At 35.4% G+C, this 57,671-nt stretch carries 49 protein-coding genes and 2 tRNA genes (2 of these 51 cut by a window edge); 32 read left to right on the forward strand and 19 right to left on the reverse strand.

All coding sequences use genetic code 11. The annotated features are described in order from the left end of the window. The 3 genes from B0I10_RS11975 to hpt form a co-directional block, all read right to left on the reverse strand. A protein-coding gene (locus B0I10_RS11975; RefSeq protein WP_112086746.1) for a hemolysin family protein crosses the window boundary here: on the reverse strand, window positions 1–676 show its 5' portion. 599 nt of this gene lie to the left of the window's left edge; only the first 676 of its 1,275 coding nucleotides appear in the window; the start codon lies at window positions 674–676; its stop codon lies off the left edge, out of view. 118 nt (window positions 677–794) lie between these two features. After that, the gene (locus tag B0I10_RS11980) at window positions 795–1,370 is read right to left on the reverse strand and encodes an adenylate kinase (protein WP_112086747.1); all 576 of its coding nucleotides are present in this window, start codon (window positions 1,368–1,370) and stop codon (window positions 795–797) included. A 44-nt stretch (window positions 1,371–1,414) separates the two neighbouring features. Beyond that, a complete protein-coding gene (hpt, locus tag B0I10_RS11985) occupies window positions 1,415–1,945 on the reverse strand; it encodes a hypoxanthine phosphoribosyltransferase (protein WP_112086748.1) in 531 nt (176 codons plus the stop codon). Window positions 1,946–2,038: 93 nt separating this feature from the next. Between hpt and B0I10_RS11990 the strand changes: the two genes are divergently transcribed. From B0I10_RS11990 to purE, 5 genes are all read left to right on the forward strand, one after another. After that, window positions 2,039–2,596 carry a hypothetical protein gene (locus B0I10_RS11990; RefSeq protein WP_112086749.1) on the forward strand — a complete coding sequence of 186 codons (558 nt, stop codon included), beginning with the start codon at window positions 2,039–2,041 and terminating at the stop codon, window positions 2,594–2,596. Window positions 2,597–2,625: 29 nt separating this feature from the next. Further along, on the forward strand, window positions 2,626–2,871 hold the full coding sequence (locus B0I10_RS11995; RefSeq protein WP_112086750.1) for a DUF6364 family protein: 246 nt from the start codon (window positions 2,626–2,628) through the stop codon (window positions 2,869–2,871). After that, entirely contained in the window at window positions 2,861–3,283 is a 423-nt protein-coding gene (locus B0I10_RS12000) for a type II toxin-antitoxin system VapC family toxin (protein WP_112086751.1), read from the forward strand. Before B0I10_RS11995 ends, B0I10_RS12000 begins: the two co-directional genes overlap by 11 nt. 83 nt (window positions 3,284–3,366) lie before the next feature. Then, on the forward strand, window positions 3,367–4,521 hold the full coding sequence (locus tag B0I10_RS12005) for a 5-(carboxyamino)imidazole ribonucleotide synthase (protein ID WP_112086801.1): 1,155 nt from the start codon (window positions 3,367–3,369) through the stop codon (window positions 4,519–4,521). Between the two features lie 73 nt (window positions 4,522–4,594). After that, window positions 4,595–5,089 (forward strand): 5-(carboxyamino)imidazole ribonucleotide mutase, encoded by a 495-nt coding sequence (gene purE, locus B0I10_RS12010; RefSeq protein ID WP_112086752.1) that lies wholly within the window; start codon window positions 4,595–4,597, stop codon window positions 5,087–5,089. A gap of 219 nt (window positions 5,090–5,308) precedes the next feature. Here the strand turns inward: purE and B0I10_RS12015 are convergent, their stop codons facing one another. Beyond that, window positions 5,309–5,986 (reverse strand): hypothetical protein, encoded by a 678-nt coding sequence (locus B0I10_RS12015; protein WP_112086753.1) that lies wholly within the window; start codon window positions 5,984–5,986, stop codon window positions 5,309–5,311. Between the two features lie 131 nt (window positions 5,987–6,117). Here B0I10_RS12015 and B0I10_RS12020 point away from each other — a divergent pair, with 131 nt between their 5' ends. Beyond that, entirely contained in the window at window positions 6,118–8,136 is a 2,019-nt protein-coding gene (locus B0I10_RS12020) for a M3 family metallopeptidase (protein ID WP_112086754.1), read from the forward strand. Window positions 8,137–8,401: 265 nt separating this feature from the next. Here B0I10_RS12020 and B0I10_RS12025 read toward each other — a convergent pair whose 3' ends face one another. Then, window positions 8,402–12,340, reverse strand: coding sequence for a GEVED domain-containing protein (locus B0I10_RS12025; RefSeq protein ID WP_112086755.1), 3,939 nt, complete (start codon window positions 12,338–12,340; stop codon window positions 8,402–8,404). A 232-nt stretch (window positions 12,341–12,572) separates the two neighbouring features. On the opposite strand from B0I10_RS12025, the gene B0I10_RS12030 reads away from it, so the two are divergent. The 3 genes from B0I10_RS12030 (at window position 12,573) to B0I10_RS12045 (ending at window position 16,634) form a co-directional block, all read left to right on the forward strand. Further along, window positions 12,573–13,076 carry a GbsR/MarR family transcriptional regulator gene (locus tag B0I10_RS12030; protein WP_112086756.1) on the forward strand — a complete coding sequence of 168 codons (504 nt, stop codon included), beginning with the start codon at window positions 12,573–12,575 and terminating at the stop codon, window positions 13,074–13,076. A gap of 389 nt (window positions 13,077–13,465) precedes the next feature. Then, the gene (locus B0I10_RS12040; RefSeq protein ID WP_112086758.1) at window positions 13,466–13,903 is read left to right on the forward strand and encodes a hypothetical protein; all 438 of its coding nucleotides are present in this window, start codon (window positions 13,466–13,468) and stop codon (window positions 13,901–13,903) included. Window positions 13,904–14,201: 298 nt separating this feature from the next. Then, complete coding sequence (locus B0I10_RS12045; protein WP_112086759.1) at window positions 14,202–16,634, forward strand: ice-binding family protein; 2,433 nt, start codon at window positions 14,202–14,204, stop codon at window positions 16,632–16,634. A gap of 105 nt (window positions 16,635–16,739) precedes the next feature. Here B0I10_RS12045 and B0I10_RS12050 read toward each other — a convergent pair whose 3' ends face one another. Both B0I10_RS12050 and B0I10_RS12055 read right to left on the reverse strand, forming a co-directional pair. Beyond that, window positions 16,740–17,507: a hypothetical protein gene (locus B0I10_RS12050; RefSeq protein WP_112086760.1), complete on the reverse strand. Its 768-nt coding sequence runs from the start codon at window positions 17,505–17,507 to the stop codon at window positions 16,740–16,742. 106 nt (window positions 17,508–17,613) lie between these two features. Continuing rightward, window positions 17,614–20,961, reverse strand: a complete 3,348-nt coding sequence (locus tag B0I10_RS12055) for a CotH kinase family protein (RefSeq protein WP_112086761.1) — start codon at window positions 20,959–20,961, stop codon at window positions 17,614–17,616. 265 nt (window positions 20,962–21,226) lie between these two features. On the opposite strand from B0I10_RS12055, the gene gcvP reads away from it, so the two are divergent. The 7 genes from gcvP (at window position 21,227) to B0I10_RS12090 (ending at window position 28,928) form a co-directional block, all read left to right on the forward strand. Continuing rightward, window positions 21,227–24,070 carry an aminomethyl-transferring glycine dehydrogenase gene (gene gcvP, locus B0I10_RS12060; protein WP_112086762.1) on the forward strand — a complete coding sequence of 948 codons (2,844 nt, stop codon included), beginning with the start codon at window positions 21,227–21,229 and terminating at the stop codon, window positions 24,068–24,070. Window positions 24,071–24,164: 94 nt separating this feature from the next. Next, on the forward strand, window positions 24,165–24,548 hold the full coding sequence (locus B0I10_RS12065; protein ID WP_112086763.1) for a group III truncated hemoglobin: 384 nt from the start codon (window positions 24,165–24,167) through the stop codon (window positions 24,546–24,548). Window positions 24,549–24,667: 119 nt separating this feature from the next. After that, window positions 24,668–25,726: a 3-oxoacyl-ACP synthase III family protein gene (locus tag B0I10_RS12070; protein ID WP_112086764.1), complete on the forward strand. Its 1,059-nt coding sequence runs from the start codon at window positions 24,668–24,670 to the stop codon at window positions 25,724–25,726. Between the two features lie 200 nt (window positions 25,727–25,926). After that, the gene (locus B0I10_RS12075) at window positions 25,927–26,448 is read left to right on the forward strand and encodes a methyltransferase domain-containing protein (RefSeq protein WP_112086765.1); all 522 of its coding nucleotides are present in this window, start codon (window positions 25,927–25,929) and stop codon (window positions 26,446–26,448) included. Between the two features lie 39 nt (window positions 26,449–26,487). Further along, complete coding sequence (locus tag B0I10_RS12080; RefSeq protein ID WP_112086766.1) at window positions 26,488–27,336, forward strand: glycosyltransferase family 2 protein; 849 nt, start codon at window positions 26,488–26,490, stop codon at window positions 27,334–27,336. Between the two features lie 84 nt (window positions 27,337–27,420). Further along, window positions 27,421–28,164, forward strand: a complete 744-nt coding sequence (locus tag B0I10_RS12085; RefSeq protein WP_112086767.1) for an MlaE family ABC transporter permease — start codon at window positions 27,421–27,423, stop codon at window positions 28,162–28,164. Continuing rightward, on the forward strand, window positions 28,161–28,928 hold the full coding sequence (locus tag B0I10_RS12090) for an ABC transporter ATP-binding protein (RefSeq protein ID WP_112086768.1): 768 nt from the start codon (window positions 28,161–28,163) through the stop codon (window positions 28,926–28,928). Before B0I10_RS12085 ends, B0I10_RS12090 begins: the two co-directional genes overlap by 4 nt. Window positions 28,929–28,935: 7 nt before the next feature. Here the strand turns inward: B0I10_RS12090 and B0I10_RS15755 are convergent, their stop codons facing one another. The 6 genes from B0I10_RS15755 to B0I10_RS12120 form a co-directional block, all read right to left on the reverse strand. Beyond that, window positions 28,936–31,305 (reverse strand): cation:proton antiporter, encoded by a 2,370-nt coding sequence (locus tag B0I10_RS15755; protein ID WP_220086208.1) that lies wholly within the window; start codon window positions 31,303–31,305, stop codon window positions 28,936–28,938. A 5-nt stretch (window positions 31,306–31,310) separates the two neighbouring features. Further along, a complete protein-coding gene (locus B0I10_RS12100; RefSeq protein ID WP_112086769.1) occupies window positions 31,311–32,705 on the reverse strand; it encodes a DUF389 domain-containing protein in 1,395 nt (464 codons plus the stop codon). A gap of 4 nt (window positions 32,706–32,709) precedes the next feature. After that, window positions 32,710–33,771: a mannose-1-phosphate guanylyltransferase gene (locus B0I10_RS12105; protein ID WP_112086770.1), complete on the reverse strand. Its 1,062-nt coding sequence runs from the start codon at window positions 33,769–33,771 to the stop codon at window positions 32,710–32,712. Between the two features lie 111 nt (window positions 33,772–33,882). After that, a complete protein-coding gene (locus tag B0I10_RS12110; RefSeq protein WP_112086771.1) occupies window positions 33,883–34,485 on the reverse strand; it encodes a SprT-like domain-containing protein in 603 nt (200 codons plus the stop codon). A gap of 18 nt (window positions 34,486–34,503) precedes the next feature. Then, window positions 34,504–35,181: an SDR family NAD(P)-dependent oxidoreductase gene (locus B0I10_RS12115; protein ID WP_112086772.1), complete on the reverse strand. Its 678-nt coding sequence runs from the start codon at window positions 35,179–35,181 to the stop codon at window positions 34,504–34,506. Between the two features lie 109 nt (window positions 35,182–35,290). Then, the gene (locus B0I10_RS12120) at window positions 35,291–36,427 is read right to left on the reverse strand and encodes an acyl-CoA dehydrogenase family protein (protein ID WP_112086773.1); all 1,137 of its coding nucleotides are present in this window, start codon (window positions 36,425–36,427) and stop codon (window positions 35,291–35,293) included. A gap of 93 nt (window positions 36,428–36,520) precedes the next feature. Here B0I10_RS12120 and B0I10_RS12125 point away from each other — a divergent pair, with 93 nt between their 5' ends. The 15 genes from B0I10_RS12125 to B0I10_RS12195 all read left to right on the forward strand — a co-directional run bounded on the left by B0I10_RS12125 (window position 36,521) and on the right by B0I10_RS12195 (window position 50,296). Then, a complete protein-coding gene (locus B0I10_RS12125) occupies window positions 36,521–37,585 on the forward strand; it encodes an anhydro-N-acetylmuramic acid kinase (protein ID WP_112086774.1) in 1,065 nt (354 codons plus the stop codon). A gap of 73 nt (window positions 37,586–37,658) precedes the next feature. After that, window positions 37,659–38,357 (forward strand): response regulator transcription factor, encoded by a 699-nt coding sequence (locus B0I10_RS12130; RefSeq protein WP_112086775.1) that lies wholly within the window; start codon window positions 37,659–37,661, stop codon window positions 38,355–38,357. Next, window positions 38,357–39,730, forward strand: coding sequence for a sensor histidine kinase (locus B0I10_RS12135; RefSeq protein WP_112086776.1), 1,374 nt, complete (start codon window positions 38,357–38,359; stop codon window positions 39,728–39,730). The genes B0I10_RS12130 and B0I10_RS12135 overlap by 1 nt, the downstream gene beginning before the upstream one ends. A 141-nt stretch (window positions 39,731–39,871) precedes the next feature. Next, complete coding sequence (locus B0I10_RS12140) at window positions 39,872–40,375, forward strand: hypothetical protein (RefSeq protein ID WP_112086777.1); 504 nt, start codon at window positions 39,872–39,874, stop codon at window positions 40,373–40,375. A gap of 19 nt (window positions 40,376–40,394) precedes the next feature. Continuing rightward, a complete protein-coding gene (locus B0I10_RS12145; protein ID WP_112086778.1) occupies window positions 40,395–40,847 on the forward strand; it encodes a hypothetical protein in 453 nt (150 codons plus the stop codon). 3 nt (window positions 40,848–40,850) lie between these two features. Continuing rightward, the gene (locus B0I10_RS12150; protein WP_112086779.1) at window positions 40,851–41,684 is read left to right on the forward strand and encodes a YoaK family protein; all 834 of its coding nucleotides are present in this window, start codon (window positions 40,851–40,853) and stop codon (window positions 41,682–41,684) included. Window positions 41,685–41,927: 243 nt separating this feature from the next. Continuing rightward, a complete protein-coding gene (locus B0I10_RS12155; RefSeq protein ID WP_112086780.1) occupies window positions 41,928–43,154 on the forward strand; it encodes a Glu/Leu/Phe/Val dehydrogenase dimerization domain-containing protein in 1,227 nt (408 codons plus the stop codon). Between the two features lie 7 nt (window positions 43,155–43,161). Then, complete coding sequence (gene nhaD, locus B0I10_RS12160) at window positions 43,162–44,547, forward strand: sodium:proton antiporter NhaD (protein WP_112086781.1); 1,386 nt, start codon at window positions 43,162–43,164, stop codon at window positions 44,545–44,547. A gap of 50 nt (window positions 44,548–44,597) precedes the next feature. Further along, window positions 44,598–45,293 (forward strand): MotA/TolQ/ExbB proton channel family protein, encoded by a 696-nt coding sequence (locus tag B0I10_RS12165; protein WP_112086782.1) that lies wholly within the window; start codon window positions 44,598–44,600, stop codon window positions 45,291–45,293. A 1-nt stretch (window position 45,294) separates the two neighbouring features. Continuing rightward, window positions 45,295–45,687: an ExbD/TolR family protein gene (locus B0I10_RS12170; protein ID WP_112086783.1), complete on the forward strand. Its 393-nt coding sequence runs from the start codon at window positions 45,295–45,297 to the stop codon at window positions 45,685–45,687. A 158-nt stretch (window positions 45,688–45,845) separates the two neighbouring features. Further along, on the forward strand, window positions 45,846–46,682 hold the full coding sequence (locus B0I10_RS12175) for an energy transducer TonB (RefSeq protein WP_112086784.1): 837 nt from the start codon (window positions 45,846–45,848) through the stop codon (window positions 46,680–46,682). Window positions 46,683–46,739: 57 nt separating this feature from the next. Further along, on the forward strand, window positions 46,740–47,960 hold the full coding sequence (locus B0I10_RS12180) for a bifunctional folylpolyglutamate synthase/dihydrofolate synthase (RefSeq protein ID WP_112086785.1): 1,221 nt from the start codon (window positions 46,740–46,742) through the stop codon (window positions 47,958–47,960). A gap of 69 nt (window positions 47,961–48,029) precedes the next feature. Next, window positions 48,030–48,104 (forward strand) — tRNA-Val (locus B0I10_RS12185). A 41-nt stretch (window positions 48,105–48,145) separates the two neighbouring features. Continuing rightward, a tRNA-Val gene (locus tag B0I10_RS12190) sits at window positions 48,146–48,220 on the forward strand. Between the two features lie 204 nt (window positions 48,221–48,424). Beyond that, window positions 48,425–50,296 carry an OmpA family protein gene (locus tag B0I10_RS12195; RefSeq protein WP_112086786.1) on the forward strand — a complete coding sequence of 624 codons (1,872 nt, stop codon included), beginning with the start codon at window positions 48,425–48,427 and terminating at the stop codon, window positions 50,294–50,296. A gap of 194 nt (window positions 50,297–50,490) precedes the next feature. On the opposite strand, the gene miaE is transcribed toward B0I10_RS12195, so the two are convergent. Next, a complete protein-coding gene (miaE, locus tag B0I10_RS12200; RefSeq protein WP_112086787.1) occupies window positions 50,491–51,072 on the reverse strand; it encodes a tRNA-(ms[2]io[6]A)-hydroxylase in 582 nt (193 codons plus the stop codon). Between the two features lie 75 nt (window positions 51,073–51,147). Here miaE and B0I10_RS12205 point away from each other — a divergent pair, with 75 nt between their 5' ends. Then, the gene (locus B0I10_RS12205; protein ID WP_112086788.1) at window positions 51,148–52,368 is read left to right on the forward strand and encodes a glycosyltransferase; all 1,221 of its coding nucleotides are present in this window, start codon (window positions 51,148–51,150) and stop codon (window positions 52,366–52,368) included. Between the two features lie 53 nt (window positions 52,369–52,421). Here the strand turns inward: B0I10_RS12205 and B0I10_RS12210 are convergent, their stop codons facing one another. From B0I10_RS12210 to porU, 5 genes are all read right to left on the reverse strand, one after another. Next, a complete protein-coding gene (locus tag B0I10_RS12210) occupies window positions 52,422–54,068 on the reverse strand; it encodes a pyruvate dehydrogenase complex dihydrolipoamide acetyltransferase (RefSeq protein WP_112086789.1) in 1,647 nt (548 codons plus the stop codon). A 5-nt stretch (window positions 54,069–54,073) separates the two neighbouring features. After that, the gene (gene pdhA / locus B0I10_RS12215; RefSeq protein WP_112086790.1) at window positions 54,074–55,072 is read right to left on the reverse strand and encodes a pyruvate dehydrogenase (acetyl-transferring) E1 component subunit alpha; all 999 of its coding nucleotides are present in this window, start codon (window positions 55,070–55,072) and stop codon (window positions 54,074–54,076) included. A 174-nt stretch (window positions 55,073–55,246) separates the two neighbouring features. Beyond that, complete coding sequence (gene cdd / locus B0I10_RS12220) at window positions 55,247–55,729, reverse strand: cytidine deaminase (RefSeq protein ID WP_112086791.1); 483 nt, start codon at window positions 55,727–55,729, stop codon at window positions 55,247–55,249. Between the two features lie 70 nt (window positions 55,730–55,799). Next, complete coding sequence (porV, locus tag B0I10_RS12225) at window positions 55,800–56,972, reverse strand: type IX secretion system outer membrane channel protein PorV (protein ID WP_112086792.1); 1,173 nt, start codon at window positions 56,970–56,972, stop codon at window positions 55,800–55,802. A gap of 39 nt (window positions 56,973–57,011) precedes the next feature. Next, window positions 57,012–57,671 carry the end of a type IX secretion system sortase PorU gene (porU, locus tag B0I10_RS12230; protein WP_112086793.1) on the reverse strand. 3,204 nt of this gene lie beyond the right edge of the window, so the window shows 660 of its 3,864 coding nt (coding positions 3,205–3,864); the start codon falls outside the window, past its right edge; it ends in the stop codon at window positions 57,012–57,014.

The raw sequence follows: 57,671 nt of genomic DNA on the forward strand, positions 1-57,671 counted from the left end.
ACGAAAGATAATCAACCGAAGAACGATGCGTCATTAACGAATTGACTTTGCGATCACCAATATGAAAAACACGTTCTACAATATCTTGTTCAATTTCCTGAACTTCGCCCACTTCTGTACCTTCTTTGATGATGGCTTTGATTTCTTCTTCGGTCACTTTTCCATCAGCAGTTGGTTTAATTCTCAACAAATCCAAAATAAATTCAGTTGAAATCGTCAAAAGCCAAATGAAGGGAGCCGTAATTTTTGAAATAATTTTCATTGGAACAGCCACTGCTTTTGCGATTGCTTCCGGATAATTTAAACCGATTCTTTTTGGAACCAATTCCCCCAAAACAAGTGAAAAGAAGGTCAAAACTACCACTACAATTCCAACCGCAATTGAGCTGGCATAGGGTTTTAAAATTTCAAAACCAATTATAAAATTTTTTACATCGGTCGTAATTTTATCACCCGAATAAATACCGGTTAAAATCCCGATTAACGTGATTCCGATTTGAACAGTTGACAAAAATTTATTGGGAGAATTAGCCAAATCCAACGCCACTTTTGCAGCAGGATTTCCTTTTTTAGCGGCCGTTTCTAAACGACTCTTTCGTGCTGAGATCAATGCGATTTCCGACATCGAAAAAACGCCATTCAATAAAATTAAAAATAAAATTATTAAAATTTCCATTTGTATTTTTTAGCAAAAAAAGAGCAACATTTCCGTAAAACCGGATGAAGCTCCTTTTAATTTTGCAAATATCTAAAAAAATCAGCACTAATTTGCCAATTTTTAGATAAATAAGTATTTATTTCAAGTTGTCGAATACAAAATTCAACCGTTCGTTTACCTCTGTAATTGAACCAATTCCGTCAACCGAATGAAATTTACCTTGTTGATTGTAATACTCCATTAATGGAGCGGTTTTTTCGTTGTATTCTTGGTAACGATTTCTAATTTTTTCTTCATCTTGATCGTCTGCTCTTCCGGAAGTTATTCCTCTTTTTAATAAGCGTTGCACTAAAATTTCATCATCGGCTTCTAACGCAACTGTGGCTGTAATTTCTTGATTTTTAGCAGCTAAAAAAGCATCCAACGCTTCGGCTTGTGCAATTGTTCTCGGGAAACCATCAAATAAAAATCCGGCAGAACCTGGATTATTATCCACTTCACTTTGCAACATTTGAATCGTTACTTCATCCGGAACCAAATCACCTTTGTCCATAAAAGTTTTGGCTAATTTCCCTAAATCGGTGTCATTTTTAATATTGAATCGAAAAATATCTCCGGTTGATAGATGAGTCAAATTATATTTTCCTTTTAAAAATTCAGCTTGTGTGCCTTTTCCCGCACCTGGTTTTCCGAAAAGAACGATGTTAATCATTTTAATGTGGATTGTTAGATTGTTGGATAGTTAGATTTTTAGAGTTATTCTGCAAGTTGGTATACGTCCGGTAAATTTCGACCCAAACCGTCATAATCCAGACCGTAGCCTACAATGAATTTGTTAGGAATGCGAATTCCGACATAATCAATTTTAATGTCTTTTTTGTAGGCGTCGGGTTTTAAAAATAAAGTGGCAATTTTCAAATGTTTTACATTTTTGTCTTTAAAAATTGCTTTCAATTCTTCGATTGTATTTCCGGTATCGATAATATCTTCCACGATTACCACTGTTCTACCTTCTAAATTCTGATTCAAACCGATTAATTGTTTTACTTCATTTGTGGTTTGAGTTCCTTCATAGGAAGCCATTTTTACAAAACTCACTTCACACATACCACGGTATTGTTTCATTAAATCAGATAAAACCATAAAAGCTCCGTTTAATACGCCTACAAAAACGGGGACTTCATCAAAAAAATCATCATCCATTTGTTTGGCTAAATTCTTAATTGCAAAATCCAATTCTTCTGAGGAAATAAACGGCACAAATGTTTTGTCGTGAAGGTGTATCATGTTCTGATTTTTAATAAAGTGCAAATTTAAGGAAGTCTTGAGTATTACGAAGTAAGAATTCGGACTTTTTTGTAAAATTGGTATATTTACCAAATGAATTCAATCTTATATCAAAAATTAGAAGGAAGTACCGCCCATGTAAAAAATCGAGTAATGGTGAGTAATTTTGCCATGAAAAGTGAAGAGAATTTGAGAGAATTGATTTCAATTGCGTTTGATATTTCGCATGAATTGCACGTCAAAGCCTTTTGGAGTTTGGATTTAGTAGGTGAAAAAAAGTTGAGATTACTTGTTCCATTTATTGATGAATTTTGCGAAGTGCTACCTAAAATTAAAAATGATTCTTCGTTGCGACCTGCCACTCGAATTGCAATGTTTTTGACGAAAAGCAATCATCGAAAAAACGGAATTAATTTAACCAAAGAACAAGAACACATTCTCATTGAAGCCTTGATTGATCGCTTAATTCAAGATGAAAAAGTAGCGTCAAAAGCGTATGCAATGAAAGCTTTATTTGTTTTAGGAAAAAAATACGATTGGATTTATGAGGAATTAAAACCAATTTTAAGTCAGGATTATGCGAATCATTCTGCAGGTTATAAGGCGGCGGCAAGGAATATTTTGAAAAAAATTAACAAGACTGAAAAATAATTTTACGTACATTTGTAAAAATTACACGTATGAACACTAAGCTCACATTATCACTTGACAAAGAGATCATTGAGAAAGCTAAAATCTATGCCAAAGGCACAGGAAGAAGTTTATCTGAAATGGTGGAGAATTATTTTAAAAATTTAGTCTCGACATCGAAAGATGAAGATATTCATCCAAAAGTTAAAAAAATAATCGGAAGAATAAAACTACCGGAAGATTTTGATGAAGAAAAAATTAAAGCCGAATATCATAAAGAAAAATATGGCTTATAAAAATATATTTTTAGACACTAATATTTTGGTCGACATTGTAACGAATAGATACCCTTTCTCAAAAAACGCAATTTCTATTTTTGATTATTGTCAAAAGTCTAATATCAAAATGTATTCTACTTCACATTCTATAGCAACTTTACATTATTTGGTAAAAAAGATAGTTGATGAAAAAGAATTGCGGTTAATAATTGAAGATTTATTAGATACAATTTCTATTATTGGAGTTACAGAATCAATTTTGAAAAAAAGCCTAAAATCCAACCACAAAGATTTTGAAGATGCCATTCAAATTGTTTCCGCACAATCAATAAATAATATGGATTGTATTATCACCAGAGATTTAAAAGATTATAAATTTGCAGAAATTACTGTCTTAACGCCTGATGATTTTTTGAACACGATTGAGTGAAATTCAATGTCAATAACAATGACAAATTCAATATCAATTTTAAAATAACAACAACAAACAACTACCATAACTACAACAACACAATGAACTATTTTTCATCCGATTTTAAATTAGGTATTTTGGGAGGAGGCCAGTTAGGCAAAATGCTTTTGGCTGAAACCCGAAAATTTGACATACAAACTTTTGTTTTAGATCAAAGTCCGGAAGCTCCCGCACAATATGGTTGCAATCAATTTTTTGAAGGAAGCTTGATGCATTTTGAAACCGTTTATCGTTTTGGAAAAATGGTTGATTTATTGACTATTGAAATCGAAAATGTAAATTTGGAAGCTCTTCTTAAGTTGGAAGAAGAAGGTTTACCGATTTATCCTTCTCCAAAAACATTGCATCAAATTCAAAATAAAGGAAGGCAAAAGGATTTTTATGCTGATAATGATATTCCAACTTCAAATTTCAAACGATTTGTGAGTCTAAAATCATTACAAGAATCAATAAAAAATGATGAATTAGATTTTCCCTTTGTATGGAAATGTGCTCAATTTGGTTATGACGGAACTGGTGTAAAAATTTGCCGTTCTGCTTTAGATTTAGTCAAACTTCCTGATGTGGAATGCATTGCCGAAGATAGGATTCCATTTAAGAATGAATTGGCGGTAATCGTTGCACGTTCTGTTTCCGGTGAAGTAAAAACGTATCCGGTTGTAGAAATGGAATTTCACCCTGAAGCCAACCAAGTGGAATACGTGATTTGCCCCGCTCGAATTGACGAAAAAGTAGCTCAAAAAGCCCAAGAAATTGCGTTAAAAGTTTCTGAATCTTTTAATCACATAGGTTTATTGGCAGTGGAAATGTTTCAAACCGAAAATGATGAAATTTTAGTCAACGAAGTAGCTCCACGACCACATAATTCAGGCCATTATTCCATTGAAGCCAGTTATACCTCGCAATTTGAAAATCATTTGAGAGCCATTTTAGACTTACCGTTGGGAAATACCGCTAGCAAAGTTGCCGGAATTATGGTAAATTTGGTGGGTGAAGACGGATTTTATGGACCTGTTGTTTATGAAAATATTGAAAAAATTATGGCTATTGATGGCGTAACACCACATATTTATGGCAAAAGAGAAACACGTCCTTTCCGCAAAATGGGACATGTAACGATTGTAAATGAAAATATGGTGGAAGCGAGAAAGGTGGCGGAAGAAGTGAAGAATAGTATTAGAGTGGTCAGTGTTTAGTCGCAGTCACAGTATAAACCAAATTAACTTGAAACATTAAACTTGAAACATTAAACTTGAAACAACAAAACCAATGAGCAAAGTAGCCATCATCATGGGAAGTATCTCCGACATGCCGGTCATGCAGGAAGCCATCGACATCTTAAAAGGATTTGACATAGAAACCGAAGTCGATATTGTTTCGGCACACCGAACACCGGAAAAATTGTTTGATTTTAGCAAAAATGCTCACACGCGTGGCATTTCGGTAATTATTGCCGGAGCCGGTGGTGCAGCCCATTTACCGGGAATGGTCGCTTCGATGTCGCCCTTGCCAGTAATTGGTGTTCCGGTGAAATCAAGTAACTCAATTGACGGTTGGGATTCTGTTTTGTCGATTTTGCAAATGCCGGGTGGAGTTCCTGTCGCAACAGTAGCGTTAAACGGAGCCAAAAATGCCGGAATTTTAGCCGCACAAATCATCGGAAGTCACGATAAATGTGTATTGGATAAAATTGTTTTCTACAAAGAAAGCTTGAAAGAAGCAGTTAATAAAGCTGCTGACGGATTGAATAAACAAACCTCTTAACAATCCTTGATTGTTCATATTTATAGCGTATCTACAGCGTATATATGGCGTATATCTAGTGTGTCTAATATATAAATACTCGATAGATACTTCGTAGATACTCCATAGTTGTGGTACCCTTATCACATAGCAATAAACTAGCTTTTACATAAAATCAGAGCGGACAAGTATTCACATGTCCGCTCTGAAATCATTAGTATTCCGTTTGCTAGTCAAAGGCTATTCCTCCTCCATTTCTTCATCAAAAACAATATCCGCCATGTATTCTCCTTGATCAAAATCGGATTTAGAAAGCCAATATTCCGATGTGATTAATTTGTATTGGTTTGAGCCTAATGACTCCAATTCCCACAGAATATCGTTTGCTTCAGGAAAGGGTTTAGCACCGGCGAGCTGTTCAGGAAATAAACGTTTCAATAACGCACTTTTTCCTAAACCTTGGGCTAGAATTTTCAGGATTTGTTCGTTCCCTAATTCGCTTTTATCTTCCGTATCCTCGGCAATAATCTCACAGTTTAAAATTGTAGCGGTTGCATTTGGAAATCTTCCATTGTAAGCAAGATACAATAATTGGTTGATGTGAAACAACGGAGCATGCAAATCAATTTCAGGATATTCTTCGCAAACTTTATCCAAAAGCATATCATTAGATATTTGTGAAATTTGACCTTCGTTTAATTCTTCGCTCAATTTATAAGTCAATAAAATGACTGCTGCATCGGTTGGTTTTTCATCCGTGATGGCCATTTTCAAATAGTCCAAAAGGTTTTCTTTCGCAATTGTTTCAGGGTCTGGAAAATTAAATAATTCGAGTAATTTTAAATAATCTTGTTCATTCCAATAGTCCGGAATTTCATTTACATTTAAAATGCTATTAATCGTGATGTTGTATTTCATGTTATAAATTCAATTAATGGATAAGGTAGTGAAAATTAATCGGAAAAGCTAATTACTCTTAAAGAAACCGTAATTCAACGGTTGATAAAACGTATCAAAGTACGTACTTTTGAAAATTAAAAATTGAATTTATGTTAACCGAAGTATTTGAAACCAAACACAACACCGCACCTTTTTCACAAATAAAATTAGACAATTACAAACCTGCTTTTGAAGAAGCCATTGCAAAAGCGAAAGCTGAAGTGGACGAAATTGTGAACAATTCAGAAGTTCCCACTTTTGAAAATACAATTGAAGCATTGGATTTTTCAGGTGAAGCATTGGATCGATTATCGTCAATATTTTTTAATTTGAATTCGGCTGAAACGTGTGATGAAATGCAGAAAATTGCTCAAGAAGTTTCACCTTTATTGACTGCTTTTAGCAATGATATTTCGCTGAATGAAAAATTATTTAAACGTGTGAAATCGGTTTATGATCAAAAAGATAAATTGACTTTAACGACTGAACGAGCAACTTTATTAGATAAAAAATTCAAAGGATTTTCACGAAACGGAGCCTTACTTTCGGAAGAAAACAAATTGAAATTACGTGAAATTGACACTGAATTGGCCAAGTTAAAATTGACGTATGGCGAAAATGTTTTAGCCGAAACCAACAATTATCAATTGCACATTACCAACGAAGCCGATTTAAAAGGTTTGCCTGATGGAGCGAAAGAAATGGCCGCCAGCTTAGCCAAATCAAAAGAACTGGAGGGCTGGGTTTTTACGTTGGATTTTCCGAGTTATTTGCCGTTTGTAACGTATGTTGAAAACCGTGAATTGCGTGCAGCAATCGCCATCGCTGCCGGAAAAAAAGCATTTCAAAACAATGAATTTGATAATAGAGAAAATGTCAAACGTATTGTAGAATTGCGTCATAAAAGAGCGAATTTGTTGGGTTATGAATCGCATTCGCATTTTGTTTTGGAAGAACGAATGGCTCAAAATCCGGAAAAAGTGAAAGCGTTTTTGAATGATTTATTGGAAAAAGCTAAACCTGCCGCAGAAAGAGAATTTGCTGAATTGACCGCTTTCGCTAAAGATTTAGACGGAATTGAGCAATTAGAAAAATGGGACGGAGCTTTTTATTCTGAAAAATTGAAACAGAAATTATTCAGTTTGGATGATGAATTGTTGAAACCCTATTTCAAATTGGAAAATGTGTTAAACGGAGCTTTTACCATTGCTGAAAAATTATTCGGCATCAGATTTAAAGAAGTCTTTGATATTGATAAATACCACAATGATGTGCAGACTTTTGAAGTTTTAGACTTCGAAGGAGAATTGGTTGCTATTTTCTATGCTGATTTTTTCCCGAGAAAAGGAAAACGAAACGGAGCTTGGATGACCTCTTTTAAACCACAATACATTAAAAATGGCGTGAACGAACGACCACATGTATCAATTGTGTGCAATTTTACGCCGCCGACGGAAACGAAACCTTCCCTCCTAACTTTTAATGAAGTCACAACTTTGTTTCACGAATTTGGTCACGCATTGCACGGTATGTTGGCGAACACGACGTATCCGAGTTTGTCGGGAACTTCGGTGTATTGGGATTTTGTGGAACTGCCAAGTCAAGTGATGGAAAACTGGTGCTACGAACCTGAAGCGTTGGCTTTGTTTGCGAAGCATTATTTAACCGGCGAAGTGATTCCGCAACAGTATGTGGAAAAAATCAAGGAAAGTGCGAGTTTTTTAGAAGGAATGGCGACGATGCGTCAGTTGAGTTTTGGATTATTGGATATTGCTTATCACGCAAAAGTTCAAACCATTGCTGATGTAAAAGCGTTTGAAAAAGCCGCTTTTGAAGGAACTTCATTATATCCTGATGTGGAAGAAAATTGTATGAGCACGTCGTTTTCGCATATTTTTCAAGGTGGCTATTCGTCGGGATATTACAGTTATAAATGGGCAGAAGTGTTGGATGCCGATGCGTTTGCTTATTTTCAGGAAAAAGGAATTTTTAATGAAGAAGTAGCGACCAAATTTAAAGATAACGTTCTATCAAAAGGTGGAACAGATTTACCGATGGAATTGTATAAAAAGTTTAGAGGTCAGGAACCGAAAGTGGAGGCGTTGTTGAAGAGAGCGGGGTTGGTTTAGATTTAATATCTTTGATTTTAGCACTTCCCCGCGTTAAGGATTGAAGTGCAAAGCCCACAGCAAAAAAATGCCATTTTCTTAAGCCAAAAAAGCGACCAACGGAAGCTCTTTTTAGGTTAAAGAAAATGGCATTTTTTGCGAGGACTTGTAACGAAAAGCCTGACCCGTAGCTTGCGGAGGGGAACGCCCAAATTAAAATTAGTTTCGGTTTATTGTATAAAAAAAGCCACCTCGCGGTGGCTTTTGTGTGCTTTGTAATATGGAATTAGTTTTTCACAATTTTGATTGTTTTTACAGCTCCTTCAACGGTTACTTTTACAAAGTAATTTCCGGCTGGAAGTGATGTCATATCAATTTCAGTTGTGTTTGCATTCACATCTTTTGTCATAAGCGTTTGACCTAACATATTGATTACGGCAATAGTTGTGATGTCGTTACTGTATGAAACCGTTAGGTAATCGTTTGTTGGGTTTGGATATGCTTTTAACGAAACTAGGTTGAAATCGCCTGTGCTTAGCGTTACTTCTACTGTAATTGCAAGAGCTTCGCTCGTACATTCGCCCACGGTTTGCGTTACAAAATACGTTGTATTGTCTTCTGCAACTGTGGTTGATGGGATTTGTTCTTGTAGATTATCGTCTGAATACCAAGTTAAGTTTTCACCGTTAACTACAAGATCAGCAAGGGTTTGACCTTCTGAAAGTGTTTGAAATGCGTTTCCGGTTGGAGCGGTTACTGTGTTAACTGTAACTTCCACGGTTTCTTCTGTGAAACAGCCAGTTGTTGTATTGGTTGCTCTAACGGTATAAGTTGTTGTTTGAGTTGGTGTAACATCGATTGAACTTGTTGTTAAGTTACCCGGTGTCCATAACCATTCTATGGCAGAAGCATCTCCTGTAACATCAAAAATAACGTTTAATCTTTGTAAAGAAGTTGCAGGTGTTACCGATGCAGCAGCTACTAAATCTTGCAATGTTGTTACTGAAGAATCTGTAGATGTTATTGCCGAAATTGTCATTGGCTGTGCTGTAGCGGTGTAATAGGTAATTGAATTATTTGCTAAATCAGCTCCATCTTGTCTAACATCGATAATAATATTTGAAACTCCGTCCCAAACATAAGGTGTGTCAAACGTAATGGTGTTTAAGCCAATTGCATGTTCATACGTTGCAGGACCATAAACAGTTGTAAAACCAGATGTTGCAAAAGATGATACAGTTGTTTCTGTTGTGTTTCCAATTCTTATTGAGAAATTAGTAACATTTGTTCCCGAACCAATCGTAGTAATTTCATAGGTTACAGCATTTATTGTTCCGGCTGTAAACCCAGCTGCTTGAAGCTCTGCAGCAGTATAAATGGTTTGATTCCAATATTGATCCCAACGATTACAAAATGCAGTTGGTTGAGATGTTGCAGAAGTTAACGTTGCGTCAGTTCCCAAAACAACCGTTTCTACTAGAGTTGCGGTTAGCGTTGAAGATGTTCCTGCACAAATACTTCCAACTTCAGAAACAGCAATAACCGGTTCCGGATTAACAGTAACTGTTAATTCTGTACTTGTTTCACACAATGCTCCTGCAGATTGAGAAGCAGTTAACGTATAAATTGTTGTTTCAGAGGGATTAAATACCCATCCGTTTGTTGCGTCTCCTGTTACATTTGTTGATGGAGACCAAACATATGTGTCATATTCTTCCTCTCCAGTTTCGATGAGTAAAGTTTCCGAAGACTCTCCTGGACAAATTGTTAAATTATCTAAACTTAAAGAAAAATCAGGAGCAGATGAAACTGTTGCGATGACTTCTGTTCTTTCAGAAGCACAACCTGTAGCATATTTTACATCATAAAAGTAGTAATACGTTCCTGTAGTGGTTCCGCCCCATTCTGAAGAGGTAATACTAACAATCCCATCAGTTCCTAAATAAGGGAATGTTAAGGTTGATGAATCTCTGATTAAGTTTACACCTGAGAATGCTTTAACTAAAATTCTATACCCTGTTCCAGCAGGTACTGTAAAGTTAAGTGGAACTGTAGTCGGAGTTGTTGTACCTCCGGCTGCAATAGCCACATTTCCTGTTGAATATAATTCTACTAAATTTGCATCGGTTACTTTAATGTTCAATGTACCTGCGGTAGTTGAATAAACTGAAACTGACTGTAAGTCAACTGAATCTGTTGCATTAAAAACAATTCCCCAATTAGAAATAGAAGATCCTGTAGCTGTTGCCGGTGGAGCCAATTTTCCTACTGATTGAGTTGAACCTGTTGCACTTTCTGCCCAAAAAGAAGTAGTTTCAGCAATAACCGGTGTTGTAAATGTTCCGCCGGTTGCTAATAATACGCCTCCCGTTTCTGCATTATACCATCTAATTGTGCCTTCATTTGCAGTTGCAGACAAATCTACTGTTCCTTGACCACAAACTGATCCGGGAGTAGTTTCGGTGATTACCGGTGGTTCACATTCTGTTTTAAAACTAACAGAATCGGATGTCCAATCGCTAAAAGTATCGGAACCACAGTTTGATCTAACCCAAACATAATAAGTTGTACTAGGAAGTAACGCATCAATTTGTGCCGTTAAAATTCCTGCACCAACTTCTCCGGAAGGGATTGTTCCTGCTAAAGGAGCTGTGTTTTCCGTTGAGTAATAGTAGTGATAACCTTCACTTGGTTCTGTGCTAGAAGTTGCCCAATTTATAGTTGCAGTAAATGGCGAATTTGCCGCTGCTGTAACATTCGACGGTGGTAAACAATTTGGTGTTTCAATTACGGTTAGTTTATAATCTTCTGCTTCGGTTCTTGTATTTGTACTTGCACACGCATCTGGAGCAACTGCATTAAAGTCAATTCTAACTCTCATTCTGTAATCCCCTAATTGCGTTCCTGCAGGAATTTCAAAACTTCCTGATTGGTTTCCACCAAAAGCTGTTGTTACAAAAACGCGTTCTGTAGCATTATCAAAAACTAAATCATTATTCCAATCTACCCAAATACTGGTTCCAACTGTTCCACCAACAATTGCTGTAGAAAAGTTAACTATTCCGGTTTCATATTGACTAACAGTTGCTGTGTCATAATTATCTTGATAACCTCCGGTTGTGTACCCGGAAGTGAGATTAGAGATATTTGCCGAGCCTCCTGTTGTTGAAAAATTATCAATATATGATGCGGATGAAGTTGATGAAGGAACACAATATCCCGTAAAGAAAGACACTGAAATCCAACTACTGAATGCGCCACCACAATTTGATCTTAAATAAAAAGTATAGTTTGTGCTTGCTGTTAATGATTGAAAATCCGTAAAAAGAGTTCCATCAGCTAAGCTTCCAGTTGATACAAGTCCGGTTGCACCACTTTCTGGCACTCCACTTGTTCTCAATTCATATTCAAATCCAATTGATCCTGAAACTGATTCATTCCACTCTAAATTTACTGAATTAAATGTTAAAGAATTCGTTGAAAGATTCAAAGGCACTGTGCAAGTTGGCACTACCGCAGAAAGTGAGATATTATCTACTGCCGCCGGTGGATTTGTACCTCCTGAACTATCGTTTTTCCATACAAAAACTAAACGTTTAGTTGAACCGGCAACAAAAGCAATTTGTGCAGCACTAAAAGTATAATTCACATTTGTAGTTTCGGTTGGCACAGTTGTACCATTGCGTTGTAATAAAAAATAACCCGTTGTTCCATTTGTATAACCTGGCCATCCTGTAGTGGTTGTATTGGTGCTTGTAGGCCCTACATTTGAAGGAACAATAGACGTATCCATTACATATACTAGTAAATTATCCCAATTACCATCATTTCCATTAGCTCTCCAATCAAATTTTAAAGACACTGACTCAGACCCTGCCGGAAAAGCAACGTCTCTGTAGAATGACGCACGACTGATCGCGTTATTCGTGTAAGCCCATGATGTTCCTGTGTCATTTGAAACATAAGCTCCTGCAGAACCAGTAAACCATCCCGGAGCTGATCCAACAGTCCATGTGTTTGTAACGCCTCCAACAGGAGTCCATCCATTTGCTTCAAAAGTGGAGCCGTTCTCAAATCCTCCTTCTGCAGAAGGATTAATCAAAATAGTTTGTGCGTTTACATTTTGACCTAACAAAAAAGCAAATAGGCACAAAGCGTAAAAAATGTTGCTTTTCGATGCTGATTTAACAGACCTAAAACAACTTAAAATTGTAATAATTTTCATTAATAAATAATTTGGTTAATAAGGATAAAAATATATGTTTTAAAAATAAATCATAGTGTATAAACAATCTTTAACCTTTATTGCTTACTATATTTCTCACAAAAGTTAAATTATTTCTATTATTATTTCTTTAAAGATTAATTATCTGACTATTTTATAATTCTTTAGAATTTAAAAAAATAAACTTTCATTTTTTTTTGAAAGTTTAAAAACTTTTACTTAACTTTGTTTCATGGAATTCAAAGAAGCAAAAAATAAATTCGTTCAAACCTGGGGAGCTTTAGGTTCGCAATGGGGAATTAACAAGACGATGGCTCAGATTCATGCGTTGTTGATGGTTTCGCACGAACCGATTTCGATGGAAGACATTATGGATGAATTGCAAATTTCACGTGGCAATGCTTCGATGAATTTGAGAGCTTTGATGGACTGGGGAATTGTGTATAAAGAATACAAAGCCGGCGAACGCAAAGAGTTTTTTACTGCCGAAAAAGATTTAGACGAATTGGCCGTAAAAATTTCGAGAGAACGCAGTAAACGTGAAATTAAACCGGCGTTAAAGATTTTGAAAGAAGTTTCGGCAATAGAATCAGACGGAACAGCCGCTGAAAAACATTTTGTAGATCAGACAACTAAATTGTATGACTTTGTGTTGAAAGCCGATAATGTTTTGGATAAAATCACGGAGTTCAAAGACAATTGGCTAGCAAAATTGGTTGTGAAGATGATAAAGTAAATTTTTTTAATAATGACTTTCATTTTTTTCTGAAAGTTTAAAATAATAAATAAGATGAAAATAATAAAAAACATAAACACCCTAGCAATCTTACTACCATTAATTATTCTGGCGTCCTATCCAATAGTTAAAGAAGATGCAATTTATTTGAGCTTGTATTCTACAATGTTTACAGGGTTTCTACAAGTTGCATTAGGAATAATTCTTTTGATAGAAAATCCAAGAAATTGGTATTTCATTAATTATATTTTGATTGTCATATTGTTTTTTGGCCTTTGGTATTTCAATATGAATTTATATCACTCCGATATTATGACATATATTCTCTTCCCAATTCCATTATTATTAACAATTTATCTATCTGTACTAATTTACAAAAGAAAAGAAATATGAACCTCAACATCCCAAACTGGCTAATTATCTTAAGTGGTATCGGCCAAATCTTCACCGCTTTGATTTATCCGTACATCCGCCATCAGGTATTTGATTGGTATAATGATGTGAAACAACTCAAACCGTTGAATCAGGAAATTGCCAAAACATACGGAAGATACATTCAAGGCTTAAACTTTTCATTTGGATTGATTGCTATTGTATTTACAAACGAATTAAAAGAACAATCCGCGTTGTCAGTTGCTTTAACCGGATTAATTGCCGCGTATTGGGTGGGGAAAGTAGCAACTCAAATTGCCTATTATCCAATGTATGACATTCCGAAAAGAAAATTATTCAAATTCGGAAGCTATGGAATGAATACTTTATTTGTGCTTTTTGCGGTTGTTAATTCGGGTTTGTTTTTTACTAATTTTTTTGGTCATTACAATTGACAGGTTTCAATAACTTGTCAGCTGAAAAGCATAACAACGTACTCAATTATCCTCCTTTAATAAGGATCAAATAATCACATAGCACCAACTCTAAAAAAATCGACGTAATTTACTACATATTATAAAAATAAACCCCTCTATTCATTTTAAACAAGTATTACTAAAATAAACAATAAAAAAAATTTATTAAGCATGATAAGCGATTAGATTTGAAAAAATGTAGATAAATAATTCTATATCAATCTTCAAACCAATTATTTTATTTAGAATAATTGTCCCAAATCCTTAAAATTACTTCATGAGAAAAATTACTTTATGCTATAAAGGAACGTTTTGTATTTCCTTTTTTCTTTATTTTTGTTTTATTTTCAACGCATCTGCTCAATGTTCTGTAAATTTTGGAGCATCCTCACAATTTGCACTTTTTACAGTTTCTGGAGCCGTTGGAAATACAGGAATATCGTCTGTGACGGGAGATATTGGCACACATGCAGGAGCGATAACAGGCTTTGAGACCCCTACTCAAATTTATGGAACAATTCATAATCCAGGCGACCTAACATATCAAGCTTCGGCAGATTTACTTACTGCCTTCAACGAGTTACTCAACACTTCAAGTACTAATGGTTCGCACACTCCTGCGTTTGGGAATGGTGAAACACTTTTTGCGGGAGTCTATTCAATTGGCGGAGCCGGATCTGTTGCAGGCACACTTACATTAGATGGTGAAGGAAATCCTGATGCTCGCTTTATTTTTAAATTTGGTGGAGCCTTTACTGCCGGAGCAGGTTCAACAATTATTTTAACTAACCAAGCGAAAGCATCCAATATCTATTGGATAGCAGAAGGAGCAGTTTCCATGGCGGCCTCGACAACAATTTCGGGCACTTTCATTGCAAATGGAGGAGCAATCTCTATGGGAGCAGGAAGTCAATTAAACGGTAGATTGTATTCAACCACGGGTGCTGTTTCAATTTATTCTACTACGATTGACACAGATGGATTTGGGATTGCGGTGGGTGGCATCACATCCGCAAATCAAACAATTTGCTTAGGCATACTACCTACAGATTTAGAATTGACTGGAAATTCAGGAAACGTGCAGAAATGGCAAAAATCGTTAGATTCAAATTTTACTTTCCCGGTTGACATTAACTGTACAACAACAACTTTACCAGGATTAACAATTGGAAGCATAAACGAAACTAACTACTACAGAGCGGTTGTTCAATCGTTAGAGTGTGAAGAAAATTATGCATTTTCTTCATACACTACAATCACAATTCAATCAACAACTTGGGCAAATAACCAATGGAGTAACGGAGTGCCCGATGAAAACAGCAGTGTTATTATTTCAGATGATTTTACTTCGACCGGAAACATTAGCTACTGCTCTCTTTGGGTATTAGCAAATGCAGATATTATTATTTCATCAGGTGACACTCTCACATTAAATGGAATATTAATTGTTGAAAACGAAGGAAGCTTAACACTTGAGAATGAAGCAAACTTGATACAACTTTCCGATGTTGAAAATATTGGATCCATTTTTGTAAAAAAACGAACAAGTCCATTAATGCGGTTAGATTACGTAATGTGGTCCTCACCCGTTTCAGACCAATTATTACAAAACTTTTCACCTTTTACCTTGCCAAATCGGTTTTACAACTATAATCCAACAACAAATATTTATACCACTGTTTTGGATTTAGAAACCATAACTTTTGAATCCGCTAAAGGCTACTTAATTCGAATGCCCGACGATCATTCACAAACTCCCCTTCTTTATGAAGGAATTTTTGAAGGTAAACCGAACAATGGAAATATAACTATTCCGGTCACCGAAAATACGTACAATGCCATTGGAAATCCATATCCGTCAAGTATTGATGCAAATCAGTTTATTTTGGAAAATAATCTTCAAGAACCTATCTATTTTTGGAGAAAAACGAACAATAGTAATCATGATTCGTATGCAACCTACACAACAGCCGGTGGAGCTGGTGGAGTTGCAAATAATGATGGAGGAGCCCCACTATTTATAACTCCAAACGAAAATATTGCTTCCGGTCAAGGTTTTATCGTAAAAGCTAATTCTTCAAATCTGATTTTCACGAATGCAATGCGAACTGCCACAAATGAAACCATCTTTTTGAGAGCTAATTCAGAGATCAATCGAATTTGGTTAAACTTGAATAACGCTAATGAATATATTTGCCAAACTATGATTGCATATATGCCAAATGCTACATCGGGAATTGACATTTCAATTGATGGGAAATACATTCATGAAAGAGAAACTGCTTTGACTTCATTAATTGGAGAGAAAGAGTTTTCAATTCAAGGAAGAGGACTCCCATTTGATAGTAATGATGTGGTCTTTTTAGGCTTTAAAACACAATTTGCAGGGAACCACACAATTAGTTTAAATCAATATGATGGCTTATTTAATTCTAATCAAACTGTTTTTTTGAAAGATAATTACAACACTACTTTACACGATTTAAAATTAGGCGATTATACTTTTTCAAGTGAAATAGGCACTTTCAACAGTCGTTTTGAAATCGTTTATCAAGATGTATTAGGAATAAATCAATCTGAATATAATGATAGTATTATCGTTTACAACACAAAAAATGATTTGTTTATTAATTCAAAAAATTCTTTTATCACAAAAGTTGATGTGTATGATGTGTATGGTCGCTTAATACTCTCTAAAAAAATGGTTTAACAAACGAAATGGTTATAAAAATTGACAAATTAAATCAATTGATAATCTTAAAAATTAAATTAGATAATAATACTGTTATTTCAAAGAAAGTAATTCATTAAAAGATTATATAAGTAACAAAATCCACCACAAAATCGGCACACTTTCCACCCAAAAAGAGCTGTAATACTTATCTCTTTTGAAAGTAGTAAATCCGATAAAAAGTGCCGTCATAATAGCAAGTACAAATGTTGAAATTTCCATTTTCTCTTTAAAAAACTCCAAGAAAACGAAAGGAAATAAAAGTACAATTCCAATCAACTTCGTTTTAAAAACTCCAAATCGTTGGGGTAGTGTTTTCAGCGTTTCATTATCCGTTTGACTGTCTAAAATTTCAAATGGAATCATTAAACTGATAACGATCAAAAACCGTTGAAACAAAATGATTTTTTCATTGTCTTCAAAAGAAGCTTGCTGAATAATGGGTGCATAAACCGTAATGGCCGTGACAGAAAAACTGACCAAAAACAATTTCCAAAAACCAAATTTTCGCAAAAATGGATAAAGTGCCACCATTAACCCAATTTTAATGAAATAAATTTGTGTTGCGTTATTCAACTGCAGAAAAAAGAAAATCACAGCAATGATGGATAGAAAAGTCAATCCTATCAAATAGCGATTTTTGTTGAAATCGAAATTCCCTTTTTGAAAAGCTTCAAAATATTTCAAAAAATTATAGCCTACAATTGTTCCAAAGAACGAAGTCAATTCTAACATTTTGTTGTTTGAAAGTTGGAGCGAAATTTCTGTAACACGAACCAAAGCCAAAACTGCAACAGCAACAAGCAACGACGATTGAATATAGAAATCAAGTATGTTTTTAAAAAATTTCAAAAGAGGTAATCGTTATTTTTCTGCAATAAACAGCTTTTTATTGAAAACTCCATAAAAAAAAGGAGCTTGTATAAACAAACTCCTTTCAAATAAAATATTACTGAATTTACTTTTTTATAATCTTTTTAGTTTCAGATTTTCCCTCTGACGTAAGTTGCAATAAATAAATTCCGCTCTGTAAATCGCTAAGGTTGATCTGTTGATTTTCTAAATTTCCACCTTTAATTATTTTTCCATCAATGGTAAATAAATTAAAAGTAACATCGCTATACGAATGATTAACATTTAAAACATCTGTAGCAGGATTTGGATAAATTTTGAAACTTAAATGTGTATTTTCAGGAATACTCAACGGAATTTCAACTCCTTTAGCACTAAAATTGTTGAATGTAACTCTGTTCCCATTATCGGCAGATAAATTTTCGCCCGAAAAGCGAATTCTTACTTTAAAGTTCTCGTTATTACTAGCCGCTTCAATAGTAGAAAAATTTGTTTCAAACAATTGATAAGCAGCAGTTAATGGTATGTTTGAATTGGCTAATCCGGCATTTGTAAAAGTCGAACCATCTACTGAATAATCCATCACAAGTCCGTCTGCAGCACTTTCATCTTTGGCTGCAAATCCAAAAACAATATTTTCATAACCTAGGGTTGAAAAACTAAAAATCATGGCATTTTCTAAACCTTCATTTTGAAAAGGTTGTTTGATTTGTAAACCCCTCATTCCAGCAGAAGCAAATGGTAAATTGTTATTAGCCTCCGGCATATAATTGATGTCTGTTGGACTATTTCTTCTTTCCATTGACGCTTTTCTCCAGTTTGGGTGAGTATTGTCAAATGGATAGCCTACCAAACAGGATTCGTAACTTAAAATGCCTTCTGTTCCTACTTCAAAAGAGGAGTTTAATGCTGTTAAAGGCGTGTCGTTTGTTACGCTACCATCCATCATCCAAAAATAAATTGGTTCCTCGGTTGCGGGTACTTCACTAGGAATAAAATTTGCAGTTACCGAAAAATTTCCAGCTGGTGTATAAGTAATTTCAGCCTCTGTACTATTTACATCGCCACTCCAATGACTAAATGCAAAACCTTCTAGCGGAATTGCAGTTAATGTAACCGGAATGTTGTGAAAATAAATTCCTGTCCAAGGATACGGATTTACTGAAACGCCAGGTGTATCTGAAGTAATGTCAATGGTGTTGATTTTTACAAAACCATTTGTGTCATCATTTACATTTAAAGTTGCCGCAATATCATTTGAAATTCCAAACTTGGCACGAATGTGCTCTCTTTGGTATACCGGTCTTTCCATCGCAAATGTTTCAATCACATTCTGACTTTCTAACCACCATGAAAAACTATAAGGTGCTGCCCAACGGTTGTATTGTTGTGCAATTTCAGGCTCAATCACTGAAGCAAACTGATTAGATAGGTTGATTACTCTTTCCGGTAAAAAGAACGTATTCATCATATCTGCAAAACGATTGATAAAACTTAATTCAAACGATTCATTTTCCAACAAACGTCTTAAAATTAAGGTAGACCACTCCGGATTTGGCCAAATTGGTCCTCCTAAAGCAGTCGCAAATTCTAATGTATTGTGGTCGTTAATGTCCAACATCAAACTAAAGCCAGCATCGGTGTCTTTGATGGCCGTTCTCCATCTACCATCGTTTCCATAAGGAGCAGTAGGTAAATAGGCTGCCGTATTCTTTCTCCAAAACAATGTATTCCAACCAGGCCAGTCTGTATTTTGAACAAAAATGTTTGTGATAAAATAATCTCTAAAATTGTCCACATCCATTTGGGTATTGATGTATGAAAAATTTGCATCATTACTCAACGAATTATTTTCTAAATAAGAGAACATGGCTTGAAAATGAGCATCACTTCCTTCATCAATAACATAACCATCAGCTAAAATTTCAATATCCTCCTCAACAATTCCATATTTTCTCTCAAAATAATGTCTGTCTAGCCGCTCACGAATATTCAACATTCCCCAATATTCTCCATTTAAAAAGATAACGGAAGGTTGATACGCTTGATTATCTAAGCCTGTTTTTTCAATTAATTCATGTGTAAAAGCGTCTTTATAATAGGTATTAAAAAAATCATTACCTGAATTTCTCAAAACTAAACGCTTGTAACTGTTATAATTTTCATTTGGAAAAATTGGGTAGTTAAACGTACTAGCTCCTAACTCAGATCTTGCATATAAACGTAATGATTTGTGCTGATAAGCTCTAGTTCCACCGCCATTGATACGAATCCCAACTTGTTGGTTTAACACTTCACTTCCGTTAACAAAGTAATTGAAGTGGCCAACTTTCTCTGTAGCTGCTCCGGAACGATCATAATTGCTATCCGCATTAAAAAGTGCTGGTGTGTTTGGATTCTGTAAACGCCAGTTGTCAAAATCTTCTCCGGCAACATAAATTCCATTATTATAATCAAAAAATTTATTCTCATCTAAACTGATTGAAATAACAGGAATAGAAAAACAATCTGCTCCCTGAGGAGAAACAAAATAACTTTGTGTAACAATAGGACTTGTTAAAGCACCTGCTTTATAAGCTCTTGCTCGAACTACGGTGCCTTTAAAAATATTAAAATTAGGAATATAGTAAGAAGGATCAGAATCATACGTTGACGAAATTGTAGAAATGTCATTGGGCTGACTTGTTCTATCTTCAATTGTTAATGGAGTTGAATACTGAAACGACTGAAAATTCTTAGTTAAAAAATTCTCCGAAGGCATTTGTCCTACTTCATACGGGTATTCGTTTTTATATTGATAAGATGTTCCCGCTAAATTATCAATACTAGGGTCTGAACCATCAGTCGTATAAATGATCGTGACTTCTGGATCTGGATGACTGATTATTAAACCAAAACTTGAAGAATAAAAGCCTCCATTTACTGCAAAAATGGGAGAAGTTAAAATACCTGTATAACCTGTCGCATTATTGTTTGTATCACCTGGAGTTGGGATAGGAAAATAAACAAAAATTGCTGAACCATCAGTTTGCCGTCCGTAAGTGTAATTTTGAGGAACCAAAATAGCCGGATAACTGTCTTCAACATCGCCGTTTGGTTTTGTTAGTGTAATTACCTCACCTCCAGAACTAATTTTAAAATTGGTATGCAACGGAAAATTAATATCCGTTCTGTTTTTATCGGAACACCAAATAAGCAAATGCTCACCGGGCTCTATCCAATACGCAGGAAAAACCCATTGATAGGGATTTGATGAAATATCGGTTAATCCATAACCTTCCAAATTAATGGCTTCAGTTCCGGTGTTGTATAACTCTACCCAATCCTCATAACTTCCGTCTTCATCAGTGATTACGGTTGAATTTGAAGTTATAATTTCGTTAATCACAACATTTTGAGCACTTAACTGAAAAAAAGCTAAGAGTAAAAATGCTAGAAAAGTAATTTTTTTCATAATTTATACAATTTATTTTAATCGAAATTAAACAAGTATTTAACATTCCAATAACATTTTCGTTATAATACGTTTTATTCTCGGCAAACTACCAAAATTTAGTTTTTGAAGAACTCAAAATCAACAAACGGTAAAAATTTGTTGATAAACCATTCATTTAGTTGAAAAATTCTAAAAATATTAGCCGTTGTTTAACGAATAATTAGAAGACTAATAATTACTTTTGTGTCCTTAAAACAACACACATTTTACCTTAAGAAAATACATGAAAACAGACGCTTTTGCATTACGCCACATTGGTCCACGTGAAAACGACCTTCAACACATGTTTAAAACCATTGGCGTTGAAAGTTTAGACCAGTTAATTTATGAAACCGTTCCAAACAACATCCTTCTGAAGGAGAAATTAGACTTGGAACCTGCTATATCGGAGTATGAGTATTTAGCACATATTCAGGAATTAGGCAAAAAAAATAAAGTGTTCAAATCATACATCGGTTTGGGCTATCACCCAACTATTGTGCCGGCGGTTATTCAACGAAATATTTTTGAAAATCCGGGATGGTATACTGCTTATACGCCGTATCAAGCAGAAATTGCACAAGGACGCTTAGAAGCCATTTTGAATTTTCAAACGACAGTTATTGAATTGGCTGGAATGGAAATTGCAAATGCTTCTCTGTTAGATGAATCAACTGCAGCAGCGGAGGCAATGGCCTTACTCTTTGATGTTCGTTCTCGCGACCAAAAGAAAAGCAATGTAAATAAATTTTTCGTTTCGGAAGAAATTTTACCTCAAACTCTTTCTGTTTTACAAACACGTTCTACACCAATTGGTGTGGAATTAGTGATTGGAAACCATGAAACCTTTGACTTTTCATCAGACTTTTATGGAGCCATTCTTCAATACCCGGGTAAATACGGACAAGTAAATGATTATGCCGGTTTTATCGCAAAAGCAAAAGCTAGCGAAATAAAAGTAGCTGTTGCTGCCGATATTTTATCGTTAGTAAAACTAACTTCTCCAGGAGAAATGGGTGCCGATGTAGTAGTGGGAACTACACAACGCTTCGGAATTCCGATGGGTTACGGCGGACCTCATGCTGCTTTTTTTGCCACCAAAGAAGAATACAAACGTTCGATGCCGGGAAGAATTATCGGTGTAACCATTGATACCAACGGAAATCGTGCCTTACGTATGGCGTTGCAAACACGCGAACAACATATCAAACGTGAAAAAGCAACGTCAAACATCTGTACAGCCCAAGTTTTATTAGCTGTTATGGCGGGAATGTATGCTGTTTATCACGGACCAAAAGGCTTGCAATACATTGCTGATAAAGTACATGCATCGGCTGTTACATTAGCGGATGCGTTAAACAAAATTGGTGTTTATCAAACCAATACTTCGTTCTTCGATACCATTGCTGTAAAAGCGGAAGCTTCAAAAGTAAAAGCAATTGCTGAAAAACACGAAGTGAATTTCTTTTATGTGGATGCCGATACAATTTCAATTTCTTTGAACGAAACCACTTCTATTAAAGACATCAATCAAATTGTTGCCATTTTTGCAGAAGCTCTTGGGAAAGAAAAAGTAACCGTTAGTCAGTTAACCAATGAGTCAATGGTTCCTGAAAACTTGGTAAGAAAATCAACCTTCTTGCAACACGATGTTTTCAATAATCATCATTCGGAAAGTCAGTTAATGCGTTACATCAAAAAATTAGAACGCAAAGATTTATCGTTAAATCACTCAATGATTTCGTTGGGTTCATGTACGATGAAATTAAATGCAGCTGCCGAAATGTTACCCTTATCCATGGCTAATTGGAACAGCATTCACCCGTTTGCCCCAGTCGAACAAGCAGAAGGTTATCAAATCATGCTAAAACAATTAGAGCATCAATTAAATATCGTGACCGGTTTTGCGGGAACAACTTTACAACCAAATTCAGGTGCACAAGGTGAATATGCGGGTTTAATGACCATTCGTGCCTACCATTTATCACGAGGTGACAACCACAGAAATGTGTGCTTGATTCCGGCTTCTGCTCACGGAACTAATCCAGCCTCTGCAGCCATGGCAGGTATGGAAATTATCGTCACTAAAACCATGGAAAACGGGAATATTGATGTAGAAGATTTACGTGCAAAAGCCGTTGAACATGCAGCGAATTTGTCTGCTTTAATGGTTACTTACCCATCAACCCATGGTGTTTTTGAAAGTGCTATTTGCGAAATCACACAAATTATTCACGACAATGGCGGTTTAGTTTATATGGATGGAGCAAATATGAATGCTCAAGTTGGCTTGACTAACCCGGCAACTATAGGTGCCGATGTTTGTCACCTCAACTTACACAAAACATTCGCTATTCCTCATGGCGGTGGCGGACCTGGAGTTGGACCAATTTGTGTGAACGAAAAATTAGTACCGTTTTTACCATCTAATCCGATTATAAATGTTGGTGGAGATCAAGCTATCACAGCTATTTCTGCTGCTCCTTATGGTTCTGCTTTGGTTTGTTTAATTTCGTATGGTTATATCACCATGTTAGGTGCAGAAGGGCTGACAGATGCAACTAAATATGCCATTTTAAACGCAAACTACATGAAAGTACGTTTAGAAGCACATTATCCAATTTTATATTCCGGTGAAATGGGAAGAGCCGCTCACGAGATGATTTTAGATTGTAGAGCCTTTGAAGAAAAAGGCATTAAAGTAACTGATATTGCCAAACGATTGATGGATTACGGTTTTCATGCTCCAACCGTTTCATTTCCGGTTGCAGGTACCTTAATGATTGAACCAACCGAATCGGAAGATTTAGGTGAATTAGACCGTTTTTGTGACGCGATGATTTCTATTCGAAAAGAAATTGAAGCTTCCTCAAAAGAGGAAACAAATAATATCATGAGAAATGCTCCACATACCTTAGCAATGCTCACAACCGATACTTGGACGTTCCCTTATACAAGAGAAAAAGCCGCTTTTCCGATGGATTATATAGCAGATAATAAGTTTTGGCCAACGGTTCGTCGTGTAGATGAAGCGTATGGTGACAGAAATTTAGTTTGTAGTTGTGCTCCAATTGAAGCGTATATGTAAATTTATAGAGTCACTAGTTAATGAAAAAGTTTAAAGTTGTTCCATTACTTCTTTAAACTTTTTTTACTTTTACTAATAATCTTTTCCTAAAAAAATGAATGATATTCAGACCCAAAACGACCTCTATCTTTTAGTTGACGTATTCTACAAAAAGTTATTAGCAGATGATTCCATCAGTTATATTTTTACTGATGTGGTGAAAATAAAATTGGAAGAACACTTGCCTATTTTGGTCACTTTTTGGTCACAAGGCATTTTAGGAACGGGTGGCTATTCTAAAAATCTGACTCAAATACATTTAGATGTAAATGAAAAAGAATATTTATCACCTGAATTATTTAAAATTTGGCTGAATCATTTTAACGATGCTGTAGATGAAAACTTTCAAGGTACAAAATCGGAACAAATTAAAACCCAAGCGTTAAGTATCGCAACGGTTATGCAGATTAAAATCGAACAGAATAAAACTAAAAATTGAGAGTACAATAAATTTTATACTCTTTTTTTGATATATTCGTAATTAAAATCACTTTGTTAAATAATTATTAATTTATAAAGATTTAAATTGATAATTTAGTGCTATAATTTATTCCTATCATGAATATTAAGATAACCGGGTCAGGAACCTACATTCCAACCGAAGCGATTACAAATACTGATTTTGCCAACCATGTTTTTTTAAATGACGACGGAACACTTTTTCCGCAGTCTAATGAAATAATAGCAGAAAAATTTAAAGTTATTACCGGAATCGACGAAAGACGTTATGTTACCGATGATTTAAACACGTCTGACATTGCTACAATTGCTGCTAACAAAGCAATTGAAGATGCCAAAATTGATCCTGAAACATTGGATTATATCATTTTTGCACACAATTTTGGCGATGTTAAAAAAGGTGCAATCCAAGGTGATATGTTGCCTAGTTTGGCGTCTAAAGTGAAGCATAATTTACGCATTAAAAATCCAAAATGTGTAGCATATGACATGCTATTTGGTTGTCCTGGCTGGGTAGAGGGTGTAATTCAAGCAACAGCGTTCATAAAAGCTGGAATGGCAAAAAAATGTTTGGTTATCGGAGCAGAAACTTTATCCAGAGTTGTTGATCCACATGACAGAGATTCAATGATTTATTCTGATGGTGCGGGTGCAACAATTATTGAATCTACTACTGAAGAAGGCGGAATATTGGCTCACGAATCAGCAACTTTTTCATATGAAGAAGCCAATTATTTATTTTTTGGAAAATCGTTCAACACAGAGCTCAATCCGGATATTCGATACATTAAAATGTACGGCAGAAAAATTTATGAATTCGCATTAAGCAATGTTCCAAATGCTATGAAAGAATGTCTTGAAAATAGTGGTGTACAGCTAAATCAACTTAAAAAAATATTGATCCACCAAGCGAATGAAAAAATGGATGAAGCCATCGTGCAACGATTTTATAAACTTTATAATCAAAAAATGCCCGAAGGAATTATGCCCATGAGTATTCACAAATTGGGTAATTCAAGCGTAGCTACCATCCCAACGTTATATGATTCAATTTTAAAAGGGAAGGTTGAAAATCAAGTATTAAACAAAGGAGATGTGATTATGTTTGCCTCTGTTGGTGCGGGAATGAACATCAATGCGATTGTGTATCAAATGTAAAATCAGGAGCTAATCCTGCTTTTCGTTACAAGTCCTCGCTCAAAAAATGGTTTTTTTAAGTGGTTTCCAAGAGCTCCTATTGTCGCTTTGCCTAGCACAAAAAAAACACATTTTTTGAGCTCCGGGCTTTTCACTACAATCAGGGCTATCATGTGCCAACATCAATAATTTTAGTACATTTGTTTCACGAAAGATAAATTATGTACGAAAAGACATTTCCCAATAAACGATTCAAAATCACACAAGAATTTCTTGAAAAACACATTCCAAAATCAGAAACCATTCTGGATTTAGGCGTCGAAAATCCGTTTTCAAAAATCATGACTGAAAAGGGTTACCAAGTAAAAAACACCAAAGGTGAAGACTTGGACTTTGACCAATCAACTTTATCAAATGAAGAATATACGGTGGTAACTGCTTTTGAAATTTTCGAACATTTACTCAATCCATTTACGGTATTACAACATATAAAATCGGATAAAATACTTATTTCAATCCCTTTACGTCTTTGGTTTTCAACGGCTTACAAAAGCAAAACTGATCATTGGGACCGCCATTACCACGAGTTTGAAGATTGGCAATTGGATTGGCTTTTAGAAAAAACCGGCTTCAAAATTATCGATCGTATTAAGTTTACACATCCTACAAACAAAATAGGGTTTCGTCCAATTTTAAGGTATTTTACGAATCGGTATTATTTGGTTTACGCAGTTCGCCAATAAGAATTTCAAAATTCAATCTCAAAAATTGTAGCTTTCAAAATGAACTATTACCTCATCATACCCACCTACAACGAAGAAAAATTTATTGCACTCACTTTACAGTCGCTCGTGGAACAAACGGTTTTACCTTCCAAAGTGGTGGTGGTGAATGATGGTTCTACGGATAAAACCCAAGAAATCATTCAACCCTTCGTTGAAAAATATTCATTTATTACTTTAGTGAACAAAACCTCAGAAGCGATTCATCTTCCCGGAAGTAAAGTCATTCAAGCGTTCAATAAAGGACTAGAAACGTTGGATGAAAACTATGATTTTATTGTTAAAGCCGATGCCGATTTGATTTTTCCATCCACTTATTTTGAAACAATTAGCAATCATTTTCAATCGGATTCCACAATAGGAATGGTTGGCGGATTTGCGTACATCGAAAAAAACAACCAATGGATTTTAGAAAATTTAACTGATAAAGATCACATTCGCGGAGCTTTTAAAGCCTACCGAAAAGAAACATTCCAACAAATTGGTGGCTTAAAACCAGCCATGGGCTGGGACACGGTGGACGAACTTTTATGTAAATTTTACAATTGGAAAGTCGTTACCGATGCATCATTAAAAGTCAAACACCTCAAACCTACTGGAGCCAATTATAACCAAGCCGCACGATTCAAACAAGGCGAAGCGTTTTACAGTTTGGGTTATGGCTTTTGGATTACCGCAATTGCTTCCTTAAAATTAGCTTGGCTCAAAAAAAAACCTTTCTTGTTTTTCGATTATTTACACGGATTTTGGAAAGCAAAATCGGCCAAAAAACCGCTTTTGGTTACGCCCGAACAAGCTAAATTCATTCGGAATTATCGTTGGGAGAAAATGAAGAGGAAAATTTTCTAGCTGTGACGCTATCATTTATGATACTGATTTTATAAAACATAAAATCTAAATCTTAAAACCGAAACTTTTTCCTATTTTTGCTTTATGTTAAAAATGCTTACCCACATAGGAAAATATTTCCTGATGATCAAGGAAGTCTTCAACAAACCGCTCAAATGGAGTGCAATGAAGACGTTAATCTTTAAAGAAATCGATGATTTAATTATTGGCTCTTTGGGAATTGTTGCTTTTATCTCCTTTTTTGTTGGCGGCGTTGTAGCCATTCAAACGGCATTGAATTTAACGAATCCGCTTATCCCTAAATACCTCATCGGTTTTGCAACCAGACAATCGGTGATTTTGGAATTTGCTCCTACCTTTATTTCCATTATCATGGCAGGAAAAATGGGTTCTTTCATCACGTCAAGTATCGGAACCATGCGAGTTACCGAACAAATTGATGCACTGGAAGTAATGGGTGTGAACTCACTTAATTACCTCGTGTTCCCAAAAATAATAGCCCTTTTACTCTATCCTTTTGTGATCGGAATCAGTATGTTTTTAGGAATTTTAGGTGGCTGGATGGCAGGAGTCTACGGAGGTTTTACTTCTAGCGATGAGTTTATCATGGGATTACAAACTGATTTTATCCCTTTTCATATTGTATATGCATTTATTAAAACGATGGTTTTTGCGATTATTTTAGCAACCATTCCCTCCTACCATGGCTATTATATGAAAGGCGGAGCTTTGGAAGTTGGGAAAGCAAGTACCGTATCATTTGTTTGGTCTTCTGTGGCCATTATATTGTCAAATTATATTTTAACACAATTATTGTTAAGCAAATGATAGAAATTAAAAACATCGAAAAGTCATTTGGCGACACCAAAGTTTTAAAAGGAATTTCCTGTGTTTTTGAAACTGGCAAAACCAATTTAATTATTGGACAAAGTGGTTCCGGTAAAACCGTTTTATTAAAATCGCTATTAGGAATTCATACCCCGGAAGTAGGTACAATTTCTTTTGACGGCAGAATATATTCTGAATTATCCGCAGATGAAAAAAGAGCTCTACGAACCGAGATAGGAATGGTTTTTCAAGGCAGTGCGTTGTTTGACAGTATGACTGTTGAAGAAAATGTTGGGTTTCCTCTAAAAATGTTTACGAAACAAACGCCTAAAGAAATTCAAGAGCGTGTTGATTTTGTTTTAAAAAGAGTAAATTTAGTAGATGCTCACAAAAAGAAACCTTCCGAAATATCCGGTGGAATGCAAAAAAGAGTGGCCATTGCCAGAGCAATTGTCAACAATCCTAAATACTTATTTTGTGATGAGCCCAATTCCGGATTAGATCCAAAAACAGCTATTGTTATTGATAATCTGATTAAAGAAATCACCGAAGAATACAATATTACAACCGTTGTAAATACGCATGACATGAATTCTGTCATGGAAATTGGTGAAAAAATCATCTTTCTTAAAGAGGGAATTCTAGCGTGGGAAGGCACCAAAAAAGAAATCTTTAAAACCGATAATGAAGCTATTGTTGATTTCGTCTATTCATCTAATCTCTTCAAAAAGATAAGAAAAGCACAGAATAAAGGAGACCATTAAATAGTAATTATTTCTTCTTAAACAACTTACTGATCATTTTTCTAACATCGTCAAGTCGTTCTAAATTTTCTGTAAATGTATCCAAAGCACCTGGATTTTTTAAGTCTATTTTAGAACTTCCTACTATTCCTAACTGTAAGGGATAAATCAAAACAACATTGTTTTTATCAAAATATTTATTCATGTAACTTGGAATATTTTGCATAGTTAGATTATAGGACAAATTAGGTTTCCTACTCATCACCACCACTAACGCATCATCTTTTACGATATTCCTTGCTAGAATCAAGAAATCTTCCCAATCTGAAAAAACATTAAAACCTGCATCTACCGGGTGTTTAGCATGAATATCTTTTATAAAATTAATAGTTGTTTCACTGCCATAAAATACAATCTTTGATGCCGTATTCTTGCCTAAATTCCAAATTTTTAAAAGCCAAAACGGAAACCCAATTTCACGTTCGGCACGTTCTGGTATAACCACCACATATCGCTTTATGGTTGAAATGGGTTGAACTGATTTATAAATGAATGTAGTGGTATTACATTTATTCAAAACACCGTCGGTTAATGGACCATACATGCTTTCGCTTGAGCCTAAACTTTCTGTTTGTCCTAAAATGATATCCGATATTTTTTGTTCTCGTACCACATTGGTAATTCCGTTTAAAATATTCAAATCATAACGCATCAACATGTTTAGCCTATTATCCGTAGCCGACGCAACAATGGCAGCCTTATCAACAATTTTTTTTGCTTTTGATTCTTTTGACAAAGATGAAGAATTATTATTAATCACGTTTAAAGCAAATAAACCTGTTTTATTTTTCTTTGATTTTATAGTAATAGCAAACTGAATCAACTCCTCAACAGTATCAATATTTTTCATCGGAATAAGAATCCGTTCATCGCCATCAGTTGGCTTGCCTTCTTCTTGTTCATCCGAATCATCTTCCATCAAAGCAATATTGTAGGCTCCTTTTTGAGCCACAAAAGAGGCGATAGTACAAGTGATTAAAATCATTAAAATGGTGCCATTAAGCACACTTTCATTCAGTAATCGGTTTGGCATTTTTATATCTGCTAAGCGACCTTGCGTGAAAACCATTTCGGTTTTGTCGGTTAATTTATAAGTACCATCAGCAGGAAAACCTAAAATCACCGCTTCATCACCTAATCTTGGAAAATCACCTTTCCTACTATTTTGAAACAGTAAGTCTGAATTATCTTCTGTCGTAAGTTTTTTATTTTTTAGATGAATTTCATTGTATTCGGTTACACTTCTGTAATCTACAATTATATTAAATCCAACTAAAACGGCCGCTAGCGTTGCTGCGGCTTGAGCATTGCTTAATCCGAAAATCAATCTTCGCTCATCTACAGAAAAACCATATATTTTCTGAGTAATATAAGCAGGAAGATATTTTCCAACAATAGCACAAACAGTCATGACTCCGGCTACTTGGATGGTATTCAAATCTTTAATAAAAGCTTTGTAATCTATTAACATTCCAACACCAATAAGAAAAAAAGGAATAAAAAGAGCATTGCCCACAAACTCAATTCGATTCATTAATGGCGATGTGTGCGGAATTAATCGATTTAATGCTAATCCGGCTAAGAATGCTCCGATAATGGCTTCAATTCCGGCTAATTCCGCCAAAGTACATCCCAAAAAAACCATTGCTAATACAAAAATATATTGAGAAATATTATCATCAAATCGCTTGAAAAACCATCTTCCAATTATTGGAAAAATGAGCATGACAACCAATCCAAAAGCGATGACAGAAACACCTAATCTAATCCAAAACTCTTGGTTAATTTCTCCAGTTTGCATACCTGCTATTACGGCTAACACCAAAAGAGCAAGCGTATCTGTAATCATCGTTCCACCAACTGTAATATTAACGGCTCTGTTTTTGGCAACGCCTAATTTACTTACGATTGGATATGCAATTAGCGTATGTGAGGCAAACATACTGGCAAGAAGAACGGAGGTTGGCATAGAAAATTCTAAAACATAAAAACCTACCAAAGTTCCAATTGTCATTGGGATTGAAAATGTGAGAAGTCCAAAAACTAAACTTTTGGAGCTGTTTTTCTTGAATTCAGCCAGATCGATTTCCAAACCGGCTAAGAACATAATATACTGCAAACCAACAGTTCCGAATAAAATGATACTCATATCACGAGCAATCAGATTAAAGCCATTTGGTCCAATGATTGCTCCGGCAATAATTAATCCGATAAGGTGTGGAATTCTTAATTTGTTTAATAAAATCGGAGCAAATAGAATAATGAACAGTATTAATGAAAACAACAATACCGGATTTTTGAGTGGTAAAGTAAAATCTATTCCGACTAAAAAATACATAGGTGCTAATTTAATTTTTGAATAATTAGTTTTTCATTTTGAAGTTTGAGGCGCAACCACTTTTGAATTTTTTCTTCATCGGCAGAAACTGTCTTACTGTTTATCGCTTTATTCCATTTTAAATAAATAATTGGAATGGTATCAAATGTTGTGAAATTTGTTTTTATCAATTTTGAAAAAGCAATTTCATCAATATTTGTGTAATTTATTTTAATCTCATTTGCAATTTGATCAAAAGGAACTTTGCTTTTTTCACTTAAATAAAGTTGCTTCTGCAAGAGTAAAAGTTCTTTTTCTTGCCGAACTATAATTTCTTCTTTATTATTTAGGTTTTGCTGAGAAGTGTAATAAGTTGATTCCAGTTTTTCTAACATGGTTTGTGTTTCAAGATTTTCGACACTTTGGGCAATTTCAAAAGCAACTCCATCATAACCTTGCTTTTTTAATTTTTCTTTCCATTTATTCACTAATGAAATCGTAACCGATTTTCCAACGGTAGCAAAAGCGACTGTCTTTTCGTTGTAACTAATTTGCTGATTTAAAAGAATCACATCATTGTTTTCTTTAAACTCACTTAGAATCAGATTCACTTTTCGTTCAAAATCAGATTTTTTATATAAACCATAGAACATGTAAATACTAGGTGCTAAAATTAAAAATGCAATAAAATAAAGTAATTGCGAAATTCGCTTTCGTTTAGACGAATTCAGATATTCCTTCATTGGAAACTTAAGCGATTTTACAATAATAAAAGTCGCTAATGCAATAAAAATGGTATTAATCGTAAATAAGAATAATGCTCCGCCAAAAAAACTCCATTTGCCCGTAGCTAAACCATAGCCAGCTGTACAAAGTGGTGGCATTAAGGCAGTTGCAATCGCCACACCGGCTATAGTATTTATTTGTTTATTTCTTCTGCTGAGTGCCACAATCAAAGCCAAACCGCCGGAAAAAGCAATAATTACATCACGAACATCCGGATAAGTTCTGGCGATTAATTCCGGTGTTTCGTCTTGAAAAATCGGAATACTAAAAAACAAAAAAGAAGTGAATAATGCCAACACCACCATAATACCAAAATTCTTGATGGCTTTTCGCATTAAGTCAACATCATTTATACCCAAGGAAAGTCCAATTCCAACGATTGGCCCCATCAATGGAGAAATTAACATCGCCCCAATCACTACTGCAGTTGAACTCGTATTAAGACCGGCAGAAGCAATCAGAATGGAAAAAATTAAGACCCACGCTCCTTGCCCTTTGATGGAAATTCCAACTTTAACCTCTTCAATCGTTGCTTCGTGGTTCGTGTCTTCACGAATATCTAAAGTTGATTTTAGCAAAAACTTAAAATTTTGCCATAAACTTTTTAATGGTGGGTTGGGTTGGGTATTTTCCATACAATTAGTTGTATTTTAATGTACTGACAATCTTCTTGATATCTTGTTCTTTACTTTTTGGATAAACCAACAATATACTTCCCTGCTCTACAACAATATAATCATTCAAACCATCAATAACGACTAACTTTTTACCTTCTGTTCTAATGATATTATTAGATGAATTTTCTAAAACAACTGTTGCATTTATAACGGCATTATTCTGTTCATCTTTGTCTAATTTCTCGTGCAAAGAACCCCATGTTCCCAAATCATTCCAATCGAAAGTGGCAGGTAAAACATATACATTTTTAGCTTTTTCTAAAATGGCGTAGTCAATTGAAATGTTTTCGGCTTCACCATAGTTTTGAGCGATAAAATCTTTTTCTGCTGCTGTATTATATTTTTGAAATCCATCCAAAAACAATTGATTCATTTGCGGTTGAAAAGCTGAAAATGCTTCCGTAATTGATTTCACAGACCAGATAAAAATTCCGCCATTCCAAAGGAAGTTTCCACTTTCTAAAAACGATTTAGCCAGTTCATAATCGGGTTTTTCTCTAAATTGATTTACTTTTTTAATGGGATTTACATCTGTTTTATCAAACTCAATATATCCAAAACCGGTATTTGGAAAAGTAGGCTGAATTCCTAATGTCAATAAGGCATTTTCATTCTGACAGTAATCAAAACATTGTTGTAAATTGCTGATAAAAGCGGTTTCATCTTCAATCCAATGATCGCTTGGAGCTACCACCATCACTGCATCGGGATTCATTTTTTGAATTTTTAGTGAAGCATACAAAATACAAGGAGCTGTGTTTCGCATAGCAGGTTCCAACAATACTTGCTCTTGTTTCACCATTGGCAACTGTTTTAGAACCAAATCATTGTATTTTTCATTGGTTAAAATCAGAATGTTTTCGGTTGGAATTAATTTTGATAAACGACTGAAAGTCTTTTGAATCAACGTCTCTCCTGACCCCAACATATCGTGAAATTGCTTAGGAAAATCGGTTGTAGAAACCGGCCAAAAACGAGAGCCCACTCCTCCGGCCATTAATATTGCGTAGTAATTTTTGTTCATTTTATGAGTTGCTGAGTTGCTGAGACTCTGAGTTACTGAATTTTTAATTGCTACAAATATAGTAAAGTTGAAGCGTTAGTGAGGTGTTGAATTATCGAATAAAATCAATTTTTATCCCGGAATAATCTCCACCTCAGCATTCGCATTAAACAAATATAATTTTCCGGTTTTTACTTCCAAACATTCATAACGTTTGACTCGTAAACCTTTTTTCTGAAAAACTTTTCCGTTTTTAATTCTGAATAAACTTCCGGAAGGCACTTCATGGATAAAGTGAATATCGGGTTTTCGTTCGTCAAATTGTTTTAAAGCAAAAGCCAATCGTGCATCGGTGTCGCTGCTGGCGGTTGGATTTCTAAAATGATTAGCCACTAAAGGCAGCACCGAATTCGGAAAAATCTCCGGTCGAATAAACGGAATCATCAACCGTTGAAAGGTAATTTTCCATTCATTTCCGTGCGGTTTTATCATTCGTCCGTATTTTTCAAAAGCTGCTAAATGAGCAATTTCGTGAACTAGCGTTATCAAAAAACGGTATTTATTCAAATTGGCATTCACTGTAATTTGATGTTTTCCTGACGGATGTCTTCTATAATCGCCATGACGAGTCACCCGTTCGTTCACAATTTTCAAATGAACAGAATTGGTTTTGATTAACTCAAAAACCGATTCAACTGCGTGTTCGGGAAGATATTTTAAGAGGACTTCGCTCATTTAGTTGTTGAAATATAATTACGGTGTCGATGAACTTACCTGCAATACTTTCCCATTATAATATTTATTTCCGTTTAACGAAAAATCATAAATATAATCGGCCATTTCTTTGGCTGAGAGTGGTGCTTCATAACCTGGAAAAGCTTCTTGCAACATTTCGGTATTTACTGCTCCAAGTGCCAAAACATTGAAAGCAACTCCTTGCTCTTTGTATTCTTCAGCCAGCAATTCCGACAAGGTAATTACGGCACCTTTGCTCGATGAATAAGCCGCCAATCCTGCAAATTTAGAACTTCCTTGAACGCCGCCCATTGAACTTATCGTTACAACATGACTTCCTTTTTGTAAATAAGGTAAGCAAACGCGAGTTAAATTGGCAACACCAAAGACATTTACTTTGTACACATTTTCAAAATCAGCTTGCGATAATTGTGAAAAAGGTTTTGAAACTAAACTTCCGGCGTTGTGAATAATGATGTCTACTTTTTTCCATGTATTAGACAGAAAATCGGTGATTTTGAATAAATCAGTTTCCTCAGACAAATCAACAGAAAGACAGGTTATATTAGGATTTTCAATTAATTCTCTGGGTGTTTTTCGCGAAATAGCTAAAACTTGATGGCCCGCTTTGGCGAATTGTAAGGCAAGCTCATAGCCAATGCCGCGAGAAGTTCCGGTGATGATAATGTTTTTCATAATCCTATCTTAATTTAACAATTTTCAAAATATCTGAAATAATAAACCGCAAATTCGCAAATTTTATTTTAAAATCTGCGAATTTGCGGTTAAATTTATTTATTACTTTTTAAACCAATCCTCTCGAAATCACAATGCGTTGAATCTCTGAAGTTCCTTCATAAATTTGCGTAATTTTAGAATCCCTCATCATTCTTTCTACGTGATATTCGGCTACATAACCGTTTCCTCCGTGAATTTGAACAGCTTCGTTAGCTACTTCCAACGCAATTTCGGAAGCGTATAATTTTGCCATTGCTCCCGAATGAGCGATGTCTTTCCCTTCGTCTTTTTCGCAAGCTGCTTTCATTACTAATAATTTTGCAGCTGTTACTTTCACATACATATCAGCCAATTTAAAAGCGATGGCTTGGTGTTTAAAGATTTCTTTTCCAAATGCTTTTCGCTCGTGTGAATATTTCAAAGCCAATTCATAAGCTCCGGTTGCAATTCCTAATGCTTGTGATGCAATTCCGATTCTTCCGCCGTTTAACACATTCATCGCAAAACTAAATCCGAAACCATCGGCACCAATTCTGTTCTCTTTTGGCACTTTCACATCAGTAAACATTAATGAATGTGTATCACTTCCTCGGATGCCCATTTTCTTTTCTTTTGTACCAATTTCAAATCCTGCCCAACCTTTTTCAACAATAAAAGCATTAATTCCTTTGTGACCTTTTTCAACATCGGTTTGAGCAATTACCAAATAAGTTGAAGCTGTTGCTCCATTGGTTATCCAATTTTTTGTTCCATTTAAAAGGTAATGATCACCTTTATCAATAGCAGTGGTTTTTTGAGAGGTGGCGTCACTTCCCGCTTCCGGTTCTGACAAACAAAAAGCACCAATCACTTCTCCTTTTGCTAAAGGAACCAAATATTTCATTTTTTGTTCTTCAGAGCAATATTTTTCCATTCCGGCACAAACCAACGAATTGTTTACCGACATAATTACAGCGGCAGAAGCATCTACTTTTGCAATTTCTGTCATTGCCAACACATAGGAAATACTGTCTAAACCGGCTCCACCGTATTTTGGATCAACCATCATTCCCATAAAGCCTAATTCAGCCATCATTTTCACTTGCTCGGTCGGAAATTTTGAATGTTCATCTCTCTCAATGACACCCGGTAATAATTCTTGTTGAGCAAAATCACGTGCAGCTTGCTGAATCATTAAATGCTCTTCGGTTATATTAAAATCCATAGTTATAAAAATAATGTTTGATTGTTTCTTAAATTTGAAGGCAAAAATAGTACAATTAAGTCAAAATCTCAAACGATTTCGTAAATTTAGCCTATGTTTAAACATTCCTATCAAGTTGTTGGTGTCATGAGCGGAACTTCGCTCGACGGAATCGATTTGGCTTATCTTCATTTGTCTGAAAAAGATAGTCAATGGTCTTATCAAATTATAGAATGTGTAACGATTTCCTATCCAAATCATTGGTTAAACAAATTAAAAACCGCAGTTCATTTTTCTGAAAATGATTTGATTGAATTAAATGAAGATTACACCGTTTTTTTAGGAAATACCATCGAAAATTTCATCGAAAAATATAAAATTGATTCGATTGACGCAGTTTGTAGTCACGGGCATACAATCTTACATCAACCTCAAAAAGGCATTACTTTACAAATTGGAAATCTTCCTAAACTTGCCAAAATTATTGGTAAAAAAGTGGTTTGTGATTTTCGAGTGCAAGATGTTGAATTGGGTGGCCAAGGTGCACCGCTGGTTCCGATTGGCGATCGATTATTATTTTCCGAATATGACTATTGTTTAAATGTAGGCGGATTTTCGAATATTTCATTTGAAGAAAATGGAAATCGAATTGCCTTTGACATTTCGCCCGTGAATACCGTTTTAAATTTTTATGCCAATCAATTAGGTTTGGACTATGATGATAAAGGTGAAATCGCTCGTTCAGGAAAAGTAAATCAGGATTTATTAATTGAATTGAATAACCTAGATTTCTATCAAAAAAAATATCCCAAATCACTCGGAATTGAGTTTGTTAATGCTACAATTCTACCATTAATTGAAAATTACTCTATTTCAATTGAAGACAAATTGCACACATTTGTGGAACATATCGCGATGCAAATTGCTTCAGCTTTACCTAAAAAAGAAGGTAAAATCTTGGTTACCGGTGGTGGAGCTTATCATCTTTTTTTATTGGAAAGAATGCAAAATTATTTGCCTAAAATGAAGCTTATTGTCCCGAATACCAAAACATTAGAATTTAAAGAAGCCTTAATTTTTGGTTTGCTTGGTGTGCTGAAATTACGCAACGAAATCAATGTGCTTTGCAGTGTAACCGGAGCGAAAAATGATCATTCTTCGGGCAAAATTTTCAATTAAAAAATCCTTATTTTTTCTCCAATTTATTTTTTGTAAATTGAACCCTTGAATTTTTCAGTTCAAAAAAAAATAAATGAAAAAGATTTTATTAGTAGAAGACGAAGTTCACGTTGTATCGTTTATCAAGAAAGGATTAACCGAAGAAGGTTATGAAGTTTCTGTCGCTTTAGATGGAAAAACAGGGTTGTCGTTACAACAAAACAATTCTTTTGATCTTGTTATTCTAGATATAATGCTACCCGAAATGAATGGTCTGGAAGTTTGTAGAGAAATTAGAAAAACAAATTTACAAATCCCGATCCTATTTTTAACGGCCTTGGGAACTTCCGAAAATATTGTTTTAGGGTTAGAATCCGGTGCCGACGATTATTTAGTAAAACCCTTCAAATTTATTGAACTTTTGGCTCGAATAAAAACCTTACTTCGCAGAATAGAAAGTTTTAATCAATCGCCAACTGAAATTCAAGAGGATTATATTTATAAAATTGATGATTTAATACTGAATGATTTTAGCAAAACCGTTACCAGAAATGGTGAAACAATTTCACTCACAACAACTGAATTTAAACTTCTGCTCAACTTTTTGCAGAACCTAAACAAAGTGCTTTCACGTGGAGAAATTTTAGATACCGTTTGGGGTGTCAATTTCGACATGGGAACCAATGTAGTTGATGTATATGTGAATTATCTTAGAAAAAAAATTGACTCAAATTCTACTAATAAATTAATTCACACTGTTATCGGAATGGGCTATGTAATGAAAGAAAACTAATGAAAACGCAAACCAAAATAACCTTACTTTTTTTAATTCCTTTTCTAATTGTATTATCGCTTTTTAGCGGGTTTGTTTATTATTCGTTTTTGAATTATTCACACAATGATTTTTTTAGACTTCTTGAACTTCGTGCCATTACGGCCGGAAAAATCGAGCTAGATGATAATACTACCACCAATAGTAAAGAAATTAAAGAATTAAGAGACCAATTTTTTGAAAGATTACCTCAGGAAAAGGATTATTTTTTTCCACTTGACAAAGCGGAATCGTATCACGACGAAAGTAAATTACTTGGACTTCCTTTTTCATTTTTTGAAAGCGTTATTAAAAATGGAAAAGCAGACTTTCGCAAAAACAATACTTTTTATAAAGGAATAATCTATTACAGTAAAAAGGGTCGGTATATTGTAGTTGCGTCGGCAGAAAATTATTATGAATTGCATCATTCAGCTTATTTAAAAAGAACATTGTTTTTTTCTATATTGGCTGCTTTTATAATTTCTGCTGTAACTTCCTTTTACTTTTCGAAATATATATTTAAACCACTTCAAAAAATTACAGAAAGGGTAAACCAAATTAGTTCCGAAAACTTGCATTTAAGACTAGATGAAACCAATAAAAATGACGAGTTGAATGAGTTGGCAATGACGTTTAACACGATGTTGGACAGAATTGAAACTTCATTTGAAACACAAAATAATTTTATTAGTAATGCTTCGCATGAATTACGAACACCACTTACAGCAATAATTGGAGAAGCCGATGTGATTTTGTCTAAGGACAGAAGTCATGAGGATTATAAAGAAGCCATTCAAATCATGTTGGTTGAAGCAGAAAAATTAGAGGGAAAAACAAGGGCTTTACTGTTTTTAGCTCAAACCGGCTTTAATGGAAAGACTCAAAAATTTGAGAAAATAAGAATTGATCAAGTTTTGATGGATGTGAAAGAGACATTAGAACGAATTAATCAAAAAAACAAAATTCACTTAGACATGAGTCTTCTGCCTGAAAATTATGACATGATAAAAGTTAATGGGAACGAACAGTTATTACACCTGGCTTTTAGTAACATAATTAGTAATGGTTGTAAATATTCAGACAATCAAACAGTAAATGTTGCCTTGGGAGCATCGAACAATAGTGTTTTTATTGTAATTAAAGATTTGGGGATTGGAATTCCTGAATCTGAATTAAAATTTATTTACGATCCATTTTTTAGAGCGTCTAACACAAAAAATTATGAAGGCTACGGAATTGGTTTGCCGCTTACGCGAAATATTATTCGAATGCATCGCGGTGAGATTGATGTAAAATCAATTCAGAACCAAGGAACGACCGTACAAATTAACATTCCGATGTATAAAATTTAACATTTTTAAAGGTTCTTTAAGATTCTCTAATCTCATTTTAATTTCTTCCTTCTTTTCTAATCAAATTCTAATTTTAGATTAATTTCTTTCTAATTTGATGCCCATAAATTTGTCACTATAAATCTAAAAAATAATAGTGCCATGAAAAAAACCATTCTTTTACCAACTGATTTTTCAATTGAATCGTTAACTGTGCTTAAAACGGTATTAAGCGAATCCGCCACTGAAGAAAAATTTGATATCATTCTGTTGCACGGAGTACATTTAACCGATTCAATTACAGATTTGCTTTTTTACTCTAAGAAAAAAATAATAAATCAATTTGTTTCCGAAGAATTTAATGAAGCTTGCTCGGTTATTCAAAACAAGTATGCTTCTAAAATAAATTCTATCCGAAAAGATATTTTTACTGGTTTTACGCAATCCGCTTTCAATAATTATGCTGAAGCTACAAGAATTGATGAAGCCTATCTTCCGGAACAACATCAATGGCATTTTGATAAAAGAAAAAGTTTTGATTTAGTTCCGTTCATTAAGAAAAGTAAACTTTCTGTTCAACAAATCGGATGGAATAGTAATCACAATATTCCGGAGAAGGGAAAAGTTGCCGAAATATTTTTCAACGGAGTTCCTTCGCATTCCTAAAATAACAAAATAAGAAACTATGAAAATCATAACCACCTATACAACTGTATTCTTGGTTATTGTCGCCACCATCATTACGTTGATGTCATTTTCTCAAAGTCCTGAAAAAAAAATTATCGGACAATGGAATGAATTATCATGGGAATATGAACGTGTAAACAAAGTCGGCGACACTAACAATAAAGAAATTACAGACGATGTAAAAAAAATAATTGGTCAGCACTTACTCATTCATGAAGCCGAAACTTGGCAGTTTTTGTCAAACGGAAAACTGCTCTTAAAAGCAGGCTCGACTGAACGGTTGGTCGATTGGAAAATAAAAGGCAGAGGTAATATTCTTCAATTAAAATATGACGATAATGTTATAGAAAACTATAACCTGACAGAACTGGGCAGCAACACAATGATTTTGAATTTTGATTCGGAAATTCAAGCTCGCGGAATTGCAAAATTAACATTTGAAAAATCATAAATTATGCTTAGAAAATTTAGTAATAGCAGAACATTAGAAGACAATATTAAATTAGGAGCACTTACCGCTTTTTCTGGTGGAATGGTGAATGTTGCCTCGTTACTGATTTTCTTTTCATTCTCATCAAATGTAACCGGACATTATGCCATTTTGGCTTCAGAAATTGTAAAAGGAAATTTATACCAAACCGGAATTGTTTTTGCTTGGATCTTCCTGTTTTTCTTTGGTAGTTTTTTATCCAATTTAATCGTTATTCACCTAAGTAAAACAAATGCGTATTTGGCTCATTCACTCCCATTAATTTTAGAAATTATTTGTTTGATGTCGGTTGGAGTTTACGGTCAGTTTCTCTACATGGAAACACTATTTGAAACCGAAATCATGCTCGGAATCATGCTTTTTGCCATGGGTTTACAGAACGGATTAACCGCAAGTATTTCAAATTTTGCAGTAAAAACAACTCACTTGACAGGAACTACAACCGATTTAGGAATTCTATTTTCTATGTTTACCAAAAAAGAATATCGCGAAAATAAAGAATTGAAAGGAAAAGCAAAACTACTCAGTGTTATTGCTTCTGCCTATTTAGGTGGGGCCATCATAGCCGGATTTTTATATTTTCACTCAGGATTTCAAGTATTTTATATTGTAAGTATATTTTTGACGATTGTAATTTCGTATGATTTATATAAAATTAGATTTTCTCGCTATTTAGCATTTAAAAGAAAAAACAATTCTATTAAGGTCAATACTAATAAAGCAAATTTAAAACCCTCAATTAACTTAAATTCCTTCACACAAAACAAACAAAAACATATGCAAGAAGAGACTGTTTAGTCTCAAAAAAAGCACCTTCATTTAACTTTAATTAACTATAAATCAATAAGCTTTCTATTCTAGGGAGCTTATTTTTTTTTACTGTATTAAGTTATTTAATATTGTCTGTTTATAAAATTATTTTCACCATTGAATAATTTAACACCCATAATATGAATTGTAAAAAAAACTCTTGAAAATTTTTCTTAAAAGATAGCAAAAATCAATGTGTAAAAAAGTAAATTTGCACTACAAACAAAAAAAATGAAAGAATTACTCAAAAAATTTGAGAATAAAGAGCCTGAAATAATTTTTAATTGGAAAGATCCTGAAACTGATGCAGAAGGATGGACAGTCATCAACTCTTTGAGAGGCGGAGCTGCAGGCGGAGGTACCAGAATGCGAAAAGGTTTAGACATGAATGAAGTACTTTCATTAGCAAAAACCATGGAAGTAAAATTTTCTGTCTCCGGCCCCGCGATTGGCGGAGCTAAATCAGGAATCAACTTTGACCCGAACGATCCACGCAAAAAAGAAGTTTTACAACGTTGGTACAAAGCCGTTTCGCCACTATTAAAAAGTTATTATGGAACAGGTGGCGATTTGAACGTCGATGAAATTCATGAAGTTATCCCAATCACAGAAGAATGTGGCGTTTGGCATCCGCAAGAAGGTGTTTTCAATGGCCATTTTAAACCTACCGAAGCAGATAAAATTAACCGAATTGGTCAGCTCCGTCAAGGCGTAATCAAAGTAATTGAAAATCCGAAATTTTCACCCGATGTAAACCGAAAATATACTGTTGCCGATATGATTACCGGTTTTGGTGTAGCCGAGGCTGTTCGTCATTATTATGATATTTACGGTGGCAGTGTGGTTGGCAAAAAAGCCGTTGTGCAAGGTTTTGGAAACGTAGGTTCGGCCGCCGCATTTTATTTGGCTGAAATGCGTGCAAAAATAGTCGGAATTATTGATCGGGAAGGTGGTATTATCAACGAAGATGGTTTTACTTTCGAAGAAATTAAACGCTTATTTCTAAACAAAGACGGCAATAAATTAGTGGCTCCAAACATGATTCCGTTTGAAAAAATTAACCAACAAATTTGGAATACTAATGCTGAAATTTTTGCTCCATGCGCCGCTTCACGATTGGTGCAAAAAAGTCAAATTGACCAAATGATTGCTTCCGGTCTAGAAGTAATTTCAAGTGGTGCTAATGTACCATTTGCCGATAAAGAAATCTTCTTCGGCTCAATCATGGAAGAAACCGACGCAAAAGTTAGCGTAATTCCTGATTTTATTGCAAATTGCGGCATGGCTCGCGTTTTTGCTTATTTCATGGAAAAGAAAGTTCAAATGACCGATGAAGCGATTTTTCTCGACACTTCCGAAACCATCAAAAAAGCAATTGAAAAAACACATGCTTTAAATCCATCCAAAACAAATATCAGTGCAACTGCTTTCGAAATTGCACTAAAACAATTAACTTAATAATCTTATGGCAATTATTATCATTTTACTGTTTATTGTTGGTTACATGTCCATCACATTGGAACATCCCTTAAAACTAGACAAAACTGTTCCCGCACTTTTAATGGCCGCAGTAATGTGGGCATTTTTATCCTTCGGTTTTAATAATGGATGGCTTTCGGTAATCGACGGACATGGTCATGTTTTCAATATGAATTCCGGCACAGTAGCCGAAAACCATGAAGGATTTCTGGAAAACCTTATGCATCATTTCGGCAAAACATCTGAAATTCTCATTTTCTTAATTGGAGCCATGACCATTGTTGAAATTATTGATTTACACAGAGGTTTTGATGTCATCAAAAACAGAATTAAAACAACAAATAAAGTCCGATTACTTTGGACCTTAGGTATAGTTGCTTTTATTCTTTCCGCAATTATTGACAACTTAACTGCCACCATTGTTCTAATAACTTTGCTACGAAAACTAGTTCCAAAACGCGAATATAGAATTTGGTATGCTTCATTAATTGTAATTGCCGCCAATGCTGGGGGAGCTTGGTCGCCCATTGGCGACGTGACCACAACAATGCTGTGGATAGCGAACAAAGTTACTGCTGTTGGATTATCAGAATACGTTATCGTGCCATCTCTTGTTTGTTTTGTGGTACCCTTTTTTATAGCCTCAAAATTAAAACCTTTTCAGGGAACAACAGAACGAAAATCCTATGGAATCAACGAAGAATCTGAACGTTTGTTAAGTAGCAAAAAAATGCTTTATATTGGTTTAGGTGCTATTGTTTTTGTGCCTGTTTTTAAGATGATTACCGGACTTCCACCGTATGTTGGAATGATGTTCAGTCTAGGTTTTGTTTGGCTAGCATCAGAATATGTTAAACCTTTTGACGATTTTAACAAGAAAGACAAACACCTCTATTCAGGGCACAATGCGTTAACTAAAATTGAATTTTCCAGTATTCTCTTTTTCTTAGGAATTTTAATGGGAGTAGCTGCTCTTGAAAGTATGGTTTTTGGCCAAATAAACGGCACCGACACCGGAACACTCCGTTACGCTGCAGAATCCTTGTCCAATGCTATACCAAACATGGATGTTGTGGTCGTTTTGCTTGGAATTTTATCAGCAGTAATAGACAACGTTCCATTAGTCGCCGCTTCCATGGGGATGTATACGTACGAAATTGACCATACTATTTGGCACTTTATCGCTTACTCTGCTGGAACTGGCGGTAGTATGCTTATTATTGGATCTGCCGCCGGTGTTGCCGCCATGGGAATGGAAAAAATAGATTTTATTTGGTACCTCAAAAGAATCACTTGGCTTGCGTTTGCAGGATTTATCGCAGGTGCTTTTACATTTATGTTAATTGAACATTTTATACGACCTACAATTTAAATCCATACCTTAGCGTTATAATTCTAACCAATAAAAAAATATTTTAAAATATGCAACCAGCAGATAGTTTAGCAACAGCACAAAATGCTTTATTAGAAGACCAACCCATCGAAAAAACTTTATCCATTTGGGAGTTAATTACCAGTGGTGGAATTGGAGGAAATTTAATAATGATTACACTTGCGTTATTATTATTTTTTGCTTTATATCTTTATTTCGAAAGATTGATGGCGATTAATGCCGCTTCCAAAATTGATACTAATTTTATGAACAACATTAAAATGAATATCACCAACGGTAAAATTGATGCTGCCAAAATGCTGTGTGCTCAAACCAATTCGCCTGTTGCGCGGTTAACAGAAAAAGGAATTTCCCGCATTGGAAAACCGTTAGAAGACATTAATACTGCCATCGAAAATGCCGGAAAACTCGAAATTTATAAATTAGAGAAAAACGTAAGCATGCTCGCAACCATCTCTGGTGCCGGACCGATGATTGGCTTCTTAGGAACCGTAATTGGTATGATTCTTGCCTTCCACAAAATGGCAAGTGCCGGTGGACAAATTGAAGTAGGTGCTTTAGCAGAAGGTATTTATACCGCTATGACAACCACTGTTGCCGGATTAGTCGTAGGTATTATTGCCTTTATGGGCTACAACCATTTAGTTGTAAAAACCGACAAAGTAGTTCACCAAATGGAAGCCAACGCAACTGATTTTCTTGACCTATTAAACGAACCGTCATAATATGAACATCAGAGGTAGAAATAAAGTATCACCGGAATTCAACATGTCGTCTATGACGGATATTGTGTTTTTGTTATTGATTTTCTTTATGCTAACATCCACGATGGTTACGACCAATGCTTTGGATTTAGTATTGCCAAAAGCAAAAGGAAAAACCGACAGCAACAAAAACATTTCGGTAAGCATCAATAAAGAGTTAGAATTTTTTATTGACAAAGACCAAGTGCAAGAAGCCGATTTAGAAGCTCGTTTATTAGCCTTGTTTCCTAACAAAGAAGACAAAGCTATCATTTTGAGAGCCGAAGAAGGAGTGCCAATTGAAAAAGCAGTCAATGTGTTAGACATCGCCAACCGCAATCAAATTAAAGTGGTTTTGGCAGTTCGACCAAAATAATAAGAAGCTAATCCTGCTTTTCACTGCAAGCTTTGGCTCAAAAACCTTTTTTTCAAAGGTCTGGCAGGAGCTTCCGCTGGTCGCTCTACCAAACCAAGAAAAAATAGGTTTTCTTCACCAAAGGCTTTTCGCTGCAATCAGGGCTAAAACGAGAAACCATGAAATATTTAGAAACCGAACACGAAAAAAAATCATTTGCCATTTCCGCCGCGATCATGGCAGTGTTGCTTTTACTATTTATTTTCTTCGGATTATCCTACATGGATCCACCACCCGAAAACGGAATCGCCATTAACTTTGGAAACACCGATGCCGGCTCAGGAAACACCAACACAACCGAACCAGTAAAAACAGAACCTAGAGAGGTTCCTGAACAGCCTGTAGAGGAAGCAACATCTGAACCAACTGCACCGAGTAAAGTAGCAGAAAATGTAATCACAGCCGATAATGAGGCGACCATTGCGATAAAAAGACAAAAAGAAGAAGCCAAAGCCAAAGCAAGTGCAGAAGCAGTTGCAAAAGCAGCCGAACAGAAAAAAAAGAAAGAAGAAGCCGATAAAAAAGCAAAACTAGACGCTTTAATTGGTGGAGTTAAATCATCCGATGGAAAAACCACCGGAGGCGATGGAACATCAACCACACCAGGAAACCAAGGAAAGTTAGACGGAAGTATCTATTCCAACAGTTACTACGGTAGCGGTAAAGGAACCGGAACAGGAACGGGAGCTTGGGGATTAAATGGAAGACGACTTTCCAGTCCGGGAGCTGTCAAAGCAGATTGTAACGACGAAGGTACTGTGGTTGTTGAAGTAAAAGTAAGCAAAAGCGGAACTGTTACCAACGCAAAATTCAGTCCAAGTGGATCAAATACAACTAGTACCTGCCTTAAAGAAGCTGCCATAAAATCGGCTTACAAATACAGATGGAATGATGACTCAAATGCACCGGATGGGCAAATAGGGTTTATCGTTTTTAACTTTAGAAATGGAGAATAAAAAACAAAAATTTATATATTTAAACCTCACTTCCGTGGGGTTTATTTTTTTAAAACAATGAACTATCAAGAAACCGTAAATTGGCTGTTTAATCAGCTTCCCATGTATCAAACGCAAGGAGCATCGGCTTATAAACCGAACCTTGACAACACGATTTTATTGGCAGATTACCTCAACAATCCGGAAAAAAAACTCAAAACGATTCACGTTGCAGGAACTAACGGAAAAGGCTCTACTTCCTCCCTATTAGCATCGGTTTTACAAGAGGCGGGTTATAAAGTCGGCTTATATACTTCACCTCATTTAAAAGATTACAGAGAACGCATAAAAATCAACGGGGAAGAAATCACCGAAAAATTTGTGATCGACTTTGTTTCGCAGCACAAATCTTTTTTTGAAAGTCATCAACTTAGTTTCTTCGAAATGACAGTCGGTTTAGCGTTCGATTATTTTGTCAAAGAAGAAATAGACATAGCTATTATAGAAGTCGGTATGGGCGGACGATTGGATTCCACCAACATCATCACGCCGCTAATTTCCGTCATCACCAACATTGGATTAGATCACACGCAGTTTCTCGGAAATACAGTAGCATTAATAGCTTTTGAGAAAGCCGGTATTATTAAACCAAGCATTCCTGTCGTGATTGGAGAATATACAAATGAAACGAAACCCGTTTTTATAAAGAAAGCATCAGAAACCAATTCGGAACTCTATTTTGCATCCGATTTAATCGGAGAAGTTTATCCGTCAACTTTGTTGGGTAATTACCAAATTCAAAACAGAAAAACAGTGCAGCAAACACTCCGGATTCTGCAACAGAAAAATGAATTTATCATTTCGCAAGAAAACATAAAAAATGGATTTTTAAATGTAATCCAAAACACAGGTTTAGCGGGAAGATGGCAACAATTGGGAGAAAATCCCAAAATAATTTGCGATACAGCTCATAACAAGCACGGCTTGTCAATTGTACTTAAACAACTGGAGAAGCAAGAATTTGATCAACTTCATATTGTTTTAGGGGTTGTAAACGATAAAGATTTAAATGAAATTTTACCTATATTCCCAAAAAATGCAAAGTATTACTTCTGCAGTCCAAAAAATTTACGCGGTTTACATCCGGAAATTTTAACACAAAAAGCAGCTGAATTCGGACTTAACGGAAAAGTATACAATTCTGTTTCAGAAGCTTATAAGAAGGCTAAGGAAAAATCTTCCGCAAATGACTTTATTTACGTGGGCGGAAGTACTTTTGTTGTGGCAGAAATTTTATAATTTTTTTTGCTTTTTGTTTGCAGTTACCAAAAACTGTTCTATATTTGCACTCGCAATCAAGCACTAATCGGGCGATTAGCTCAGCTGGTTCAGAGCACCTCGTTTACACCGAGGGGGTCGGGGGTTCGAACCCCTCATCGCCCACAAAAACTCCTTAAGCAATTAGGGAGTTTTTTAGTTCATAAGGGTCATTAACTCAGTTGGTTCAGAGTGTCACGTCGACAACGTGGAAGTCATTGGTTCGAATCCAATATGACCCACTTATTTTTCTACAATTCTTGTGATTGTCTTCACATTTACAAGATTTTTTCTTCTTCCCATTTAACTTTTTTCTAGCTAATTATTTTACTTTTTTAGATTCTACTTTGATTACCTATTTTTTGATATATTTGAAAACTATTCATCAAAGTGATGTTTTTAAAATTAAAGTTTGATTTCACTCATCTCATAAAGGAAAAAATCTAATGAAAAATATACTTTTAACTAGCTTACTTTTTTTGAGTTCAACAGCTATATTTGCCCAAAATAAGCAGACCGAAAAAGCCGATAAATTCTTTGAAACCTATCAATATGTTGCGGCTATTGAAGAATATCTTAAATTGGCAGAATCCAAAAAAGCAGATAGTTATGTTTTTAAACAATTAGCAGACAGTTATTACAACGTATACAACACCGCAGAGGCTGCAAAGTGGTATGCCAAAGCAGTAGCAAAAAGTCAAGATCCGGAAATCTTTTATCGTTTTGCTCAAACCCTAAAGTCGCAAGGAAAATACCAAGAAGCTAATGCACAAATGGACAAGTTCACTGTGCTATTGCCTAATGATCAACGGGCAAAAGACCACAAAGCCAATCCGAATTACATACCCGCTTTAGCGGATAAAACCAAGTTGTTTGATAGTAAAGAAACAAAAATAAACAGTAAAGAACACAGTGATTTTGGAGCTGTTTTAACTAATGATAATACGTTGTATTTTGCCAGCACGAGAAACACTTCAAATAAAACAGATAAGTGGAATAATCAACCCTATTTGGATATTTTTTCCTCAACATTAAATCCAAACGGAACGCTTTCAGAACCGCAGAAAGTAAACGAATTAAATACACCCTATCATGACGGACCGGTTACAGTCTCTGCAGACGGAAATACAATGTTTTTTGCAAGAGACGGCCACAGCGAAGGAGTATACGAAAAAGACAAAAAGAATAAAATTCAAATCGGTGAGCAAGGTTTGTATAAAGCTTCTAAAGTCAATGGTAAGTGGTCCTCCATTCAAGCATTGCCTTTCAATAGCAAAAATTATTCAGTTAGTCATCCCAGTTTGAGTAAGGACGGTAAAACATTATATTTTGCCTCTAATATGCCCGGAGGATTGGGTGATACAGATATTTGGAAAGTTACAGTAAATGGTTCTTCTTATGGAAAGCCGGAAAACCTAGGAACTTCTGTTAACACAGCCGGAAAAGAAGGCTTCCCCTTTATAACCGATGACGATGTACTTTATTTTGCTTCGAGTGGCAGACAAGGTTTTGGTGGTTTAGATATCTTTAAAATTGATTTGAACAACCCATCAGAGACAATAAACATCGGAAAACCGGTTAATACCGAAAAAGACGATTTTTCATTCAGTTTTAATACAACTAAAAATATTGGCTTCTTTTCTTCTAACAGAGATGGAGTCGATAACATTTTTGAAGCCATTCCTGTTTGTTCGGCAGAAGCGATTGCGTTAGTAAAAGACAAAAAAACCGGAAAAGTTCTTACCAATGCAACGGTATCCATTTTGGATGAAAAAAGAAACGTGATTGCCACTAGTCTAACCAATGCCAGTGGTGAAGTGATGTATGACATCAACTGTAATACTTCGCATATTTTTCAAGTAACGAAACAAGATTATGAGCCGGCTTCATCTCAAGTTGAAAAAGTAAAATACGGAAAAACTTCAGTTGTGATTGCATTAGAACCGATTGAAGTGATTGTGACCGAGACAGAAGTTATCTTAAAAAGCATTTATTTTGAATTCAACAAAAGCAACATCACTGAACAAGGTGCGACCGAATTAGATAAGTTAGTTAAAGTGATGAAAGATTTTCCGGCCATGGAAATTTTGGTTAAATCGCATACAGATTCAAAAGGAACTTCTGGCTATAATTTGAATTTATCTAATCAACGAGCACAATCAACGGTCCAATATTTAATTTCAAAAGGAATTGATAAAGAACGTCTTTCCGGCAAAGGATTAGGTTTTACAGAACCAAAGATTGATTGCAAAGAAAACTGCAACGAGGAACAAGATGCTCAAAACCGTCGTTCAGAGTTTTTAATTGTGAAAAAATAAACTCTTTTTCGGCACTTCTTTGCGTGAAGGATTGAAGTAGAAAGCCCGGAGCTCAAAAAAACAAATTTTCTTGGACTCAAAAAGCGACCAACGGAAGCTCTTTTGTGACCTTAGAAAATTGTTTTTTTGGGCGAGGACTTGCAACGTAAAGCCTGACCCGGAGCTTGCGGAGGGGCACGCCCAAATTAAAAAAATTATCCGTGAACCGTTTCTTTTTTTCCGTAATTGGAAATGAGTTCACCTTCAAATTCGAGCCATTCTTGCCAACGTTTATCGACATCAACTTTTTCGGAATATTTGCGGGCAAACCGTAAAAAAGTGGTGTAATGGTTGGCTTCGCTAATCATCAGTTCGTGGTAAAAAGCGGCTAATTTTTTGTCTTTGATGTTTTCAGAAAGCACTTTAAAACGCTCGCAACTGCGGGCTTCGATCATGGCGGCAAAGAGCAATCGTTCGATTAAGGCATCGTTTCTGGAACCTCCTTTTTTGGTAAATTTCACGAGTTGGTTGACGTAATCGTCTTTTACTTCGCGACTAAATTCGAAACCGCGTTCTTGAATGATGTTGTGCACCAGTTGAAAATGTTCCATTTCTTCGATGGCAATTTTGGCCATTTCAGTAACTAATTCAACGTTTTCAGAATTGTTAGTGATGATGTAAAGTGCGTTGGAAGCCGCTTTTTGTTCGCACCAACAGTGGTCGGATAAAATTTCTTCAAGGTTTGATTCGGCGATATTTGCCCAACGTGGGTCGGTTTTTAGTTTTAATCCTAACATACTTCTCGTGATTTGATACAAAAATAATGCTTTTTATTTGAATAGAATTGCCTCTTTTATTCCTATTTTAGTCGGATGAATGCATTGGAAAATAAACGGATTTTAATTATTGGCTTTGTGTGGCCGGAACCGAAATCATCTGCAGCCGGAAGTAGGATGATGCAATTGATTGCTTTTTTTAAAGAAAATGGCGGGAAAATTACGTTCGCCAGTACGGCTTCGAAAAGTGAATTTTCGGAAGAGTTGATTGATGTTGACCGAAAGCAAATTGCATTAAATTGTGCTTCTTTTGATGTGTTTGTGTCGGATTTGCAACCGGATTTGGTTTTGTTTGATCGTTTTATGACGGAGGAACAATTTGGGTGGCGAGTGGCAGAACATTGTCCGAATACAATGCGAATGCTAGACTCGGAAGATTTGCATTGTTTGCGTGAAGCCCGACGATTGACAGTTTTGAAAAACAAACCGTTTGATTTGAATAATGACTTGGCGAAACGAGAAATTGCGAGTATGTATCGTTGTGATGTGACGTTAATGATTTCGGAATTTGAAATGGTATTGTTGCAAACACATTTTAAAGTGCCATCGTTTTTATTGTTTTATTTGCCGATTTGGGTGGAGAACGAAAAGTTAAATTTACCAAGTTTTGAAGAACGAAGCGATTTCATGTTCATTGGAAATTTTTTGCACGCTCCTAATCACGATGCGGTTGTATATTTGAAAGAAGTGATTTGGCCTTTACTATTTCAAAAATTTCCGGAAGCGAAGATGCATATTTACGGAGCATATCCGACTCAAAAAATAATTTCGCTTCATCAACCGAAGTTGAATTTTTTTGTTCACGGTAGAGCGGAAAGTTCGTTTGAAGTGATTTCTAAGGCGAGAATTCTGTTGGCTCCAATTCGTTTTGGTGCCGGAATTAAAGGAAAATTGTTGGAAGCAATGCAGTTTGGAACTCCAAGTGTAACTTCGTCAATTGGGGCAGAAGCGATGAATGGTGATTTGTTGTGGAATGGTTTTGTTACTGATTCTCCGGAAGATTTTGCAGATAGAGCAATTGAATTATATCAAAATAAAACAACTTGGTTCGATGCTCGACAAAATGGTTTTGAAATTTTAAAAAATCGCTTTTCGAAAGATGTATTTGAAGATTCTTTTAGGGAATTTTTATCGGATAAATTTAAAAATTTTGAAAAGTATCGAAATGAAAATTTTACAGGTTTATTATTGATGCATCATTTTTTGCAGAGCACGAAGTATATGGCAAAGTGGATTGAGGAGAAAAATAAGCAATAAAAAAGCGAGTCCAAAATTGAACTCGCTTTTAAAAATATATGTTTCGGATAAATCTATGCCAACATAGTCACCGGATTTTCTAAATACGTTCGTAACGTTTGAAGGAATTGAGCTCCTGTTGCACCATCAACTGTTCTGTGATCGCAAGCTAAGGTTACTTTCATAGTATTGCCTACAACGATTTGACCATCTCTAACGACTGGCTTTTCGATGATAGCCCCAACGGAGAGAATAGCAGAGTTTGGTTGGTTTATGATTGAAGTAAATTCAGTAATTCCAAACATACCTAAATTAGAAACGGTAAATGTACTTCCTTCCATTTCGGCAGGTTGTAGTTTTTTGTTTTTAGCTCTTCCGGCTAAATCTTTCACCGCTGAACCAATTTGAGTTAAACTCATTTGATCTGTAAAATTCAATACAGGAACTACTAAACCATCTTCAACAGCTACTGCAACACCAATGTTTACATGGTGATTGATAATAGTTACATCGTCTTTCCATTGCGTGTTTACACGGGGATGTTTTTTCAACGCCATTGCACACGCTTTTACAACCATATCGTTAAACGACACTTTTGTATCGGGAACAGTATTTATAATTGCTCTGGATTTTATTGCGTCATCCATCGCTACTTCGATGGTTAAGTAATAATGTGGAGCCGTAAATTTAGATTCAGCAAGACGACGAGCAATGGTTTTACGCATTTGCGAATTTTTCACTTCTTCTGAATAGCTTTCTCCTGCCGGAACAAATGGCTGCACCGCTGCAACAGGTTGAGAAGCACTTTCCTGTTGTGTTGCTTTTTGAGGAGCGGCAGCAGCAGGTGTAAAGTTTTCTACATCACTTTTTACAATTCTACCATTTTCGCCTGAACCTTTAACTTGACTAAGGTTAATTCCTTTATCTTTTGCAATTTGTCTGGCTAATGGAGAAGCAAAAATTCTTCCCGTTGATTCGGTTGAAGTTGTTGCCTCTTCTTTATTTTCTGATAATGGTTTTGCTTCTTCAGATTTCGCTTCGGTTTTTTCAGCTTTTGGAGCTTCGCCACCTTTAGAATAATTCTCAGCAATTCCTGAAACATCTGCTCCCTCCGGACCGATGATTGCCAAAATACTATCGACCGGAGCAGACTGACCTTCTTGCACGCCAATGTATAACAAAGTTCCGGAATTGAATGATTCAAATTCCATCGTGGCTTTATCGGTTTCAATTTCAGCAAGGATATCACCTTCTTTTACAGCATCACCAATTTTTTTTAACCAAGTTGCTACTGTACCGTCCGTCATTGTATCACTCAAACGAGGCATAGTTACTACTTTCACTCCGGCAGGAATTTCTGCGGAAGCTTTTGGTTTTGCTTCTTCTTTTGAAGTTTCTTCTTTTTTTGGATCTTCAGCTTCAGTTAATTTTTCTTCAACTTTAGCAGAAGTTCCACCGCTTAACAAACCGGAAATATCTTCACCTTCTTTTCCGATAATAGCTAAAAGAGAATCAACCGGAGCTGATTCGCCTTCTTGAATTCCGATGTGTAGCAATGTTCCTGCTTCAAAAGCTTCGAATTCCATGGTTGCTTTATCAGTTTCAATTTCAGCTAAAATATCGCCTTCTTTTATAGTATCGCCAACTTTTTTAAGCCATGTTGCTACAACTCCCTCAGTCATTGTATCACTCAAACGCGGCATGTTAATAATTTTTGCCATAGTGCTTATAATTTATGGGGAATAAAAGGATAATTTTCTTGTTCATACACCACGTCATACAGTTGTTGTACTTCCGGGAATGGCGATTCGTCGGCAAATTTTTCACATTCGTCTACTAAGCTTTTCACTCGTTCGTCGATGGCTTCAATTTCTGAATCAGTAGCATAATTATTTTCTTTGATAATATCTAAAACCTGTGTAATCGGGTCAATTTTTCTATATTCTTCCACTTCGTCTTTTGTTCTATATAATTGCGCATCAGACATTGAGTGGCCTCTATAGCGGTAGGTTTTCATTTCTAAGAAAGTGGGTCCGTCTCCACGACGAGCTCTTTCGATGGCTTCGTGCATGGCTTCGGCAACTTTCACAGGATTCATTCCGTCCACCGGTCCACAAGGCATTTCATAACCTAAACCTAGTTTCCAAACGTCAGTGTGGTTTGCGGTTCTTTCCACAGAAGTTCCCATGGCATATCCATTATTTTCACAAATAAATACCACTGGAAGTTTCCATAACATCGCCATATTAAATGCTTCATGAAGTGAACCCTGACGAGCAGCACCATCACCAAAATAGGTTAATGTAACACCTCCGGTATTGAAATATTGATCGGCAAACGCCATTCCGGCACCAACAGGAATTTGAGCTCCTACGATTCCGTGACCGCCATAAAAACCGTGTTCTTTGGAAAAAATGTGCATTGAACCACCCATTCCTTTGGAAGTTCCGGTGACTTTACCATATAATTCAGCCATTACTTTTCGTGGATCAACACCCATTCCGATTGGTTGAACGTGGTTACGATAAGCTGTAATCATTTTGTCTTTTGATAAATCCATTGCATGTAATGCTCCGGCTAACACAGCTTCCTGACCATTATATAAATGTAAAAACCCTCTCACTTTTTGTTGGATGTAAACGGCAGCTAATTTGTCTTCAAATTTTCTCCAAAACTGCATGTCTTCATACCATTGCAGGTAAACTTCTTTGGTGATTTTTTTCATTTTTCTATTTCTTGAATCTTTTATGTTTGATTGTATATTTCACAAATAGGCTATGCACAAATTTGCGAGTAGCAAAAATAAGACATCCTAAGTAGATGTAAAAATTTAATCGACTTAAAATGACAAACTTTATGAAAAGTTATTTACGATAACGTTATAGTAGTAAAGTAAAATCTACAAGTGATTTTTATCAAAAACAAACGGCAATAAATTTTTCAACGAGTCTGATTTATACACTTCACCCGATTCTCCCATAAAAAATAATTCAATAGGTATGTCTTGCTTAAACTCATATTCTGCAATAGACTGACGGCAGGCACCACAAGGTGGAATTGGAGAAGTGACTGGTTTTTCATCCGCTGTAGCGGAAATAGCTAACTTTAACATTTTTGCATCCGGATAAATAGCTCCTGCCTGAAAAATAGCCACACGCTCGGCACAAAGTCCGGAGGGATAAGCGGCATTTTCCTGATTAGAACCCAAAACTATTTTCCCATTGTCCAATAAAATTGCAGCACCTACTCTAAATTTGGAATACGGAGCATAGGCTTTTTTTCTAATTTCAATAGCCATTTCCATCAGCTCTTTTATTTCTGACGGCAATTGTTCTTTGTTTTCGTAAACGGAAAATTCGGTTGTAAAAGAAAGTTTTTTCATAGTGTATAGTGGAAAAAAAATCCAAATTTCAATAGTGAAATTTGGATTTTTTTATAATTAGTATGCTAAATTAATATTCGTCATATTTATCTCCAAAATTAAATGTTAGGGAGAATCGCAATGTGTTTTCTAAAGGATTTTTAACTCTTGAAGCAGAGAATAAATAGGAAACATCTAATTTAATAACAGTGTATTTGAATCCGGCTCCAAAAGAAAAGTATTTTCTTGCGCCTTTTGTTTCGTGCTCATTAAAATAGCCTAAACGAAGAGCAAATGAATCTTGGTAATTGTATTCTGCACCCAACGCCCAAGTGAACTCTTTTAATTCCTCGCTAAAGCCATCCGGTGCATCTCCAAATGATTGAAAAATACCGGACACCCAGCCGATGCGTTGGTAATCGTTTCTAATTATAGTTTGATCTGCACTATCAATAATGCCATCACCATTAACATCTTCTAGTTTCTGTGGCGAAGGCACCAATAACTTGGTTACTTCCGCATTTAATCCGATTTTGTTGTAATCGTCAAAAATAAAATCGAAACCACCTCCTAAACGCATGTTAGCTGGCAGAAAATTTGAAGTTAAGTCCGAAACATCAGCATCATAATTAATTTTTGGCCCTAAATTCTGAAAATTGAAGCCCCCTCTCCATCTTCCGTTAAAGCTATCATAAGCTTCCTCTTCCGATTGATAATAACCAGCCACATCTACTGCAAATGAGCTTGCTGCCGAAGCATCGCCTTGCGTATCTGGAATTCGTAATTGAGAGCGTATATAGCGAGCAGCAACAGCCATTGAAAAACGTTCACTCAACTTTAAAGCATAGGAAACATCAACGGCTAATTCATTTGGACTGACAACGTTAGGAACATCATCAAAATTCTGTCTTAATTCAATATCTCCCAAGCTGAAATAACGCAAACTTCCGGCAAAAGCACTTCTTTCGTTAATACGATTATAATAATTTAATTGCCCTAGCGAAATATCATTCACTAAATCAGTCAAATAAGGCGTGTAACTCACACCGATACCAACTTTTTCAATTGCAAAAGCATATTTGGCTGGATTCCACTGTTGAGAATAAGCATCTGCCGATGTAGCAACACCAATATCGGCCATACCAGCGGCACGAGCATCGGCTGCAATTAATAAAAACGGTACTCCGGTGGTGATAACTCTATCTTGAGCGAAAATGTTTGAAAATGCAAAGAAGCAAATTAAAAATACGGTTATTTTTTTCATTATAAATTCTAGATAATAATTAACAAATATAGTGTTTTCTTAAAGTATTACAAGTTTTTCTATTTTTTCAACTTTTTTATTGGTGAGATTCGACTTGACGGTTAGTTTATACACGTAAACTCCTTTGCCTATTTTATCGCCAAAATCGTCTCTTCCATCCCAAGTAATCTCGCGAGATAAAAAGCCTTCTGTATTGATAACTTGATTGATGGTTTTTATAATTTTACCTGTAATAGTAAAAATTTGAACTTGTACATCTAACGGCTCAAACGGTCGATTGTGTGAAAACCAAAATTGTGTATAACTTACAAATGGGTTTGGATAATTTAACACATTGGTCAAACTAATTGTTTCCTCTCCAACCACAATAAACTGAATTTCTGCAGTAACCGGGTTGTTATAAACATCCCATGCTCTAAAGGTAATGGTGTGCAATCCCGGAGCCAAATCTCTAAACGGAAAACGAACCTTCCCTCTGGTGTAATCGTTTAATTCAGTTTCATAATAATCATTTAATATGTAAGGATTGTTTTCGTCTCCATCTAAAATCGCAACAATGTCATGACCAATTCCGCTAGCAGTATTAATTCCATTTTCATCTTCCAAAAAGGCTAGGAAAATCGGACTTGCATTGGTTATACCTCCCGAAATAAACGATTCATCATTCATATAGAGCCGAACACGCGGACCAATATTGTC

It is taken from the genome of Flavobacterium lacus (assembly GCF_003268815.1).
Classification (GTDB): Bacteria; Bacteroidota; Bacteroidia; order Flavobacteriales; family Flavobacteriaceae; genus Flavobacterium; species Flavobacterium lacus.

Coding starts and splice junctions, on each gene's coding strand:
- B0I10_RS11980 (WP_112086747.1), bottom strand. CDS start 1,370: ATGATTAACATCGTTCTTTTCGGAAAACCAGGTGCGGGAAAAGGCACA.
- hpt (WP_112086748.1), bottom strand. CDS start 1,945: ATGATACACCTTCACGACAAAACATTTGTGCCGTTTATTTCCTCAGAA.
- B0I10_RS11990 (WP_112086749.1), top strand. CDS start 2,039: ATGAATTCAATCTTATATCAAAAATTAGAAGGAAGTACCGCCCATGTA.
- B0I10_RS11995 (WP_112086750.1), top strand. CDS start 2,626: ATGAACACTAAGCTCACATTATCACTTGACAAAGAGATCATTGAGAAA.
- B0I10_RS12000 (WP_112086751.1), top strand. CDS start 2,861: ATGGCTTATAAAAATATATTTTTAGACACTAATATTTTGGTCGACATT.
- B0I10_RS12005 (WP_112086801.1), top strand. CDS start 3,367: ATGAACTATTTTTCATCCGATTTTAAATTAGGTATTTTGGGAGGAGGC.
- purE (WP_112086752.1), top strand. CDS start 4,595: ATGAGCAAAGTAGCCATCATCATGGGAAGTATCTCCGACATGCCGGTC.
- B0I10_RS12015 (WP_112086753.1), bottom strand. CDS start 5,986: ATGAAATACAACATCACGATTAATAGCATTTTAAATGTAAATGAAATT.
- B0I10_RS12020 (WP_112086754.1), top strand. CDS start 6,118: ATGTTAACCGAAGTATTTGAAACCAAACACAACACCGCACCTTTTTCA.
- B0I10_RS12025 (WP_112086755.1), bottom strand. CDS start 12,340: ATGAAAATTATTACAATTTTAAGTTGTTTTAGGTCTGTTAAATCAGCA.
- B0I10_RS12030 (WP_112086756.1), top strand. CDS start 12,573: ATGGAATTCAAAGAAGCAAAAAATAAATTCGTTCAAACCTGGGGAGCT.
- B0I10_RS12040 (WP_112086758.1), top strand. CDS start 13,466: ATGAACCTCAACATCCCAAACTGGCTAATTATCTTAAGTGGTATCGGC.
- B0I10_RS12045 (WP_112086759.1), top strand. CDS start 14,202: ATGAGAAAAATTACTTTATGCTATAAAGGAACGTTTTGTATTTCCTTT.
- B0I10_RS12055 (WP_112086761.1), bottom strand. CDS start 20,961: ATGAAAAAAATTACTTTTCTAGCATTTTTACTCTTAGCTTTTTTTCAG.
- gcvP (WP_112086762.1), top strand. CDS start 21,227: ATGAAAACAGACGCTTTTGCATTACGCCACATTGGTCCACGTGAAAAC.
- B0I10_RS12065 (WP_112086763.1), top strand. CDS start 24,165: ATGAATGATATTCAGACCCAAAACGACCTCTATCTTTTAGTTGACGTA.
- B0I10_RS12070 (WP_112086764.1), top strand. CDS start 24,668: ATGAATATTAAGATAACCGGGTCAGGAACCTACATTCCAACCGAAGCG.
- B0I10_RS12075 (WP_112086765.1), top strand. CDS start 25,927: ATGTACGAAAAGACATTTCCCAATAAACGATTCAAAATCACACAAGAA.
- B0I10_RS12080 (WP_112086766.1), top strand. CDS start 26,488: ATGAACTATTACCTCATCATACCCACCTACAACGAAGAAAAATTTATT.
- B0I10_RS12085 (WP_112086767.1), top strand. CDS start 27,421: ATGTTAAAAATGCTTACCCACATAGGAAAATATTTCCTGATGATCAAG.
- B0I10_RS12090 (WP_112086768.1), top strand. CDS start 28,161: ATGATAGAAATTAAAAACATCGAAAAGTCATTTGGCGACACCAAAGTT.
- B0I10_RS15755 (WP_220086208.1), bottom strand. CDS start 31,305: ATGTATTTTTTAGTCGGAATAGATTTTACTTTACCACTCAAAAATCCG.
- B0I10_RS12100 (WP_112086769.1), bottom strand. CDS start 32,705: ATGGAAAATACCCAACCCAACCCACCATTAAAAAGTTTATGGCAAAAT.
- B0I10_RS12105 (WP_112086770.1), bottom strand. CDS start 33,771: ATGAACAAAAATTACTACGCAATATTAATGGCCGGAGGAGTGGGCTCT.
- B0I10_RS12110 (WP_112086771.1), bottom strand. CDS start 34,485: ATGAGCGAAGTCCTCTTAAAATATCTTCCCGAACACGCAGTTGAATCG.
- B0I10_RS12115 (WP_112086772.1), bottom strand. CDS start 35,181: ATGAAAAACATTATCATCACCGGAACTTCTCGCGGCATTGGCTATGAG.
- B0I10_RS12120 (WP_112086773.1), bottom strand. CDS start 36,427: ATGGATTTTAATATAACCGAAGAGCATTTAATGATTCAGCAAGCTGCA.
- B0I10_RS12125 (WP_112086774.1), top strand. CDS start 36,521: ATGTTTAAACATTCCTATCAAGTTGTTGGTGTCATGAGCGGAACTTCG.
- B0I10_RS12130 (WP_112086775.1), top strand. CDS start 37,659: ATGAAAAAGATTTTATTAGTAGAAGACGAAGTTCACGTTGTATCGTTT.
- B0I10_RS12135 (WP_112086776.1), top strand. CDS start 38,357: ATGAAAACGCAAACCAAAATAACCTTACTTTTTTTAATTCCTTTTCTA.
- B0I10_RS12140 (WP_112086777.1), top strand. CDS start 39,872: ATGAAAAAAACCATTCTTTTACCAACTGATTTTTCAATTGAATCGTTA.
- B0I10_RS12145 (WP_112086778.1), top strand. CDS start 40,395: ATGAAAATCATAACCACCTATACAACTGTATTCTTGGTTATTGTCGCC.
- B0I10_RS12150 (WP_112086779.1), top strand. CDS start 40,851: ATGCTTAGAAAATTTAGTAATAGCAGAACATTAGAAGACAATATTAAA.
- B0I10_RS12155 (WP_112086780.1), top strand. CDS start 41,928: ATGAAAGAATTACTCAAAAAATTTGAGAATAAAGAGCCTGAAATAATT.
- nhaD (WP_112086781.1), top strand. CDS start 43,162: ATGGCAATTATTATCATTTTACTGTTTATTGTTGGTTACATGTCCATC.
- B0I10_RS12165 (WP_112086782.1), top strand. CDS start 44,598: ATGCAACCAGCAGATAGTTTAGCAACAGCACAAAATGCTTTATTAGAA.
- B0I10_RS12170 (WP_112086783.1), top strand. CDS start 45,295: ATGAACATCAGAGGTAGAAATAAAGTATCACCGGAATTCAACATGTCG.
- B0I10_RS12175 (WP_112086784.1), top strand. CDS start 45,846: ATGAAATATTTAGAAACCGAACACGAAAAAAAATCATTTGCCATTTCC.
- B0I10_RS12180 (WP_112086785.1), top strand. CDS start 46,740: ATGAACTATCAAGAAACCGTAAATTGGCTGTTTAATCAGCTTCCCATG.
- B0I10_RS12195 (WP_112086786.1), top strand. CDS start 48,425: ATGAAAAATATACTTTTAACTAGCTTACTTTTTTTGAGTTCAACAGCT.
- miaE (WP_112086787.1), bottom strand. CDS start 51,072: ATGTTAGGATTAAAACTAAAAACCGACCCACGTTGGGCAAATATCGCC.
- B0I10_RS12205 (WP_112086788.1), top strand. CDS start 51,148: ATGAATGCATTGGAAAATAAACGGATTTTAATTATTGGCTTTGTGTGG.
- B0I10_RS12210 (WP_112086789.1), bottom strand. CDS start 54,068: ATGGCAAAAATTATTAACATGCCGCGTTTGAGTGATACAATGACTGAG.
- pdhA (WP_112086790.1), bottom strand. CDS start 55,072: ATGAAAAAAATCACCAAAGAAGTTTACCTGCAATGGTATGAAGACATG.
- cdd (WP_112086791.1), bottom strand. CDS start 55,729: ATGAAAAAACTTTCTTTTACAACCGAATTTTCCGTTTACGAAAACAAA.
- porV (WP_112086792.1), bottom strand. CDS start 56,972: ATGAAAAAAATAACCGTATTTTTAATTTGCTTCTTTGCATTTTCAAAC.